Genomic DNA, 57,671 nt, shown 5'->3' with positions numbered 1-57,671 from the left:
TCCAATAAAATTCAAGTAATCATCTTTACACAAATTAGGGGTACAAGTTAATCTTGTACCCCAGAAACCTTGATATATAAGCATTTGTAGCACTATCTAAAGATGTTATGCTCATAAAGATAATCGTATGAAAGATCGACGAACAAGTACTCATGCTCGTTTATTGCAATCGAAAATGTTCTTGTAATTTCACCTGTCTCGATATCTCGATAAAGCTCTGAAATTTCTCCGCTTTGATCGTTACGCATTTTAATGATTGTTTGCAGGAAGTATGGTCGCCAACTCCAGTTTTTATTGATCGCCCTAGGCTGCAATTCCCACTGACCGTCAATACGCATGACGTTTGGGGATAGTTGGAAACCATCTTCATTACAGATATATACTCGGAACGAATAACTATCCAACAACTGCGCTAGATGCTCTAAATGTGTGATGTTGTCACTAGAAGGCTTAACACGATGGACGATCGCTTCTAGCTCCTCCCTCAACTTTTTCAACTCAAAATATTGTGCCTCCAAAATTTTCTTTTCAGAGGTAATAAATTGTTGGCATTCTTCTTTAAAACGCTCTTTTAAAATATCCTTCTCTACGAATGTTAATGCAGAATTTGCCAAGTATCGGCCCTGATAAAATCGGCCTCCGTTTTTCCAGGCAAATTGTAATTGATAAACTGTTTCGATTCCTTCAAATAAAAGATTTGCACCAATTTTATAAGCTAGGCTACCTATTGCTGATATCATATCTGACTGTGCGGACCAAGAATCATAATTTAGGTCACGAATATTGACCTTTAAGATTTGTGGTGATAATAAAGCAATGTGCTCTAGATGACTCTCCGCTCCTACTTCCTGAATAGCAATTTTGACACCAAAAGTCGTAAAGTATCGTACTGCATGGTGCAACTTATTAATGTCACCTAAAAAACGATGCTCAGAAACAACTAACACAATACGATGTAAATCCTCTTCACTGATGTATTGTTGAATAATATTAAAATGACTTTCACCGAAATCCTCCATCAGTAAGTTCGGGTTACTTGGAATATAAATATCAATATCCTGTCCGATTTCATTTACTTTTGCTAATGCAGCGTGTAAAATTTTATGTTCCATATCGATACGATATTCTTCTGGAATATCTTCGTTATTCACAAAGTCTTTTAAATTAATTTGTTGACCTTCAATTTCTAACTGTCCGGAAATTTCGTAGGCAATCACCGTATGCGCATCCGCGCTAAATATAGGTTGAAAATACCCATGTATTTGATCTAAATTTGTTAACACTTCAATTGCATCCATTGTCGAAACCTCCATACATGATGTTATCCAAGAATAACATTACATTCACAGCTCATTTCATGAAAAAAGCTCTCTGAATGTATAATAATTTGTTTAAAGTAAATTGGCAACTTCACATGACGTTATTTTATGGAATAAATTGTCCTGAAGTTTAACAAGATCCTACCAAGATGATGTATTAATAAAAAGAATTAGTGCCTAATCATTTTTTTCATACGCTTTATGTTCATCAGTACTTAACAATAAAGGGTCATAAGAAGTACCATTACTTTGACGAAATAACATTTCTTTTTCATACCACAGACGTACTCTATATCGTGCGTTTTTCTGACATTCCATCTTTCATAACGACTTACCCATAAATAGGTTGCTGAAGTACATATATTTTTATTTAGCGCCACACGAACACATGGATTCGCCTTTTTCATGCAGTAATGTGTAAAACCCCTTAGAATTTCTTCCTATTATAATTTATGCAACTATCTGATGTGAAAGCCGTGATAACTAGAAGTTTTCATCCTATTTCCTACAATGATTCAGCCGTTCACCCATTTATTTTTTGTGCAGACGCATTTACTACTAAATCAATTATTGCCAGAAAGTGGATAAAAAGCAGCATTCCAACGTATGGATTAACCCACAGGAATACTGCTCCTACCTATTCTGACATAAAGAAATACCAAATAATAGCAATCGTAATTAATGATAAGATTACTGCAATTGTTACACGAAGTGGTGAAATCGGGGCATCTCCACCTACTCGACCTGTCTGTCCATTCACCATAAATCGATAAACCTTTTCTTTGTAGCGGAATGAAGAAAGCCAAATTGGTAACATTAGATATTTATATGTAATATCATCATGCGTTGTTGAGAAATGTAAACTAGATACTACGTCCGCATTATGTTCCCAACGTATTTTCGAAGTAATTTGTGCCTCCAGATGATCTGAAATTTCCCTCTTCGCTTGACTCCATCCGTCCTGTAAACCAATACTGTAGCGTTCTGATAAAAAGCCTGATACATACTCTGGTTTATAAGCTTTATTGTTGAGTAAATTAAAAGGTTCTATTTTTCTCATCATATTTCGATCATAACGGGCTGTTGCACTAATCAAATGATCATCAATAAATTCCTGATAAAAACCACTTGTGGAATACCAATCTGTTTCAGTTCGGGTATTTCCCTCTTTATCTGTAACTGTTCGATGTCTACCGTAACTTGCAGAATACCTTGAGCTTGTTTTAGTATCAAAAGTCCAATATGGAAGATAAACACCTTTAAATGAATCAGGCTTTGCACTTTCTTTTGCTGCTTTTGGTGTGAACCATTTTCCCTTAATCCAACTTTGAAAGCTCTCTCCTGCTTGCTTATCTGTTATTTCAAATGCACATACCCCGTTCGGAGCTAGTGTATTTTTAGCACTTGCCTCCATAACTTGATTAGAACCACAATACGGGCAACTATCGGCTACCTGTAACGCATCATAAATTGTTTCTGCCGCACAGGCTTTACAAATAACTGTTTTTTTCTCAACACCCCAGTTAAAATTCCCACGTTCTTCAGCCATTGCAAAATCCATTTCCTGGGCAACTTTTTCCTCTTGCTTTTCTGGGGCTGCAATTTCAGTCTCATAGCCACAATACGGACACGTAAGTTTGCCAGTTGCGGGGTTGAATTCAATAGATGCACTACATGATGGACACTCAGCGTCAAAATCAAGCTGTACTTGTTTAAAATTTTCTGCATCTTGCGTTGGCATCATTAGTCATCTCCTTACTTAACATCATTCTCATCAAACACATCGCCACACTCAGGACAGAACTTTGGTGGGTTCGCAGGATCTTCTGGCTGCCATCCACATTTATCACAAACGTATTGTAATGCTCCTGAAGGTTTTTTAGCACCACAATCGCCACAGAATTTGCCTTTGTTGACAGCTCCACAAGTACAAGTCCATCCTTCTTCTGCAGGCTTTGGTGTCCCACAATTCGAGCAGAATTTACCAGTGTTTTCGTTGCCACATGCACATTTCCATGTACCTGAATTCGGCGCCGTTTGTTGTTGCTGGGCTACCTGTTTATTATGCTCATTCATTTGGTAAAGCTGTCCTGCATTAACACCGCCTGCTTGAGCTGCCATATTCATGCCCATAAATCCTGCCATTGCTCCACCATCATTTTTGGATGCCGCAATCATTGCTTCTGCCTGAGCACCCGTTAAATGAGCCGCAGCCATACCTGGATCACGCATCACTGCATTTCGTTGTAGTTGTTTAATCATTGCTTCATCTTCTTCAGATGCTTTTAAAGAACTGATGCCAAAAGATACAACTGCTAAACCTCGAGTTGCTAGCCATTTCTCTGATAACACTTTATTTAGGGCATCCGCTAGAGCTACAGTATGAGCCGGAATTTCGCTATAGCGAACCCCGCTTGCAGAAATATGTGCGAAAGCCGGCTGTAACGCTGTCATCAGCTCCGTTTTTAATTGACTATCGATGGCATCTCTTGTAAATTCACGCTCTACGTTTCCACAAACATTTGTATAGAATAATAATGGATCGACAATTTTATATGAATATTCGCCATGACAACGAATAGCAATATCAATATCTAGGCCGATATTACGGTCGATCACGCGGAAAGGAACCGGTGCTGGTGTCCCATATTTATTACCTACGATTTCTTTTTTATTGAAATAGTACACACGCTGATCCTTTGCAGGTTCTCCTCCAAAAGTGAAGCGTTTACCAATCTGCTTGAATGTTTCCATAATACCTTCAGACAAATCACTGCCATACATAATCGAAGGCTCTGTTGATGTATCATAAACATACTCCCCAGATTCAGCAGAAAACTCCACTACTTTCCCTTGCTCGACAATCATCATACATTGCCCTTCATTTATAGCAATAATAGAGCCATTACTAATAATATTATCATTACCTTTATTTGACCCTCGTTTAGAAGTACGTTTAAAACCTTTTGCCACAAGAACATCAGCGGACAGTGATTCACAATAGAAATATTCACGCCATTGATCTTCTAAAACACCTGCTAATGCGCCAACTCCTGCTTTTAATAAACCCATATTTATTCCCACCTTCAATTTATATACTTAAGACTTATTTTACCATATCAAATATACCTCGACACAATTGCGTCTGCAGGCTTTATACCCACACGACGTTGGTCACTCAGGCATATTCTCAGACATGAAGTGCTTAACCTGAATTCCTGTAATTCAGCGATGTTTGAGCAACCGTTGAAATACGCTAAAATGCTAAAATAATCTAATCATTATGTAATACGCGCAAATAGACCAATTTGTTTCATTTTTTTACTTCTTTATAAAAATGAGATAGCTCCATAGGAACTACCTCACTCGATTTATAGTGGATATTCTAAGAAAATACGGAAATAGCCACTAGCACCCAGGCAATGATAAATAACAGACCACCGATTGGGGTAATCGCTCCAAGCTTTTTCACACCTGTAACCGCTAATACATATAAACTACCCGAGAAAAACACTATACCTGCAAACATTAAATAACCTGCCCAAGAAAGCATACTTGAAGCTCCTAAAAGAGCATCACTCGATAAAATACCAAGCCCCAGTAAACCTAATGAATGGTACATATGATATTGCACTGCAGTTTCCCAAATAGCTGCGTAGTGTGGGGACGCAAATTTATCTTTTAATGCATGTGCTCCAAAAGCGCCTAGCACGACACCAAGACATGCCATAATTGCACCTATCGCTAATAATAGTTCCATATATGTTACTCCTATTTCGTCTCGCATGCGATTTCTTTGTATTTTGCATCCCATGCCGGATCAATTTTACTTAAGGACACCGGACGTAACGTATCTTTTTGCGCTAGAATATGTACGGACTGAGCAGTCGCTGCAATCGTGCCATCTTCATGTAAAATTTCATAGCCATAAGTTGTACGTAGACGATCGTGCTTTTCCACCCATGTACGGACCGTTGCCACTTGGCCATAATGCATTGCTGCCTTATAAGAAATGGATAAATCCATCACTGGCGATACATAACCATCTTTTTCTAACTCTGCATACTCAAAGCCTGCATCATTAACTAACTGTGAACGACCTATTTCCATCCAAATAATGTAGTTCGCATGATACACTACGCCCATTTGGTCGGTCTCAGCATATCGAATTTCAATTTGTTTTTCACTTACAAACATTTTCTTCACCTCGTCCTACATTATAGCGTAAAAATATTGATTTGGCGGGGTATTTGCTCTATTGATTAAGAAAAGATAATAAATTTGTTTTTACAAAAATTCAAAGTTCAAATATAGAAAACATTTGGTGATAAATGTTAGTTTCTGTTTTTACCCGTTGTACCCCACTTATTTGGAGTACACTGGGGTATACAATAAGTAAATTATATGACACCGGGCAGGTGTAAAATAATTAATCGAGTAGGAGGGAGTGATTAACTCCCGACCTCTCACACCACCGTACGTACGGATCCGTATACGGCGGTTCAATTAAGATGAATAACGCAAAGTTTCGTAACGAACTTGCAGACTTTTCAGCCCTTGGCCATTCCAATAGGAATCGCCGAGGGTTCTGTGTAATACGGGGCTTTTTGAGATGCGCCAGTATCCTTTTCGGGTATTACCCTATTCGTACGCTTTTCCGTATGGAACTTTTAAACGAATGAGATTTCTGACTCTCGTTCGGGGTTTCTTCCAATTCTTCCAAAGACACATTCGCAACCGCCTTTTAATCCAACTGTCTAACCTGTTGAATATTGAAGGTGTGTCTGCGAGCGCAAAATATCCGCACCATCCTATTAAATATTGATTTAATTTCTCGATACGGTATTCCATTGAAAATGGCTTCTTTCTAGAGGTAATTTCTCGTATTTTCTTCTTCATTCGTTCAAGGCTTGTTTTCGCGATTCGAACTTTTGGCTCTTTATGCTTCGTGAAGCTAAAACCAAGGAACTTTCTGTTCCACGAGCGGTCAACTGCTGACTTCGTTTCATTTACTTTTAACCGATGTTTCCTTTCAATAAATCGCTGTACACTCGCCATTGTACGCTCCCCTGCACGTTTACTTTTCACATAAATATTGCATTCGTCTGCGTATCAAAAACGCCAGTTCTTTCGGCCAATCACATTAGGACGAATCGGATCTTCAGCTGAATTATTATCAATTCCAATCCGACCATCGAACAGAGAAACTTTTAACCCATGTACACGATTTAATATGTTTTCGGAAACTTTATCCAAGGTGTCTTTTCCGAAGAATGGCGATTTATCTACCCATTCCTGAAACTTTTCGACAATCGGTTTTGATTGCTTTTGCTGTGCTTTACGACGCTTTCCTGGTGAGAGATGCTTATATTGCAGTTCAAAGCGATACAGTTGATCACAGTAATCCAAGCCGATTTTCCTATTTTTGCTATCGACTTTCAGCCAATAACGTCGTATATGCGCCCAACAATTAGCGAATGAAATATTAGATAGCTTACCGTATGCTTATAAAATGCTATTTTTATCGCAATTATTGTCGAAATAATGTCGAAGATTGCAAAAAATAAATACAGTATTATAAATATCACTACTCATGATGATTTTATCTGTGTATAGTTGCATAAGATCAAATGAAAAATATTCTACGATAGATGAAGGGGCTTACTTTTAAATGGGAAAGAAAATTGCATGGGTTACAGATACAGCAGCATTGTTAGATGAAAAGTTCATACAGGACAATCAAATTCACGTATTACCACTTAATATAGTGTTTGAAGAAGGGGCTTTACGCGAAACTGTTGATATGACACATGATCAGTTTTACGAAAAGCTACGAAATGCTAAAAAAAATCCAAAGACATCACAACCTGCTATTGGTGAAGTTGTAGACTTATATAAATCATTAAAAGAACAAGGGTATACATGTGCAATTGCAATTCATACCTCTCAACATCTTTCTGGCACTTATCAAAGCACTTTCACAGCAGCTGGTCAAGCTGAATTTGAAGTATATCCAGTGGATTCAAAAATCGGGTCATTTCCGATGATGAAAATGATTATACTCGGTCAGCAGTTAGAGCGTGAAGGTTTTGAACCTAGCTATATTGTTGAAAGAATCAATGAGATGGCAGATAACAGTGAGCTTTCATTTATTCCGGCTAACTTATCACAATTACATAAAAGTGGTCGAGTTTCAGGGACTCAAGCATTTTTAAGTAACTTGTTGAATATTAAAGTTGTCATATCATTTGAAGATGGGAAGCCCGTTATGAAAGAAAAAGTACGCGCTACGACTAGAGCTAAAACATATGTACAAAATGTTTTAAATACAGATCTAGAAAAAAGTATTATCCCTGAAGTTGCAATTATTCACTGTAATGATGAAGAAGGCGCAACCGCTTGGAAAAAAGCTTTAGAGAAAGAATATCCTCTCATAAACTTCTCCGTATTACCACTAAGTGCTTGTGTAGCGGTTCATGCAGGTGAAGGAACGCTTGGTTTAAGTTGGGTACGTCTACCAGAGCTTGCACCACTTAAGAAAAAGAAAGCTGAATTAGTTACTATATAAACATAATTGTAATCTAAATTATTGTAGGTTCATGAAGTTGCGAAATTCCTATAAACCAACTATTTTACAGTCAGAGAGCATTATAGCTTAAGTAAACTGGCAGATGTAACGTTATTTTTTGAATGATAGCAGTGTTTTCATTCAGGTATGGGGGACTGGCTGTTAAATTTTGTTTGAATACGGATATTGTTATTATAGGTAATTTAGTCTTCGACGATTTGAATCATATGCGCATTTGTGGTGCGATAGATTCCGTCGAGATAGAACGTTTCAATTCGGGAATTATCAGTGGGCGTGCCTTTGCAGGACATGCTTAGGGTAATTCCTTTTTCTTTGACTGATTTTTGATACGCATATGATGTGTACACACGCTATGCAAGATGACCTTGATATTTTTTGTGTAAGGCAAGTAAACTTAACCAAGGTTTTTGATAACGAAGACTTGACATTCCGAAATCCAAAAATGCTATATACTCTTCATCTGTTTTTCTAAGTATCTCTCAATCTGTAATTCATCAGCTTCTTTAAATATCTCTTGAATATCCTTATTCCCAAAAACCTGTTTATCATACGTGATTATATTCGACATTCGAATTCATAATTTCCTTTTCTATGCCCATAAATTTTTTATCGTTTTAATAAAAGTAAACATATTTATCTCTCCTATCCTTCTTTCGCGCTGATCCATCAAAAAAATCTTTTATTTTTCTTTCATTTCCTTTAATATCGATAAGGGCACCCCAAAAAAAGAAATAGAGGTGCTAAAATGTACGGTATTATTAATTATGAAATGTTTTTATTAGCGGGGATTTTATTAAATCTAATCCCCGGTGCCGACACTATGTATATAGTTGGTAGAAGTATTTCACAAGGTAAACGAGCTGGTGTTTATTCTGTATTCGGTATTATTACCGGCTCCTTGGTTCATACGTTATTAGTTTCTTTTGGCTTATCAATTATACTGACAAAGTCTATTGTATTATTTAATACTATTAAAATTATTGGTGTTATTTATCTAGTTTATCTAGGAATTAAAATGATACTTGATCAATCAAACTTAGTTTTTGAAGCGTCATCAAATAAATTAAACTTAAGAAAAATTTATATCCAAGGACTTTTGACAAGTCTAACAAACCCCAAGGTTTCCTTATTTTTCATTGCTTTTCTTCCGCAGTTTATTGATGTTAAAGCATCAGGTCCTATTCCTTTCTTAATATTAGGATTTACTTTTACTGCAACTGGACTTCTGTGGTGTTTATTTGTTGCTTATTTCTCTTCTTACATAACTAAAAAATTAAGAGGAAATCAAAAGGTAGGAATAGTCTTGAATAAGATAACAGGAATAATATTTATTTGTATGGGGTTAAAGCTGCTTCAAACTAAAGCTCCCCATTAAACTTGTAAAATAAAACAATGCCCCCCTAATGAACAGTCCTTTCAAATGTGAAGGGACTGTTTCTTAATTAAAATTAGTTCAATTACTGCACATTTTTCTTTCAAATCGTCTCTTCCCCCACCAAAATAATTTACTAATCTGCTCAAGCTCCTTCCCAATGTCAATAGAATATTTAACTTAACAAAAACAGGGAATTTTATCCAAATCTCCACTAAAAAAAATGAAGTTGTCCGTTTTCACCCGTACCTCCCCTTCAGTTTACATCTCATACTTCCAAATCACCTAATGTTGAAAGTATGGCAATTATAGAAATATATAGATTATTAATGATAATATGAGATTAGTTAAATATTTCATAGTTTAGGAGACGATTTTCATGACGTTAGAAGAAAAAATAGTGGAATTAACTAAAGAAACACTCGTTGATCTAGTAAACCTTCGTTACAATAAACTTAAAGAAGAGAATAAACTTAACGATGAAACTGAGGAGCTTTTAAAAGAAGTTATTCAAATGCAAGGTATTCTTACTTTACCACCTAGTGATGATGAAATGGACATAGATGTATACGAATATAATGATAATAGGGGTTTTGGTATAGAAATAAGGTTCTTATGGTTTGACAATGAAGAAAGTCCAATAGTACTTTTTTGCGAAGCTAAAACAAATGCTGAAAATACTGAGATAACTGAGTTTTATATCGAAACCATCGATGTATAAAAAGGGGCAATTAAGCCCTTTATCAATTACCTCATCATTTGCTCGACGACACTAACAAATTATCGGTTTTTAAACGAAACTAAACAGCCAGTCGCACGCTAAATAGCGACAACTGGCTGTAAAAAGTTGTTTTCTTACTGTCTCAAAAACGACAGTCAGTGCCCTAAGATGTAAGCGTAGTTAGTAAACAAAATTTCTATGGCCTGTATGGAACAAATTCTTCTTCAAGAGAACCCACTAGCCATTGATTATTTCTCTTTGTAAGTAAAACATTTTGTATCACATTTCCTCCAGATCCAGGAACCAAACGTCTAATGCTCATATTCGTTTCTTTTGGATAAGAATACGAATAATAACTTGTTTCTGACATATCCGTAAAGGTTAAGTTTCTCATAATAATTAAATTAATCACTTCATCCGTGAAGTATGGCTTCAAATACTGTCTTTTTTGAGCGACAGTTGAAACATTTTTTACTTTAGCAATGGCTTCATCAAGCAGCTTAAAGCCGTCCTCATAGAACAGTGGTTGAGCATAGACAACGATACCAGCCTGCTCCTGCTCTGAATACATACTGGCATATCGATTCGATTTCAACCAAATAGTTCTGTAATCTAGTGCATCACCGATAAATCTTATCGGTAAAAAAATGCTTCCATTATCTAAAAGTAACGATACATCCATTTGGAGTTGCTCATTATTGACTTTTAGTATCTTGGAGCCAAGTGTCATTTTGATTATTTTCTTATTTTTGGTTAAAGTAGCTGTTTTCGTTGCCCCATCCCAGCTCACTTGCGCATTTATCTTTTCGCCTACAGCTCGAATAGGTGCGTAAAGTCTCCCGTTTAACACCTTACCATTATAAATCAGATTATCAGTTCCACTTGCATATACAGTACTATTCCCTGTACTGAAGTGGAATGTTGCTATAACTACTATTAAACAACAAACTACTAACCTTTTCATTTTACCCATACTTCATTCATTCCAATCTTTCATTAATATTCTATTAATTGATATTAATAGCATCCTTATTATACGTATTTTATCCATTATTAACTATTGGTAAATAATTCATGCGATTACGAGTATACAAAGAAATCTTGGCCCGGAAAGTCTGTCGTCGGTCTGATATCATGCAGAAACTTCCCAACCACAGATAGAGTGGTTGTTCTAAATATCAATTATCCCTCGACATAATTGCGTCCGGAATCGGCAGGATGCTTAAACTCCTTTCAACGGATGTTTGGACACCTGCTGAAAGATGTTAAAGTAGGTAGTGAATAAAATTTTTTCAATACTAGTAGTTAAAGGGGGATTTTTTTGGATATCACCAATATACACATCAGAAAAATGACTAATAATGATTATGGCTTTATGGCTAAATGGTTGAGTACGAAAGAAGTTTTAGAATTTTATGGGGATATTAATTCACCATTTTCAATAGAACAAGTAAGGAAAAAATATGAGCCACGCGTTCGTGGTGAAATTCTAGTTCTCCCCTTCATTGTTGAGTTAGACGGTTCCCCAATAGGATTTATGCAATACTATAAACTTCAAACAGAAGAATTAAAAGAATTAGGCTACTTAAATAATGAAGTGGTTATTGGAATTGATCAATTTATCGGTAATCCTAATCAATTTAATAAAGGCTATGGAACTATTATGGTTTGTAAATTTATTCAACTCATAATTAAAATTACAGACGCTGAAATTATAATAGTAGACCCTGAAGTTTCTAACGAAAGAGCTATTAGATGTTACGAAAAATGCGGGTTTACAAAAGTTAAAACAATTAATAATGATTGTGCTTTGTTAATGGAATTTATAAATACTAAAATCTAACTCCATATTATCATTTGAAGTACAGTAAGTATTTCTCTTCCTCGATGTATTTTTATGATATATACTTTCTAGGAATGGGGGAAGATTTTTCAATGAGTAAAAATTTACTATCAAAGTTCAAAGCCTTTGCTAAAAAATTAAAACAAAATTTATTTGTACTTTACTTGTCTTATAAAGATCCAAGACCCCCCTGGTATGCAAAGCTTGTGGCAATACTAATAGTTGCTTATGCTTTTAGCCCAATAGATTTAATTCCGGATTTTATTCCTATTTTAGGGTATCTTGATGATTTGATAATTGTACCTTTTGGAATTATCTTCGCTTTAAAATTAATTCCACAACATGTGATTGATGATCATAAGGAAGCTGCGGAAAAGTTAAAACAATCTGGAAAACCAAAGAATTGGTTTGTTGGTATTCTTTTTATTATTATTTGGGTTATCTTTGCAGTTTGGATTAGTAAAATAGTTATTCATCATATTTAACGGATTATTCAGCAAGACTTCCTGACTATATGATCCTCTATCCAACTATTAGGAGGTATCTAGGATGACGCTAAAGATTATTAAAACCCTTTTAGCTATCTTTCTTGTGTTCATGTATTATTTGGGCTTTTGGTCAGCTAGCTCTACTCAAGAAATTATTCTTTTCTTTATTATGATCCTCTTTATTTATGAAGTAGGTGTTGAAACTGGTAAGAGGAAATATGAAACTACGAGGTCTTAGATTACTTTCTTTTATTTTTTCCAATTTTCTCGTTACCTCGTTTAAAATTACCTGTAATTTTAGCTAACAATAACTGTACTGCTGTTTGATTGTCTGCAACTTCTTTGATTTTTGCGATAAGTCGCTCGCCCTCCCTATCCTTTACAATTTTTATCTGTTTACCCTCGTATTCTATTACTACCGTTCCTTTTTTCGTTATTTGATAAGCAAATGGTTCTTCGCTTAATCTGTTTCGTTTATCTATTTCGCTCACTACACCATCTCCTTAATTGTTTTAGTCTCAAATAGTATATTCAAAAAAATCTGCTGGTCACTCGAGTTTATTTTTCGCCTCAATATGTATGGTGCTTGAAATAATGTATTCATTGCAAACCGACCAATTATCCCTTGGCTTAATTTCTGAGCTGTATCTTGTGACGGCGCTGCGGCATTTTCTATTTTGTTCAGAAAATGTTTATACCTAAATGTTAACCTACTATAAGAAAGGTAGGTGGTATTAATGTTAGAACCAATGGAATTTCTAATTAATCAAATACTAGAGAAACATGATGTAAAAAATGAAAATTTAGCCAAAGCACTTACGGAAATTTTTGATGCTTATTACAAACTTTCTCAACAAAAATCTGTTATAGACTTTGTGTTAAAAGACGGATTACATTAAAATGCGAATATTAATCATTGCTGCAAGAGTCACATCTAGAATGCTGACTTTTGCAGACCTTCTTTCAAAAAGATTACTCTTCGTATTGCTCAATTTTTAAAAAAACAATCTAACAAATTTTATAATTCATTCATCATAAACAAGAAACAATTTCCAATTATTTTCGTCCTTTAATAATAAGGGGGAGATGTTCTATGATCGGTTTTCTTAACCTGGGAAGCCTAGTACTTGGTGTAATAGCAATACTATTACCAATTTGTAGTCTTTTGAGTACTAATAAGAAAGTCCACAATTATAGATTAATCTTTTGCACTTTAAGTTTCAGTGCTTGTGCTATATCGATAAGTTTCCAATTATTTTATAATAACCACCTTGTTAAGATTGAGGATTGGTCTGCTCTTATGGATATAACTAGTAGTTCCGTATTTGCTGTAAACATATTATTAATCAGTACAATTCTATTAAATACACTAACAATAATTATTAATCCTAACAAAACAGTAAAAAACTATACGAATTGAAGCAGACTATGCTAAGAAAAAGCGCAACAAAGATACCTAAAAAATAATAAATTTCAAATAAAAAGAGATCAAAAGACGAATCCAATTTGAACAAACTTTTTTCAAAATGGATTCGTCTTTTTTATTTAAATTATTTAAATCAAACTTTAATTCAATGTTACAACCGGCACTTTGTCTTTTCTTCTGATAAGAATACACTTTCAATTATAAACCTTTGAAAGCTTCAGTTTGCTCCTTGATTCCTTTTTCCGCAGCAAATCTCTCAATACTAGAAGCACCAAAGAATCCAACAATCCCATCTACTCTTTCAATAATATAAGCAGCATCTTCCGGTTCTGCAATTGGACCTCCATGGCAAATTGCTAATATTTCTGGATTTATAGACTTACCAGCATTAATAATTTTTTGAATTCGATCGACACAATCATCTAGAGTTAATGCAGTTTGTGCACCAATCGTTCCTTTTGTTGTTAATCCCATATGGGCCACTAAAATATCCGCACCCGCTTCAGCCATTTTCTTTGCTTGCTCTTCATCGAAGACATAAGGTGTAGTTAGTAGGTCTAATTCATTTGCCTTTCTAATCATATCTACTTCTAAATCATAGCCCATCCCTGTTTCCTCTAGATTTTGACGAAATACACCGTCAATTAAACCGACTGTAGGGAAGTTTTGAACCCCACTAAACCCTTGTTCTTTCAACTGCTTTAAGAAAACTTCCATCACTTTAAAAGGATCTGTTCCATTAACACCAGCTAGTACTGGAGTATCCTTTACAACTGGTAATACTTCATTCCCCATCTCAACAACAATTTGATTGGCATCACCATACGATAATAATCCGGCTAGGGAACCACGACCAGCCATTCTATAACGGCCAGAATTATAGACAATTAACATGTCAGCTCCACCGGCTTCACTACTTTTAGCTGTAATTCCTGTACCAGCTCCAACACCTAACAGAATATTACCTTTTTTTATTTCTTCTTTAAAACGATTCAATATTTCTTGTCTCTTTGACATGATTGCTATCCCTCTCTTTATTTTCTATTAATTCAATTAATTTACTCGCTGCAGCTAGTGCAAACTCTTCACTATTAATATCCGCATTGATTTCAATCATTTCCACTTTGCTTTGGTCAACATTTTTTCTTAATGTATCAAATAACATTCTATCTTCTTCTAACCCATAAAAAGGTTGCCCTTCAACATCAAGACCAGAGAGCCCTTCTAGCGGTAAAAATAATGCTGTGTACCCTGTCGCTAAAGCTAATTTTTTTGCAATTACATCCCCTATTTGTTTATTCTCTTCAACGGATGTACGCATCAAAGTAACTGTTGGATTATGCTTATAAAATTTTCGACCTTTAAATTTATCAGGGACAGAGTCAAATGGACCAAAGTTAACCATATCAATTGCCCCCACCGATACAACTTGAGGAATTTGTTTTCTGGAAGCTGCTTCTAAACGATTCGGTCCAGCTTTCAAGACACCGCCAATTAACTCATCAGCCCATTCAGTGGTCGTTATGTCAAGGACACCATCTATAAATCCATTAGCTATTAAATTCTCCATTGTACGACCACCAACACCAGTAGCATGAAAAATCAATACTTCATATCCCCTAGCTTCTAAGAAATCTTTAGCCTGATTAATACAAGGTGTTGTCAGACCAAACATAGTTGCAGCAATTAGTGGTTTCTTTTTTACGATCGTTTTATTGTCAAAGTTAAGCATACCTGCTATTGCAAATACTGCATTTGTAAATATTTTAGTCGAAATTACATTTAAACCAGCAACGTCTACTACCGATGGAATCATAATGATGTCACTAGTTCCTACATATGGCTCCGTATTACCAGAAGCAACTGTAGAAACCATCACTTTTGGAACACCTATCGGTAGTGCTCTCATACCAGTTGTTACGATAGATGACCCTCCAGTACCTCCAAAGGAAAGTACACCGTCAAATTTACCTTCTTCATACAGTTTCGGCAAAAGCACTTCCATCCCTTTTGCAAGAACTGCGGTTGCATTTGCTCGATCTCTCTTTGTCGCAATGTCCTGTATATCTTCTTTAGCTGCAGCTGCTACTTCAGCATTTGATACGTCAGGCTCAAATGCTGGATTAAAAACACCAGTATGAATCGTAAAAGTATTGAAACCCAACGATTCAATCAACTCTTTTACATACAAATATTCTTTTCCTTTTGAATCAAATGTTCCAGCCAAAGCAATTGTTTTCATATCATCTCTCTCCCTTCTAGATCATAAAATCGTCAAAATAATCATATAAGAAAGCGATTACATTTATTACTCCATTCCATAATAACGTTTTCTTTTGGGAGAGTTAATGTGTTTTTGTTCTATAAAATTGTCTCTTTGTTATATTATCAATTATGCCTTGGCATAATTGCGTTTGGACACGGCTTTGTATTTAGGCCTGCAGATGTTTTTTGTGCGAAAGCGCAGCGGCAGCAACAACTGGTTTTTTTCTGTGCGAAAGCGCAGCGGCAGCAACAACTGGTTTTGTCTGTGCGAAAGCGTAGCGGCAGCAACAACTGGTTTTGTCTGTGCGAAAGCGTAGCGGCAGCAACAACTGGTTTTGTCTGTGCGAAAGCGTAGCGGCAGCAACATGATATTGGTCAATCAAGCGTTGCCACAGCTCGTGGCGTTCTTAGACTGAGTTCCTCTATTTCAGTGGGTGTCCAAACACCTGTTGATAGAAGTTAAATAGTTTTTAGGTGACACACCTTTATATTTTTTGAATATTTTACTAAATTGAGTGTAATCCGGATAACCTACCATTTCAGCGATATTATTTAGCGGTATTTTTTCAAATTTCAGTATTTCGATAGCGCGATTTATCCGAAAATTAATAAGATATTCAGTAAATGAAATACCCATCTCTTTTTTAAATAAAGTGCTTAAATAAGAGCGAGACAAACTTAATATTTCAGCGACTTCATTCAATGAAATTTCTTCCATATAATGTAGGTTGATATACTTCTTTGCAAAATTAATATAATCATCTCGGCTTCCTAAACCATCAGTAATTTTACTTATTAATTCATCCAATTGAAAATCGTTCGTCTGCTTAAATGATTTCGTAATATGTATAAGTGCTTGTTCATTTGGAATCCTTTCAAAAACGGAACCCCCGATGTATCCCATAATAGTAGTATCATCATACATATACTGAACATCTATAGGTTTATTGACCGGACCTCCATAAATCATGTTAAAAATGTTTGGATTCAGTTCATTACATCTATTAAAAATAGTTACAGCCATCTTTTTGGCAGCATGTAAAGATAAAATCTTTTTAGCGCCTAGTGATCCCCCATTCGTTAAACCTAAGTGAACACAAATAATATCTGCACCCGCTTCTACCATCCTTATAGCTTGTTCCTCATTAAATACAAAAGCTACTGTAAACAAACCTTTTTCACTAGCGATACGAATAGCTTCTACCTCTTTTTCATATGTAATCCCTTGTTCTTCTAGAGCTTCTCTAAAAAGCCCATCTATCAGGCCAATACTTGGATAATTATTAATACCTGCAAATCCCTTTTTCTGAATCAAATCGATATAGCTATCTAATTCAATTGTTGGATCTGTTGCACATAAACCAAAACAAACTGGAATTTTTTTAATCGTAGGAATGATCTCTTTGCATGCAAAATCCATTACAACATCATTACTATTGGCATACGGTAAAAAGCCTGCTAATGAGCTTACTCCCATTAATCTAAACCGCCCTGAATTTAACGCAAGGATAAAATCAGCGCCACCTTGTTCTGCATATTTAGCTGTCATTCCAGAACCAGCTGCAACACCTAAAATATATCGATTTTTATTAATTTGTTTATTCATATAATTTTTTATTTCATACTTCTGATTTAGTTTGTCCTCCATTTAATTTTCACCCCTACAAACATTGTTTTGTCTTCAGTTATTTAATCATTCTTCTCTTTTAGTGTAATGAATATTATCTCTAATACCAAAGCTACACCTACTGATTTCCTAACTTTATTAGGTGAATTGCTTCAAAAACCTCTCCCTAAATCTCCCATAACCTTTTTACACCGGCCAATTCTTGCCCATTGAATTCCATTCTGTAAATGTCTGGCTTCGTTGTTTGTAATAAAAAGTCCAAATCATATCTACTATTATAAAAACCCATCATTAAAGTCATTACAGCCCCATGTGTGCCAATTACTACTTTCTGACCTTGATATTCGTTCACTATTTTTTCTAAAACTTTTATAGCACGTTTCTGGCAGTCAGCATTTGACTCGCCTCCCTCTAAAGCATATGTTGGGTCAGAAAATGACTTTTGTAAAAAAGGGAATAATTCCTCGTCAGCGATTCGCTTATCTCCAGCAATAAATAGTTGCTCTTTTAGATCTTCAAATATAATTACCTCTTTTTCTATTTGATTTGCTACTTCCTGAACAGTTTGGATTGAACGACTATACGGGCTTGAAATAACAGTATCAATACCTTCTTTTAGTAAAATATCAGTTATTCGTTGAGCATCTAACCTACCCTTTTCAGTCAATTCTCTCGTTCTCTCATTTCCGTCTTTTGGTGAATCTCCATGTCGCACCATATATATGATTGTTTTCATAATGCCTCCTAAAATTTAGTTATGACCTAAACCCTTTTTGTGTGAAGCTAAAATCCATATTGCACGGAAGAACTTCTACTGTTAATCTTCTGATATCGGTAAGACTGTAGAATATTTAATTTCTCTTAATGATAAGTTAGTTTGAATACGGGATATGCCCATCCTATTTAATTTTCTAATAAAGCTATCTAATTCTTTTCGATCTCTAACAATGACCTTTAAAAGATAATCATACTCTCCTGTTAAACAATGACATTCTAATATTTCGGTCATTGTTTTTAGGGTATTTTCCAAAGCTTCTAATTCCTTAGCTTGATGAATATTGGTACTCATGAAAACATAGCACAATAAATCGAATCCAAGTTTCTCAGGATTTAAAATGGCAACTTGTTTATCAATAAATCCTTCACTTTCTAAACGTTTTATCCTCGTGTGGGTTGCCGGCGGAGACAAATTCACCCGTCTCGCTATCTCTGCATTACTTATCTGAACCTCTCTCTGCAAAATATCCAGTATTTGAGTATCAACACGATCTAATAATTTTCTTTCCACATCTCTCATGATTTTTTTCTCCTTTTTTTATTCGAAATTATAGTTACTTTCGACAGCTATTATTAATTTTATTCTGTAAAACTTTATTTTTCTTTCCATTGTTTTGATTTTCATTATTCTTACGAAATATTATACTGCCAAATTAGCAAAAGTGTTATGATTCTTTTATTAAATGTAACTTGATTGTACATAAGACACTCAAAGGAGAGATAATGATTTGAAGAATGTCTATGTTTTATTAATGCTTTTAACTAGTTTACTTTGGGGTGGCAATTTTGTAGTGGCCAAATCTCTTGTTGACCATGCCTCTCCGTTAACACTGACGAGCTTAAGGTGGCTTATTGCTATAGTGGCACTTCTTCCAATGGTATGGTTGAAAGAGAAAAAACTGCTTCCCTCTCGAGCTGCCCTTCTCCCTTTATTTTTAATGGGCATTACAGGTGTGGTATTGTTCAATATTTTTCAATTTTTAGCATTAGAAAGAACTACGTCGACAAATGTTGGTCTCATTTCAACATTAAATACAATTTCTATTGCGTTTTTTTCATTTGTTTTTCTAAATGAAAAAATGAATAAACTTCAAGCATTTTCGATGTTATTTTCGTTGTTTGGTGTGCTTCTCGTACTTTCAAAGGGAAATATCGATTTTTTAATGTCTTTTCATTTTAATTTGGGTGATTTATGGATGGTAGCAGCTGTTTGTGTATGGGGAATTTATTCCGTCTGTAGTAAATGGGCAATGAAGACTACCTCGCCACTAATGTCCACTTTGTATTCAGGAATATTTGGACTTCTAGTACTATTGCCGTTTAACCTTAAGGATTTTACCATTTCCAATGTAAATCATTCTTTTATTCTTTCTCTTTTATATACAGGTCTTATCTCCACTGTTGTTTGTATGGTACTTTGGAGTATTGGTATTCAACAATTAGGGGCTACAACATCGGGTGTTTTCCTTAATTTCAATCCGATTTTCACGGCAATTTTAGCGTTTTTATTTTTGGGAGAAAGCATCTCTTGGACTCAAGGGATTGGAGGATTGATTGTTATTTTAGGATGTTATTTATTTTCACATTTTAAGTCAAAAACAACCTATTTAAATACACGAATTTCAAATAAAAAAATGTCAACAAAATTTGTTGACACTCATAAATTACAATGAATTATATTTTTTCACTTCTAAAGGAATAGATAGTACATATAAATCTACAGCGTATGTAGTAATCGTAATCCCTTTTCCTTTTTCAGTAAATTTCGCTTGAAGAAAACGTTCCGAAACTTTTCTTTTCCCCCATCTTTTAGGGAACCATTCAAATCCTAACATAAAATTATCACCTTTTAGTATTTTCTTTCATTAGACCAAAACGACAATTTGAACTGCATCCCAGTTAGTACGAAATTACAATTGGGATGCAATTTAATTATGAGTGCCTAAAAAAGTTCTCGTATTTTTTGGTATTAGTTCCATTTTAATATAATGATTAATAATTTTCAAAAAAAGCTGTTGGCCCTAATCATTTTTGAATGTTCACTGTCTTGTTGAAAATGAAACAATTCCTTCCCTCTTTTCCTAAGTACATGGTTTATACTTTAAAGAAGATGAATTATGAGTCCAAACTAATGTTCTACTACTGAAACATTAGCTGTAGAAAATAAACTGTTCGAGGTGAATCAAAGATGGGAAATTGTTGTAGTAGCCCTAAAAAAATAGTAATGCAAACACTATTATTTGTCCGTCTTGCAAAAATAAAGCTAAAAACATACAGCTAATAACAATTAAATCCATGCTTAAACCATCTGTATTAGAATCTATAAATGCGATGGAAAATCACTATTTTTGTTCTACTAAAGATTGTCATGTCGTTTATTTTGATACGAGAAATAAGGAATACACTCTTTCTGCTATAAAGATATCTGTGCATCAAAAGGATGACTCATTAAGTACACCGGTTTGCTATTGTTTTGATTGGACTAAAGAGAAAATTAAACACAATGTCGAAACTAAACTTACTCCAAATCCGTTAGAACATATTCTTGAAAATATAAAAGAGAATCGTTGTGGCTGTGAGGTAAACAATCCTCAAGGTAGTTGTTGTTTAGGAAATGTTACGAAATATATTAAAGATCTAGCCTAAATCGGAATAAAAAAGCGTCCTAAAACCCTTGTAAAACAGAGGTTTTAGGACCTTTTTATTGCTCGTAAAAATTGTTAATCCATTAATTGATTAAACTTTTCTGTAGGGAACTCAACTCCTAGTTCCTTCATTTGTTTTTTTGCTTTCTCAATTAATTTGGTAGCCTCTTCTTTTGTTTCATCATCTAAATTCGTGAATCTTCCGCCCTTTTCATTATGAGTCGGAATCGATACACCAAAGTCTTTCAGTTGTTTGTTTGCTTCCTCTTGAGTTATTGAACCCTCTTTAACTTGTTTCATAATTTCTTGTACTTTTGTTTTTGTTTCATCATCTAAATTGGCGAATTTATCGCCTTTTCCATTATGGGTCGGAATTGATACTCCAAGGTCTTTCAGTTGTTTGTTCGCTTCCTCTTGAGTTAAGGCACCCTCTTTAACTTGTTTCATAATTTCTTGTACCTTTGTTTTCGTTCCATCATCTAATTTCGCGAATTTACCACCTTTTTCATTATGAGAGGGAATTGATACTCCAAGGTCTTTCAATTTTGTATTCGCTTCCTCATGAGTCAAGGAACCGTCTTTAAGCTGTTTCATAATATCTTGCACTTGTTTTTTTGTTTCATCATCTAAATTCGCGAACTTATCGCCTTTTCCAGTATGTTTTGAAGGTAATGACACCCCTAAGTTAGCTAGTTCATTCCTTAGATTGTTTAAAATTTCATCAACTTTTTGTTGAGTTTCAGTATCTATATTTGTGAATTTTTCTACTTTAACTGTTTCCTTTTGAGTTGTAGCTGCGAGAGTTGGTATCGTTGTACCGCCAAATATTCCTAATGATAAAGCTCCTGTCATAGCATAAATCGAAATCTTACTTCTTATTTTCATTTTTATTCACTCCTTGAATTAGTGTAACGGGATTTTTGCCCCTAAGCTTAGATTTAACTAAGCTGTATCTACACTATATCGATGAAGTGTGTCAGCTGTATGTCAAAAGAACAGAAATTTTAAAAAACGTTTTATAAGTTAAGTCAATTCCAAATGCCCTTCTACCTATAAATTAATTTTCGCAAAAACCATTTTTATGGATTCATACCATTTTTGAATCTTCTCTTCTGTTGTACCGTGATTTTCTCGTGATGAACTAATAAATTTAAAATACTAAACATTCGGGCTGATTTCATTGCACCCTCCTCTTTCATATGTATTCTATATCGGTATTATTCCTATTAAGATGACTTAAGAAATCTTTATCTTATTTGTTCAGTCTGATCTTTTTTCCAATAAGTATTCGGTCCATTACATGTTAATGTTGCGTTATTCGGTACCTGTTTCATTATAAGAAGAAGATTCAATAAATCAACTGAAGATCCCATTGCGTTTAGTATAACCAAGAACTTTAATGTCGTTGTCAAGAGTCCAACTACACTTAAAATTAGTGGCAAAATTATTGACAGTATTATAAAAGGAGCAACTGTAATGAAGATATATCTTGATTTTAAAATCTCTTCTTCCGTAATAACAAAAGCCCCAAACAGAGTAAGCCCTACAAAAGTTTTTTCGGATTTCATAAAATTAGGAATGAACATCAAATGAAGTAATTCATGAATAATCATTAGTAAGACTATCCACAAAATAATACTAAAGTTAATTGTTATAATTATTGCACCCTCTGAGAACCCAAAATCATTCAAAGAAATACTGGAGAAAATATTTATTACCCCAATAGAAATCATTGAAGCGATCATCATTAAAGGGATCGATAACAATATAGCACTTCTTAAATTTTTAGGTTCTTTCATAGGAATCCAGCCATTATCAATTAATTCTACATGTAAATTCGGGTCACTTTGCGGTAATTTGTTTAGTAATTTCATTTTACCCCTCCATTACAATCTATTGATTTTTAATAATCTCACTTAATTGGAAAATGCCTTCTTTAATTTCTTCGAGTGAAGCATACCCGTAGGAAATTCGTATAAATAATCCTGATTTTTCGGCATAAATACTACCAGGATTTAGAAGAATATTGTTGGATAACGACTTCTCAAACAGCCTTTTTACTTTATATTCTGGTTTTATTTTGACCCATATGAACAATCCACCTTTTGGGATGTCCCACGTAGCGTAAGGACTCAAATATTTATCCAGTGCATCTAAAGCAATTTTTCTACGAATGTTAAGTTGTTCTCTTACTTTATCAAGATGATCCTCATATAGATTACTTGATAGCCACTCTGCTGCCACGAGCTGGGAAAGAGTACTTGATCCATAATCGGATTGCATTTTTAAATCTGCTAATCGATTAATGACAGACTCCGAACCGACTACCCACCCAATCCGTAATCCTGGACTAAGGGTTTTGGATAAACTTCCAACATACAATACATTCCCGTAATGGTCCATTGCTTTCAGTGGTTTAGGTGGTGGATTGTCAATCCATAAATCACGGTACACATCATCTTCTATAACTGGCAGTTGCTCTCTTTCACAGTATGCTATTAATTTCTGACGTCTCTCTTCTTGCATTAATGCGCCTGTTGGATTGTGGAAGGTTGGAATCGTATATAAAATATTCTTGCCCTTTTCATTAGTCGGATAAATGGAATCTATAATGATCCCCTCATTATCCATCGTTAAGCCTTGCAACTCCATCCCAGCAGACTCAAAAACAGTCAATGAGTAAAGGTAAGAAGGCATTTCCAACAATACCGATGAACCTCTTTTCAGAAGTCCAATTGAAATTAGATGTAAAGCTTGAAGCGCACCAGAAACGACAAGGATGGACGACGGAGATGCTTCGATTCCTCTTACTTTTAAATAATCACTAATGGCTTGGCGTAATTTTATATTTCCTTTCGGCTCTTCATAGCCAAAAGAGGCCAATTGATTCGAAACCTTTTGAACAATGGCTTTCATCTCTTCTAAAGGGAACATCTCTGGTGATAACTCCCCTTTACTCAATTGAATAAGATTCGCATTCGATTCCGCTTCGTTAATTTCCTGCACAATGGAAACGCTTGGTTTATGCGTTCCTAAAGTGACATTTTCATTCCAGTTCGCCGAGAATTTCCCTCCCATCAAAGTCCAAGTATTATTGGTGACCAACGTTTCCTTCCCTACTTTGCCTTCAATTAGTCCTTCTGCCATTAGTTCCTCTAAAGCTGTTATAACTGTACTCCGATTAACCTCAAACTGTTTTGCCAGATTACGTTGGCTTGGTATAGGACTGCCAATCGGCCACTCCCCTTTAGCAATTTTTTCTTTTATAAAATCAATAATCACTTGATATTTTGGCTTTTTCATATGTACTCCCTTTAATGAACTGGTTGGTTTTTTTCATTTTAACCTGTTGGAGAAATTTTACCAAAATCCTATTAATATTGAAAATAAGAATTTAATTGGTTGGATTAAGAAAGTAAAACGAGGTGTAATCATGTTAAAAAGATTAGATTTAAAGATTATTTCTGCCCATTTCATAACAATCCTTTTATGGGCATCAGCTTTTCCAGGAATCCGAGTCGCATTGACGGCTTATTCACCCGAACATATATCATTACTACGATTATTAGTCGGCTCATTCGTATTAATCATCATCGCAGTTATTACTAAAACGCCTTTACCTGCACTAAAAGATATCCCAATTATTTTATTGCTTGGCTTTTTAGGATTCACTGTATATCAAGTAGCACTTAATTATGGGGAGCAAACGATTAGTGCTGGCGTTGCAAGTTTACTTGTTTCAACAACCCCTATATTCACCGCCTTGTTAGCTGTATTCTTTTTTCGTGAGAAGCTTGGGTTATGGGGATGGCTTGGTTCACTTGTTGGTTTTTGTGGTGTAGCATTTATTTCTGTAGGAGGTTCAACCGGAGACTTTGCTTTTAATACGGGGATCATCCTAGTTTTAGTAGCCTCCCTTTCAGAAAGTATATACTTTGTTTTTCAATGTCGTTATGTAAAAAAATATGGGGCTTTTCCATTCACGATGTACGCAATTTGGTCAGGTACTATCTTTATGTTGCTATTCTCGCCTGGCCTAGGTGAAGCCATTATGGACGCTCCGTTAAATGCAACATTCGTCACTTTGTATCTCGGCATTTTCCCAACAATCATTCCCTATTTTATGCTAGCCTATGTTACATCACGAACAGGAGCAGCTGAAGCAACAAGCACACTTTATTTAACCTCCGTTTTTGCATTTCTTATCGCTTGGATTTGGCTTGGCGAGGTTCCACATTTTTCTTCCATAACAGGCGGCTTAATTACTTTAATAGGTGTATTTATTGCTAACGTAAAGAAAGAAGATATTTTAATAGAAACTAAGAACGCTCAAAGTTTAAACTAACTGACTTGTTTACTTTATCTTCTTGTTCAAATAAATGGATTTAGCATAACAAAAAGTCAACTCTTAAAAAATATTGAGTTGACTTTTTTAGTTGATTATTCAGTTTTTACTTAATTTCAAAACAGCTAAATCATACATTTTAAACAAAAGCTTTATTGTCACAAATCCCGCTGAAACTAAAATAATAAAATAAGTTGAAACATACATTATGCTTTTAAAATCACTTATTACAGGTGGGTTGACAAACGCTATAGCAACTACAAAAGCCACAATAAAAATAAAGAAATTACTTTCTAAAAGTTTCATGTGGTGCACCCCCATAGTTTTTATTATTTATTAAAGCCATCCATTTGTATAACAATAATCTGTAAAGAACCAATATTCATATTCGCCTTTTAATCTATCCTAGTAACTGGAGAAAAAAGTTTTCTATCTAAAAACTCACTTGAAATAAAAATTCATCGCGTTTTGATAAAGAATTTTTTCTGCTGACATGGAATCAAACAACTTTTGAATCAGTTCAATATCTGCATAAGCAAAAGGTCTTTTTGCTCGTGTGGACGGCAAGTCTGTACCGAACATTAACGCTTCGGGATTGACAGCAAAAATAGATTTCAACGCATGTTCAACATCGAGCTCTACACGACCAAAACCTGTCGCCTTTACTCGTACACCTTTTTCTACAAGTCGCAATAAATGAGGTAAGCCTTCCACAGAGAGTCCTAGATGATCAATTGAAATCGCCGGTAATTTTTCAATTGTTGGTGCAATTTCAGGCAAATTTTTTGCGTCAATATATAATTCACTATGCCAGCCAGCTAAATCATATACACGTCTCGCAAAGTAATCGAGCTTCGATAAATCTTCGGAGCCGCCGCGCTTCACATTGAATCGGAGTGCGCATACTCCTTTATTATGTAAATCTATAATCTCATCATCTGTAACCGAAAATGGAAGCTGTGTAACACCACAAAATGCAGATCCCATCTTCTCTAAAGCATTCACTAAATATGATTGATCAAAACCTTGAAAAGAACCGGATACAATTGCCCCACCTACAATAGGATACGTCGCTGTTTCTTTTTGATAATCTCCTACAACATAACTAGGTGGTACATACCCATGATTTTCAGTAATCGGAAAATCAAAATCAATAATGTGAAAGTGTGCATCAAAAATTTTCATCTTACCGCCCCCTTTCTTATATTTTATCAAATATAGTACATAAATAAAATTTATATTTATTCATATATACCTATAATTTTTTCTTATCACACAGACCCATTACAAGTCCTGCGAGAATCCCTCCAGCAAATGTCTTAAGCTAAAATAATAATCCTTATAATAAAACCTTAGCGCATTGCTGCCAGATGTAATTAACGCCAGAAGACCCGCAACCATAGCTTCCTGAAATATAGTCTTGAACAGCTGCTCGCTTTAATTCTTTTGGGTATGTATTATGATTTTTACTTCTACTTCTATAAAGACTAACCTCTCCAAAAAAAATATTCAACCAATCTTTGATCGTTCTAGAATCAACTATATATAATTCGTCCACCTCATTAAGAGTGAATTGGCCATTTTCATAAAAATTTAGGACCTCTAATTTTTCTTCATTTGAAAAGCTATATTTTCTCATAAAAAACTTCCCCATTGGCAAACCGATTTTATTTTTTAATCTGTCTACTTAATGGGGGAGCGTATTACGCTAATCTTAAAATAACAATAGAAGCGCTGATAACCGAAACATTTCCAATAGTTACATTGAGTAAAGCTATTGGGTTGATATAAATATTTCTTAATGTAAGAACATCTAATGCATTTAAAGTCGTGATTACTTGACCATTTTTCGTTGAGTTACCAGCATTGTCTCCATAATTGGAACCTGCTATTTGGTTGTTACCATTGAAAAGAGCAAACGCATTAGGGCCACCTGTAACGAACACCTCATAGGTAATAAGGTAAGTACCGGTTTGATTTATAATGATAGGCGCTGTTCCTGGTACATGTGTTACAAATCCTGCAGGAGTAATATTACCATTTGTATTGAAAGTAACTTGGCCATTATTCGGAATAGCTGGTTGTGCAGTTGTATCATAAATATAAGCAGACCCTGGAAGCCCCGTACCTACAGGTTCTTGCGGGACTTGTAGTCCTTGACGACCATTTTTTTCTATACAACTTCCTTCGCAATCTTCCTGAATTCTACTAATTCTTTTATTAGTCAATTCCTTTTTGCTTCTATCAAAACCCATTTTATCACCTCCTTGTTTTTACATTATTCAATAAAGGGACAAATGAAATAGACAATTTTACTAAAGCTGTATGAAAAAATTAGATTTTATTAAAAGACTACTATACTAAGCGATTTTTTGAACAAGGGTATTTTTACATATTATTCTTAATAAAACATGTAAGCCAGGGCAATGCCTTATCTCTTAAAAAATATAAGCAGGCTAAGTTGTCTTGCCCCGGACACGATTATGGGGCGCTGGTCGGTCGTCGGTTTTTCTGTCTTGGTAATTAATTGTTTTTATAAATACCAATGAAGGAAACCCTCCCCCTCACAGCCTTCGCTATAAGTAAAGTCAAACTTTTCTCGAAACGAGCACTTTCATGTACTTAATTGTACGAATCGATCATCTCTTTTTCTTTCTTATTCCTTAAAAATCTATTTATTTAAAAATTTCTTGTAAGTATTATCAACATAAATTGCAGCCCAATTGTTAGAAACTTACTAATAATTTAGGTGCAGTTCAATATAGCTTTACTTTTTAAAAAATACATAGCTAAAATTAAAGAGTATCTGGTATCTTATAACAGTTTACCTTATGACATTGAAAAGCTTATATTTATTGAATACCACATCGTTCTACATAAAGCATTGGTCAGTTTATTTGTTAACCCAGAAGTATTATGTTTCTTTCCCCAATTCAAAAGGATTATGTATTCTTTATTATACTTTCATCTGACTGTGTACTGAATACGTTATTAGTTTTATTAGTAGCAATATAAACACCTACCAGCACCATTACCATCCCAACGATTTGTATCAACGTAATTGAGCTACCATACACAATTACCGCAAGCAATGTTGCTACAATTGGCGTCAAGTTTAAATATAAGCTCGCTTTACTACCTCCTAGGCTCTCTACACCCTTATTAAAAATAACATAGCCAATCAATGTCCCACATACAACCATATAAAACATTTCAATCCAACTTTGAATTGACATATTGACTACTTGACCCCAACCGCCTTCAAATACTGTACTGATTGCTAAGAAAACAGCCCCAGATAACATCATCATAGTATTCGATAACATCACTGGTATGCCTTTAAGCATAGATTCACCCATTAGTGCATAAATAACTCCGCATAAAAGAGCCCCAACAAAAAGAAAATCTCCTAAGTTAAAAGAAAGAGAAAACAAATCAGAAAGTGACCCTTTGACAATAACAATAATTACTCCAATCATCGATATAGCTAAACCTGCTCCAGCTTTATTATTCCATTTTTCTTTACCTAACGTAACGGCCCCTAGCATAGTGAATACAGGCATTGCAGCTATAATTAACGCACCGTTTGTCGCAGAGGTATACTTCAATGCTGTAAAAAAGAAAGCATTGTAACCGAAAATTCCAATAAAGCCAATAAATAACAAACCTTTCCATCTATCTCGGATTACTTGCCACTGCCATTCTTTCTGAATTGTTATGATTGAAACGAGTATTATTCCTGTTATGCCGAAACGTAGCGTAGCTGCAACAAGTGGTGGAACTTCCGTAATGACATGCTTCGCTGTCGCAAATGCTCCACCCCAAAACAAAGGCACGAGCAACATTAATAAGTAAATATTTTTTGATTGATTTTTGTTCTTACTCTTCATTATTTAATCCTCCTAATATTCCGAACATAGTTCGTACGTTTAAAAGTTTAAACATATGAACTGTAATTATAAAAAAGAACAAATCAATAGCTTTGTTCAATAGATTGAATTAACTCTTTGATTTGTTTTAGAAACTCATTAGAACTCAATGAATAATATTTTTCATTTCCATTTCGGTTAAAAGTAATTAAACCTGCTTGTCTTAAAATTTTTAAATGATGGGATACAGCTGGTCTAGAAAGCTCTATTCTTTCTGTTAATTGATTTACATTTAAGCTATCATGTGTCAGTAAAAGCATGATGATTTGTTGACGATTTACATCACCAAGTGCTTGAAAAATGGGGGTTGATAATTTAAACTTCTCTAGAACTTGCTCTTTGTTATCGCAATTAAAATTTCCCATAATACCTCCCCTATGTTTAAATTTTTAAACATAATTATTTTTAATTAAAAAACATAATTTGTCAAGTTACTCTTTATTTTCACTTAAAACCTTATAGATAATTGCTTCTAAATGGATACAGCGATAAATCTTTTAAAAAGCTTCTTTTATCTAAACGAAAAAAGCTAGGTCCACAAAAAAATTGTGAATACCTAGCTTTCTTTATGCGTGTTCATTTGTTAACCATGACATCACTAGTTTACCATATTATTCTATTTATGTCTAAACAAACTGTGAACTTTTTTCGATTTTTGTTATATAGTTAACGCTAGGCACTCAAATCGAACTTATTTGTCGCTAGGAAAATCATGTTATTAGCTTTTATATGGAACTTTTATTCTTATTCACTCTTCATATGTTTGACTTCTTCGGCCATACTCGAAAGCTTCATGAGCGTTTTCCAATTACGGACAGTTGCTGGAATCTCAAACTTTTTTAGATTATTGCCTAGTTTGGAATTTCGAATGCTGTCATAAAATAAAAGATATACATCCCTTCCGTTTATGACACTGAGTTCTCTTTCGTTTGCATAGGATAAAAACTTGTCACTATTGACTTTTGAAGGAGCTGTCGGCAATAAAGCAACATGCAAAGATTCCCCTTTACATGTACGATCCGCTTCTGAAATCTCCTGATCTGAAAAAGGAGTTTGACTAATAATTTGCTGTAATTCCTCTGCCGTCCTAATGACAACAACGCTAGATACCCCAAAATCATCTTTAATTTTATCGTGAATTTTCGTTTGTAAAAGCTCCTCGGTTTCATCTGAATTGAAAAGGATGTTTCCACTTTGAATATATGTCTTCACATTATGTAATCCTAATTGCTGAAGAGAATTTCTTAATTCTACCATGATTATTTTATTATGCCCACCTACATTAATTCCTCTAAGTAATGCAATATATATAGTCATACTATCTGCCTTTCTATTTACTCTTTATTTACTAATAAAAGCCCTATCTTGCTTCAAAGGCTTATCCACAAGAATCAATATTAATTTGAAGAAAAAAGAAAAGACACCCATAATGAGTGTCCATATACATTTTTTCTTATCGATAAGAATCATGTGTAGGTTGAAACAAATCTTCTTCTGAATTTCGAACAACAGAAAAGTGATCAACATTGTAATGACCATGCAATGTATGATTATGATGCTTGATAATATGTTCAGCACTCAAAACATCATTGTCCACAGTTGAATGCCCATCCCCAACTAACGTGACATCCAAACCACTAATAGTCGCAGTTCTTACTGCACTATCAATGCAGTGCTGCGTCGAACAGCCCATCACAACAACATGTGAAACTTTTAGAGATTGCAAATGATTTAGCAAGTCAGTCCCATGGAAGCAATTCGTTGCTTTTTTATCGAAAATCTTTGCTTCATGAGGAACTTTAATGCCATTATGAATTTCGAATCCTTTTCCTTTACCTTCCGCAACATCAAGATCTCTTACAAATGCAACTGGAACATTGGAATTCCTTGCTTTATCAATGACTAAATTGATAGTTCTAATAAGTTGTTCTTTATTAAAAACAGCTTTTTCTTTCTCATTACCATCCAATAATTCTTGCTGAGCATCAATAATAAGTAACGCCTGATTCAAATAATTTTCCCCTTTCAATCTGAGAAAACGCTATATAATTATTAGTTAGACGGTTTCCCCTTTTTGTTTATCACGCTAACATAATTTTTATCCATACTATCTACCCCCTAAATGAATTTGTCATTTAAGACTAATTAATTTTACCATTTATTCCAAAAAGGTAACAGCTGATAAAATGGAACTTCTCATGCTCATCACCAAAACGTCTGGTTGTTTCTACTGTGCGCTTTCCAGAGGGCGTCGGTCTCCACTCTATTCAGTTTTAACAAATGTCATCCTTCAACTTTGATCATGAGCCACATCTCACTTAAATCTTCATACTATTACAATGATTTAGTATGTATGTCATACATTGAACCGTATCATCAATGCGTTGTTTTTTCGAATTATAATAACGTATATTTGAACCTTCTCGAATACTAATAGCTTCGTTAATAATTTCATGAAATTCCTCAGGTAAATGATGTATAGCAAATTTACATGCATCTACTTTTGAAACAATATCATTTTCTGTTAATGTGTAAAATTGTCGTAACATCCCAGTAATTGACCATTCTACTTCTTCATCAACTAATTTTTTTGGTATCACAAATGCCATAGTTTTATATTTTTCCATCGTTTTCAATCTATTCGCCCAATAACTGTTCATGTTTTGCAAAACATAATCAACCAGCACTCTTTCATCTACACTAAAGTTAGAGGTTGCTATATCCGGCCCTAAAACGGTAATCCCTTTATTTTTTAAAACCCACCAAGTAATTGGGTTAATATCATCATTAGTCCAATTTGTTTTGCCTTCATTTACCTTTAGACACCCTTTAACCACACTCTGTTTCTTTCCGACATCCCCAAATAGAATATAACTTCCATCCATCCCTATTTCCTTATATTTTCGATTTAATTCTTTGTGAAGGTCGGATATCACTTTCGCATCTTCTTCAGTTAAGGTTCTGTTTACAACTGTAATAAAATCGATATCACTAGACCCGTTTATGTAAGCGTTAAGAGCAATTGAACCATGTAAATAGAACCCTTCCATTATATTCGGCATTTTATTTTGAAATAAGGTCAAATATTCATTTATAACTGTTTGAACCGGAATAGGAATTCTAGAATCCATAAAAACTCTCCTTTTCATCAAATAATACTTATATTACCAAAACGACTACCTGATTTACAATTATTGATAATAAAGTGATTATCAGAGATGAAATTTTTTCAAACTTTGCCCGTTTGATCTTCGCTCCTACTGGACGTCCATAGAAAAGCCGCTGTCGAAACGGAAATCACCCCTACGTTTTGATAAAGAGCCAATATGGAGTATCTTTTAAAAATTCATTGGGTATTCTAATGATTAAATAAGGGGTGGGAAAATTTGTTTTCAAGTTATTTACAAATAGTTGTTCAAACAATTATTACTTTTTTTGTCCTGCTTACACTTACGAGGTTTTTAGGTAAAAAACAACTAAGTCACTTAACCTTCTTTAACTACGTAACTGGTATTACAATTGGTTCTATTGCAGCCAATATGGTAATTTTAAAAACAATTCTATTCACAAAATTTTTAGTAAGCTTAATTGTTTGGTGCGCGCTTACTAGTTTAATTAGTTACATCGCTCTAAAATCCGGAAAAGCAAGAGTAATACTTGATGGACAACCGACCATTGTTATTAAAAAAGGAAAAATAGATAGAGCAGCTTTAGCAAGCACAAAAATAAATATTGATGACCTTACGATGATGATTAGACAGTAACAAATTTTCTCTATTACAGAAATTGACTATCCTATTTTAGAACCAAATGGCATGCTTAGTATTTTGAAAAAGCCTGAATTTCAAAACACCCAAAAGACTGATTTAAAAATCTATCCTTTAGTTCCGGCTTTTATCCCTCTTGAAATCATCACAGATGGGAAGCTATTGCCACGAAATTTACTGGAAGTTGGAAAAAGTAGAGATTGGCTAGATATGAATTAAATAAGGCAAATGTTAAAACAATCCAAAAAGTTTTATATGCAGAAATTCAACCAGACGGAAACATATTTATACAAAAAATTGATTTAGAAGAGTTACTTATTCAATTGCTTCCGAGCGCCTAAAACTTGACAAAAAAATTTTTTTATGCAATAATTTACTTTTATTATATTTATTTGTACAATAGGATTCTCCTGGCCAGGGGAATCCTATTTTTTTTGAAGGAGTGTATTTGAATGAACAAAGGTGAATCCAGTTTAACTTCATTAATCTCAGCTTTTAGTAGAGCTTATCATAGTCAATTCGATACCCTTAAAATTTTTGATGACTATCTAGCAAAAGAGTTAATCACACAACAAGAGTTCCAAGACATTCAAACAAACATGATTCAAGGCATCCAGTTTTTTAACAAAGAAATTGCAGAAAAACTAAATGGACAAAATGAAGAGCTCTTAAAATGGATTGTGCAAACTCAACTCTCCCCTACTCCCTTGGCACGTGCAGCATATTGTGAAAAAGTTGTGCACAATGAAGTCATGTTAGGTTTACAGCAATATGTCATACTCGGAGCAGGATTAGACACATTTAGCTTAAGACACCCTGAATTTGAAAACATTTTAGAAATCTTTGAAATTGATCACCCTGCAACACAGGAGTTTAAAAAGAAAAGATTGACTGAAGTTGAAATAACGCTTCCAAGTAATGTACATTACATTTCGATGGATTTCACAAAAAAGTTTTCCTATCAACATCTAATGGATAACGGCTTTGACAATAAAAAAACGTTCTTTAGTCTACTAGGTGTTTCCTATTATTTAACGAAAGAGGAAACGTCAAGCTTACTTAATCATTTGTTTGCCAATGTACCGTCTGGAAGTTCCATCGTATTAGATTATGCAGATGAAAAATTATTTACTGAAAAAGGAATTTCAAATCGAGTAGATAATATGGTGAAAATGGCTGCAGCTAGTGGTGAACCAATGAAATCATGTTTTACTTATAAAGAAATGGAAAAAATGTTAGAAAACTCAGGCTTGCTAATTTATGAGCATTTATCTCCAAATACAATTAATGAACTTTATTTTAACAATCGAGAAGATTATTTAACAGCCTTTGAAACAATTCACTACATTCACGCTGTGAAAAAATAAGTAAAATTTCGGAAGAATCAAATACAATTTAATCGATTTTCTAAAGAAAACAGTGTTATTGCACCATCAGGCGGCGGTTTCCTTGCTGTTTTTATTTTAGAAGGTGAACGATATGTAAGATATGAACGGTGCAATATTGTGCAATCCATCCTGAAATTGCAGTTTTATGTGGTAAGGGGGAAAGGCGTGAAACAAAGACATAAAGAAGTTTAACTGGCATCGTGATAGAATCTGAACACTTAAATCCCGCAGCGTTTATGCCTACAAAAATAATTATCGATATTTTCTGAATATTTCACAGGCAATTAACTATGCAAGAATAACATCGTATCATATTTTAGTAATGTAAGATGGTTTAGTCTTACACCTCCCAAGCTTTGTTACTAAGGGTCACTTATTATTATAGGTGACCCTCTATAAATTTACTATTCAATTAATAGTGTTTCTATATAGTTTATTGACAAACTCCCAATGGATTTCCGTCTGGATCATAAAAGGTAAAAAATTTCGTCTCACCTTCTCCATCTATTTTATTAACTTTAACATTCTTTTCAATTAATGATCGGTATGTTTCTTCAATGTTATGCGTAATAAAATTAAAGAACTTCCCTACCCCAAAATTATTATCTGGGAAATTTAGTGGTATATGATTTTTTGCTTTTACTAAACAAACAACAGTTTGAGATTCTGCATCAATTTTCATTACTGCAGCGCCTTCTTCTAAATACAGAAGTGAAAACCCAAGTTTCTCCTCATACCATTTTGCAGATAGGTCGGGGTTCTTAATTGGAATAAATATCGCTTCTACACCTTTCAATATAGGTTTACTCATATTTTCCCTCCTTGTAATTTTCTTTAAAAATAGGGCTCAGCTCACTCCACACATCAAACTTATTTCCGTCTACATCATAAAAAACAAAATTTCTTCCCGTATGGCCCCTATTCTCAACTTTTCCAACTTTAATTCCTTTATCGATAAAACCTTTTCGAATAGTCTCCAATGCACTTAATCCATCCACCTCAAAGGTTATTGAAAAATGTTCTTCCCCATAGCCATCAATGAAATTAGAGCTTTGATTGTTCATGGATTTAACAAGAAAAAAACTTTGATTGGCAAAATTAACAATCGCCTTATCATTATCCTGGTAACAGCGTTCTGCACCCAATTTACTTACATACCATTCACATGACCGTTCTACATTGCTGACTGGAATATATGTCGTTCCTATTCTAATTAACTTTTCACACATCTACTCACCCTCTCCAATGTCTCAAGTAAATTATTCTATCCTCTTCCTTTATATTCCTTTTAAGCCTATGTTACAATTTTGTCCTCACAAAATGCTAAATTTGGATTACAGTCTAAAACGGCCAGACTCAATTTCGAGTTCTGGTCATTATGAAATGATAAGTGTCAAAGTAAGCGAACCTAATAAAAACAGTATAGATTCTCCCCATACATTGACTCGAATGATTATTCCCTCCTCTGTAGATTAACTTTTGTAGATTAACTTTACAAATAAAAAATTGATTCTATATATATTATATAGAAAGAGAATTATATAAGGCACTTTAATATCCAAGTGTATTTGATCCATAGAAAGATGTGTGCTGTCGGAGATAAAATATATTCTTTTGGAGGATTTTTGAAATATGGAGCAAAAAAAAATAACCTTATGGCGCCCTAAAGGTTTTTTGCAGTGGCTATTAACAGGCATTTCAGTAATACTAACACTTCTTACCGCCATGATAACGTATGCCATTTTTCATACAACTAATATTCTTAGTGTAATTGGTTTCCTTGGAGCGCTTGCATTGTACACTCCATGGTTTTTATTAATATTTACATTTTTTATCATTTTACTATTAATACTTGCTTTATGGCAGAAAGCTAAAATCGCTCAATTCATGTTGATTTCGCTCTTGCTAATAAATATATTTCTAACTGTGGAGCCAATTATAGAAATGAAGAACTATGCTAAAAAAGAAAATGTTCACGTTTCACTTTACTCTCACTTTTTTTACAAAACAGAAATATCATCAAAGTTTACAAAAGATATTATATTTGGAAAAACTACAGATGGCGTTGAGTTAAAGCTTGATGTGTGGCCAGCTAATGAAAAATTGGAAAACACACGTACCCCAGCTGTTATAAAGGTACATGGTGGTGGATGGGTTGAGGGCAGTAAAGCGAGTGCCCCATATTTAAATCAATGGTTAAGTGAATTAGGATTTACTGTTTTTGATATAGACTATCGCATGCCTCCCCAAGCAGGATGGAAAGATGAGGTAGCTGATGTGAAATCAGCAATAGGGTGGGTAGTAGAACATGCGGATACTTATAAAATTGATCCTAAAAAAATAAACTTAATGGGTGATTCAGCAGGTGGAAATCTAGCTATGCTCGCTGCTTATAGTATGGGAGACACAACTTTACCACCGTCCACCAATGTACCATCAGTACCTATTAATACAGTGATAAACTTTTATGGACCGTCAGATATGACAAAATTTTATGAGAATAATCCTAGTCCAGGCTATGTGCAAAATGTTATGAAAGAGTATATAAGGGGCACACCTTCACAATTTCCTGATCGTTATCAAAAGCTTTCTCCTATCAATTATATCGGGGGGCACACACCACCTACCATTATGTTTTTAGGCACGAGCGACAGTCTTGTCCCAACAGAACAAGCTAAAATATTGGGCAAGGAACTTTCTATGAATCATGTTCATCATGAGATCTATTATCTTCCGAAAGCTGAACATGTTTATGATGGAGTACTAGGTAGTTTGAATACCCAAATTACGTACGAGAAGCTCAAGACATTCCTTCAGAAATATAACAAATAACATGCTAAAAAAATTGATTTAATAATTATAGTGGCCCCTGTTAAGCAAAAAACGTAATGAAGTAACCTACCTGTAGTGGACTTTCACCACCAAGTTGTTGAAGCAAATTACCCAAAGGACCAAACTCCACCTCGAGTTCTGGCCCTTCTTTTTTTACATTTAACTATACTTTGCTTTGAACAATTATTGGTCACTATACTTGAAAGTTTTTAATGAAATAATAAGTGTCAATGCTAAGCATCCTATTAAAAGGAGTAAAGATTCTCCCCATGTACTAAAATTATTTATAAATGCAGCTTTAATCCCATTTAAAAACCATTCAAATGGATTTATCAGACTAATATATTTTATAAAGCTTGGCGCCTTTTCCATTGTAAAAAATGCATTGCTACAAAGTAACATTGGTATCATCAGTACATTGGCAGTCATACTTAAATGTCCCTCGTTTTTCACGAGACTTGATATTAAAAAGCTTAAAAAAACAAAACCTAATGAGGCTATTAGAATAATCGGTGTCATATATAAGAAGATATTAAAAGATACATCTAGACGATTGATAACGATAGAAAATAAAAGCACTATATAAGATAAGATAATGGCAACTATTGCCCACGAACTTGAAATACTAATGATATATTTCCATAAAGGCATAGGCGTAGCGTGAAGTAAATTATAAACACCTCTTTTTCTTTGCGATAACGCTATAAAAGCAGTGGTCATAAACGAATAAAAAAATACACTCACGGCAATGATTCCTTCTACATAATTTGCTGCATAGTTCGGTACAAATAACCTTAGCGCAATTATCGCAGCAAATGGCATTAATATTGACCAAAATAGTAAATACATATCTTTTATACTCGATTTCAAATTTAATACGAAAACAGCCTTCATTTTCTCGCTCCTCACATTGTTAATTCAAAAAATAATTCTTCTAAATTTTGAGTTTGGTAGTGCTCCATTAAACTATCAGGTGAACCATTTGCAATTATTTTTCCATGATGCATCATCAACACTCTGTCAGCCACGTTCATTACCTCCAACATATCGTGGGAAGAAAATAAGACGGCAACCCCGCTATCTTTTAAACGTTTAATGATTTGTTGAATTTCTCGCTGTCCTCTTGGATCTAACCCTGCAGAAGGTTCATCCAAAATCACAAGTTTAGGATTATGCAAAGTTGTCACGATAATTGCCAGGCGCTTTTGCTGTCCTAATGACAGTTTAATTGCAGGCATTTTTTTCACCTGCAATAGATCAAAAGCTGCAAGTTTTTCATCTATCAGCATTTTTGTTAGCGAAACTCCATAAAATGCAGCAAATAATTTCAGATTATCCTCTACAGAATAGCCTTCGAAAAAAGGTGTTGTTTGAAGTTGCGTACCTATTTCCTTTTTGTAATCAGATGTCCAGTATTTAATTGTTCCACTGTCCTGAGGAATAATGCCAAGAAGCATACCGATAGTTGTTGTTTTACCAGCACCATTTGTGCCCACTAAAGCTACTATCTCCCCCTCATTAATATCAACATCTATATGATCAACGACACATCTAGTTTTATAACTTTTCATTAATTGACTAGCGTTAATTAACTTCTTCATATTTTCTCCCCTTTATTTATCGTTGTATATTCAACGTTGAACATATAGCTATTTTTTAACTCCCTCATTCGAGGGAGTTATTTTTTTTCATAATATTAATAGCTTGATGTACAAATTTTGACTGCACTTTCACAATTTCTAGCATATTATCAAATGCTAGTTGTGTTAATTCCGGTAATTCTCCTTGCATGGCAATTAATTTCGCCTCATAACCAGCATTGATAGCCTGCTCTTCTTGCTCTAAAATTTTTTTCTGCTTTTCTAATGCTTCCACAGCTTTAGCTTTTGGCAGTTTAAACGCAAAGGATACACCAGAATACAAAGTTGTAGGATAAACTACAGAGGATTTTTCAAGCGCCTCGATAATTAATTCTTGCTCATGCTCCCTGCCCTTTTCAGTAATTTGGTAAATTGCTTTTTGTCTATGACCTGTGGATTCTATACTAGCTACCTCTATATAGCCATCTTTTTCAAGCTTCTTTAAAGCATTATAGATCGAGCCGATTAGCACACCACCCCATCGTTCTGCGTCATTTAATTCAAGCATTACTTTAATATCATAGCCAGTCATTGGTTTTAGCCCCAACATAGCAAGAACTAATAGCCTTGTCATAATAATCACCTTTTTATATTCAACGTTGAATAAGTTGAATATACCGTTTCTCGATTTTTTTGTCAATTGTCTTTATAATTATTTTTGAAATGTTGTAAAAATCTAAATTCGCTATAATAAAGTATTTTATGATAGAATAATTTATATTGCGCCATCAAAGGGGCATGTACCAATTCAAGCTGTAGCAAATTTATTTGCTACAGCTCTTTTTTTTTTCAATATTTTATTCCTATTATCTAATTCCCATTTTGCAATTTAACCTAATGATTCACTAAGATTATTGCTTACGGGCCAGGCGTTTTGTAAAAATTCATGAAACGTTAGTATATTCGGTTCATCTGAACGTACTTTTAAATTAATGGCTGATGTTATTATTGATGCTGAAATATGTTGGAGAATCGTGATCGAACCGTCATTTATTTCATTCTCAATAGCATTTTGACCTAAAATCGCAAAGCCAGTTCCGTTCAACACGGCACGCTTTATCATCTCATCACTTCCACCAACCATAATAGTGGACTGAGGTTGATAATCGGCTTTTTTGAAGTATTGTTCTATGATATTGCTGAAACTACAATGATAGTCATAGGAGATAAAGGTAGCTTCTCTTAAAATTTCATGAAAACTTCTTCCTTTGCAAATTTCAGAAGAAGCAACTAAATAAGCCTTTTCCTCCTCTAAAAAACTTTTACTAATATCGATATCATTACACTCATTCGCTATAATGGCAATATCCGCCACATAGTCTCGTACACTTTTGATAGCATGTACACTATTTAATGGTAGAAGGTTTATTTTTACAGTCGGGTATATTTCCAAATAAGCGTTTACAATCGGCGAAAGATGTTGAGTACAATAATATTCCGAGGCAGCAATCGTCAGAATCCCAGATGGTCCATGTAGTTCATCCATGTCTTTTTCTAACTTATCTATAAAGATAAATAAGCTATCGACATGGTCTTTCAACTTTTTTCCAGCAGCTGTTAGCAGCGTCTCTTTACCAATTCTTGTTAATAGAGTGTGATTCAGTTCTTTTTCTAAAGACTGGATTTGTAGCGTAATAGTTGGCTGTGTATACCCTAATTTTTTGGCAGCCTTTGTGATATTTAATTCTTCTGCGACTACTTGAAAGGTTTTTAAATTCCTTAGTTCCATCTAATCACCGTCTACTTTCCCCTTATTCCCACAAATAAATTTTTTCCAAAGATGTATTTCCATTATAAAGTAATAATACCCCTACTTCCATTTAAGAAATAGATTTGCATTTAACTTCCATTATTTTACACTTAAACTGTAAACAATTATGGAAATCCTGTTTGAAATAACATTTTTTAACTATTAATATTTCTAATGGTATGTATTTGACATATTTTCTGAATTAACGGAAAATTCTTTCAACACAAATGAAATGGGGATGAGTTTATGATTGATTGGAAAAACATTAACGAAGATGGCTTATTAGCACCCACAATGGCGAAGGATTTTCCAAATCTTCACGTAGTAAAATCGGAGGGATTTTTTTATATAGGAGTCGACGGCAGAAAGTATCTAGACTTTACTTCAGGTATTGCTACAGAAAATACGGGGCATAGACATCCAAAGGTAATTACAGCTATTAAAGAACAAGTCGATCATTTAGTTCATGGTCCTATCGGTATTATTAATTATGATTCAATTATTTTATTAGCTAAGAAATTGAAAAGGATTTTACCAGAGTCATTAAATTGTTTTTTCTTTGGAAATAGCGGAGCTGAAGCAATCGAAGGTGCAGTAAAATTAGCAAGACATGTAACTAAGAGACCTTACGTTGTTTCATTCCTTGGAGGATTCCACGGAAGAACGATGGGCGCCTTAAGTCTTACTACATCGAAAAGTAAATACAGAAGGAATTTACCGGTTGGAGCAAATATGACATATCAATTACCTTATGCTCAATTAACGGAAACACCAGAAGGTTTAAACCATGATGAATACTGGTCAGAACATGTTGAAAAAGATTTTGAACGTTTATTTAATCATCAGGTGGCTCCAGATGAAGTGGCAGCTGTTATTTTAGAACCTGTTCTAGGAGAAGGTGGCTATGTTATTCCTCCAAAGGCGTGGTTACAAAAAATAAGAGAAATTTGTGACCGATACGGAATTTTATTAATCTTTGATGAAGTTCAGACTGGTTTTGGTCGAACTGGTGGCTGGTTTGCAGCAAATCGATTTGGCGTGACCCCAGATATCATGGCGATTGCAAAGGGAATTGCAAGTGGCTTGCCCCTAAGCGCAACAGTAGCTTCACGGGAGTTAATGGAACAATGGACAATTGGCAGTCATAGTACTACATTTGGCGGAAACCCTGTTGCATGTGCAGCCGCATGCGCTACAATAGATGTTCTCGAAGAAGAAGGTTTAGTGGAAAATGCTAGAATTTCAGGTGACTATGCATTAAATAAATTAATACATTTAAAAGAAAAACATCCCACGATTGGCAATGTCCGTGGAATTGGTTTGATGCTAGGAATTGAAATTATTCATCCTGAAACCCGAGAACCAAATGGTCAGGGTTTAATGAATATCCTAGAGAAGTGTCTGCACAAAGGGGTTATTTACTATTTGAGCGGAAATAAAGGTGAGGTAATTCGAATGATGCCTCCTTTAAATATAGATAAAGAACATTTAGACTTAGGAATTTCCTTGCTTGACGAAGCGATAACTGAATACGAATTAGAATTAAGTTTCGGAGGTGTATAAATGAATATACTGGATACTTTAGTTCTTCTTATCTATTTTGGGGCATTAATAATTGTTGGCATAATCGGAATCAAAAAAGCGAAATCTGAAAAAGATTTTATCCTCGCAGGAAGTCGTCTAGGATACTACAGCCATGTTGGTTGTTTAGCAGCTGTTATTATTGGTGGTGCGGCTACTATGGGTTCAACGACATTAGGTTATGATTACGGGGTTTCTGGTCTTTGGTTTGTTTCGATGATGGGCTTTGGAATAGCTGCCTTGGGTCTTTTCGTCGTTAATAAAATTGGTGGGTATGATGTTTTTACTATTAGTCAGTTACTAGGAAAGCGCTTTGGTGAAGGAACTCAGCTTATTAGTGCGATTGTTACAGCCATCTATACCCTCATGGTCGTGGTAACACAAGTAATTGGTATGGGAAATGTAATTCACGTGTTACTGGGCTGGTCCCCTATTCCTTCTATGATTATTGGCGGAGGGATCGTGCTCTTTTATACAATTTTAGGCGGAATGTGGAGTATTACCTTAACCGATATTATACAATTTATAGTAATGACTATCGGTGTATTTTTCATTATGTTCCCGTTTAGCGTAAACAGTGTCGGAGGTTTAACAGCTCTATTTAGTAGTGTGCCAGAAGCGCATCTAAGTCTTACAAATATCGGCTGGGATCGTATCTTCCAATACTTTTTATTGTACTTCTTTGGTTTAATGGTTTCTCAAGACATCTGGCAGCGTGTATTTACAGCGAGGAGTCAAAAGGTAGCGAAAAGAAGTGCCATATCGGCCGGTGTATACAGTGTTTTATATGGTTTAGTACTAAGTATAGTAGGTATGTGCGCACTTGTACTACTTCCAAATCTAGGGGAATCTCAATCTGCTTTTACTAGTCTTGCATTAGAAATTCTTCCACCAGGCTTATTGGGACTTGTTCTTGCTAGTGTTTGTTCTGCACTTATGTCAAATGCTTCAGGAGCTATTTTTGCCTCTGCAACCCTAATTACGAATGATATTATTAAAGTTTACGTAAAAAAAGAAATGACTGATAGAGATATCATCAATACATCGCGAATCGTCATACTCGGCTTAGGTGGATTAGCCATCATTTTTTCAGTATGGATCCAAAATATACTCGTAGCATTGGACATGGCCTATGCAATTTTATCAGGTGCTATCTTTGTACCTCTCATCATCGGTCTTTATTGGAAGCGTGTAACAAGTAAAGCTGCTTTCTATTCTATTATTGCTAGTTCACTAGTTATCTTTATTTCATTTATTATTTTTGGCATTACTTCTACACTTCCGATTATTTATGGTTTAATTACTGGACTCGTCGTTATTATAGGTTTCACGCTTATTATTCCTGAAAATAACATTGAGGTGAGCAAAAAAGATACGACAATTTACAAGTAAACATTTATAGAAAGTTTCAATTTCACACAAACTTAATGTAAGCTGCATTCCAAAGTTAAACACATCTAACTATTGGAGATGCAGTTTTTTTATGAGGAAAAGAGGAAAAGCATTTTCATGGAAAATTTCTTCATCATCATGAAATCCTTATGTTTTCTTCTATCATTAAAAGTGACCCTTTTACTATGTTAATTCAGAAATTTGCTGTGATTAGGTAAAGCAATCTGCTCGAATTCAGTAGCTAGCTTATGCAAATTTCTAGTAAGCTCTTCTCCCTTCATTGGTAATCCATGTCCTGTAATAGCAACTGAAGGTTTTAGCGCCTCTAATTTTTTTACAGAATCCCAAGCTGCCTGCCAATCCGTCGTGAAATATCGCGGTGGCCCGCTAATTTCCTTTTTTTGTAGCAATACTTTGTAGAGTGATTCTTGTTTAACCGTAACAAATGCATCTCCAACAATTAATGCTCGATCCTCTTCGCGAAATAAAGATATATGCCCTGGCGTATGACCCGGCGTATGAACCCAACTAAAACCATCCATAAATGGAATACTACCATCGGAAGGAAGTGCCTCAATGCTGTTTCCTAAGTTAATCGCTTCATTCGGATAAATGGATGAAACTTTTGCTAGTAAGCCACCATTTACACTAGGATCAGGTTTAGGGTAATTTTTTATATCCGTTAAATAAGGTAATTCTAAAGAATGTGCATAAACCGGCATACCCCAGTGTTCAATTAAATCAATTATCGCCCCAACATGATCAAAGTGACCGTGCGTCAAAATTAGCGCTTTAGGTCGACTATTTGATCCAAATCTCTCCTCAGCTATCGAAATAATTTCCTTTGCACTTTTTGGCATGCCTGCATCAATTAATACGAACTCTCTCTTATGAGGTTCACCGTAGAGAACAATATTAACAATTTGAATCGTATGTTGGTATAAATCAGGCAAAACTTCTACACCATCACCACTCCAAATTGATGTCGCAGGAATATATTTAAAGTCGCTACCATAGTTCATTTTTTCATGCATGAAAATCCCTTCTTCCTCATTGAATTGTAGACAATCATATTTTTCCTTTATACTGTAAAGATATAGCAAGAAAAAATTGGGTTTTAAATTTTCCTAAAGCATTAATTTCTTTCAGCATGTGTTTGAGTACTTGATCGCTGAAAAGTAGCTTAAATTTGCATCCATATCACCTGTTAAAAAAACATCAAGAGCTAACTTCCGCTTCATGTCCCTATCTTTAGTGCCTTTCAATCACTCGTACCTACAAATATCATCCTCACTTTCATCGATAAGTAATAAAATAGTTTCATTGTATATTGCTACCTATAAATGTATAATTTTACTGTATTTTGTTCGAAGTAAATGATTCTCGTTTAAACTTCGCCAAATAAAAACACGGAAAGGAATGTAGTAATTTGAAAATTGTAGGAATTATTATAGCTGTTGTGGTTTTACTTATTGTTGGTTTAATTATTGCGAGCAAACGAATTGTGAAAAACGCAAAAAAATCACAGTTAGAAATGGAAGCGGCTAACCCATTACCGAAAGAGAAACAGCATTTGCTTGCCTACGGTGCAAATATAGCTCTTTACCGGTCTGAGTCGCCTCGGATACTGCCGGTGAAGGTAGATCACGTGACTTTGAAAGAAGGTCTTTCTTCATTCTGGGACGTTAGTAATCCAGAAGAAGCTGTAGCAACCCTTGAATGGCTTCTTATGGAAGGACATCGTGCAAGATATGACGAATTATTTATGGCGTTGAAAGCTGGACAGACTTTTACAGAGGAAGAAGTGGGCAAATCGCAGAAATGCTATGAATCTGCGCAAGAAGTAATGATAAAGCAGCTTTCCTTTGCAAAATCAGACTATGACCGTGTGGACACTATTGCCGCATGGGATTTTGACCGAGCTGTAAATATTGCAAGATGGAGCTACATAGTTGGTTATTTATCCGAAGAACAGGCATGGGGCTATATTGCAAGAGCAGCTGATGCCGGCAGCCATTTCTTCCAATCATGGAATGACTACTTTATTTCATTTGCATTTGGTCGTGCCATTGCTTACGAGGGTGACATTTACGACATCATTTGGAGTGGAAAAGAATTGCTAAAAGAAGATGGTTCGATTTGGAATGAATTTAGTATTAATCGAACAGCGGTACAAATAGTCTAAAACTTAACATTGGACAAGGTCTAAGAGAGTATTCTATTTAGAGTACAAAGAAATGAATGATAATTAAAACAAAAACCTGCTAGATATTTAGCTACTTTCTTAGCTAAAATCTAGCAGGTTTACTTATTTACGAACAGCTTCAAATGTAATTAATGAATGCTCTTTTGAAGGCTTTTTGTCATAAATATATTCAGCTGAACAAGTAATATCAGAAAAACCTAAGCTTGTTAATATATGCTGGAATTCTTCTATGCCGTACCATCGCAACGAAAATCTTTGCAATTCTGTATCTATTAATTTACCATTTCTCCATTTTTCATATTTCAAAACGGTTAAAGTAAATTGATCGATCCAGTTCATTTCAACTGCTTTTCTTTCTAATGCAATTCCTTCCTCTTTCGAAATTTCATAGTAAGATGAAGAAGTTTCCCCTGTTCGCCAGTCTGTAGGTAAAAGCAAGTCTACAATTAAGCGTCCTCCAGGTATTAAATGATTATACATACATTTTAATGCATCCATTGCATCTTTTGAATTCTCTATTAAGCATAAAGAACCTGTAGGCATAACAATCGCTTCATATTTTGAGTCTATTGAAAAATTGCTCAAGTTACCTTCATATAGATTTGGCATGAATCCTCTTTCTTCACAACGTTTTCTGCATAAATCTAACATGTCAGGTGAGTAGTCAATTCCCTCAACATTATATCCCTTTTCAAGTAAAGGAATTAAGAAGCGTCCCGAACCAACCCCTGCTTCAAGCACTTTTCCCTTAGTTCCCTTTAGTCGTTCTAGATAATATTCAATATCCCCACCAATAGAATATCCTACTGGTTTTGTCAAATCATAAAGTTCTGTACATAATGGACCGTAATCACTATACAAAGTAATTCCTCCGATTTTTTTGCAGAAGAATCTATTAGACTTAGTTCTTCCACACCTTATTTATGTTTGATGAAAAAATAGAGCTGACTTTCATAATTAATCACTCACTTTCGTAAAGAATATAGTAAAATTATACATAATTAATATAAATTTTACAAATAGTTTTTAAATTCCCAAATAAGCTGAAAAATGGTCAGAAGAACCTTACTGCTGATCTTGTGCTCATTAAAAAATAAGGAGAGAATGCTATGAATAAAGAAAAAGTGTTTGCAGAATTCCCATTATTAAACTCCGAAAAGCTAGTACTAAAAAAAATTGAAGATGCACATTTACAGGAACTATTTGCGATTTATGATAATGAAAAAGTATTTGAATACTGCGGGATAATCCCTAAACATAATATCCAAACAGTGAGTAAAATGATTGGGCATTTTGATAGAGATTACAAGAAGGAAAACATAGTTAAATGGGGCATTTTTCAAAAATCTCATAGCGATCAATTAGTAGGTATTATAGAAGCAATGGAATTTAATCAAAAAGTGAATATGGTGACGATTGGTTACTATTTAGCAGAGGACTATTGGGGTAAAGGTCTTGCATCTGATGCGGTTAACATACTTGTCAAATTTTTATTTGAGGAAGTTAATATAAATCGAATACAGGCCGAAGTAATGCCGTTAAATGAAGCATCTAAAAAGGTTCTCCAGAAAAATGGTTTTCTAAAAGAAGGACTTTTGAGACAAGCTAAAGTGTGGTCTGGTAAAGGTGTTGTAGATTTAGAAATATACGGTTTGCTTAAAGAAGAATACATCATAGATAAATAATTGGGTGAGGTTCATAAAGCTTGTGTTTAAGTCTTAAATTTCGGCTAGATCCCCAAAGATTGTTACTATTAAAACTAAAAGATATATTTTATCAATATGATTTTTTGTTTTGTTATTTCTAGAATTGAACTATTATTACAGCCTTCGTTTGTTTAACTGTTTTTTGCATATTTACAAAAAAGCAGATTGCATCATATTTATTAACTTACTCATATTGTTCAGTAATTAAATTTCTACTTTATGAGATTCTCTATTTTGTATCAATTTCTAGTTAACTAATAATTAATATCCAAATTTTTCATTACAAAAATCACTATATCGTTTATAATACATACTTGAATGAAAAACTACGATTCGGTTGGTAGTCCGGATGCATCATAATTTTGATGTCAATAACCTTCCCCTCCTTGGGATGTCCATCATTCGAGTTTAATTTTAAGGAGGGACCTACTATGAAACTAACCATTTGTTATGATGGACAATTTTATATAGGGCTAATAGAAAACATTTCCGAAAACAAATACAAAGCATACCGGTATTTTTTTGGAAAAGAACCTAAAGATCAAGAAGTCTATGATTTTGTAAATACGAATTTGTTGGATTTTATCAAACATAATGATAAACATAGCGGAATACCTATCCAGCAGAAGAAAGTAAAAAAAATCAATCCTAAAAGACTTCAAAGGAAAGTAGCGAAAGAACTAAAAAAACCTAGTATTTCTACTAAGGCTGAAGAAGCGCTTAAAGCAGAATTGGAACTTAGAAAAAAAGAAAAATCTGTTACCTGCAAACGACTAAAAGATGAACATAAAGAATATATTAGGAATATCAAAGTTCAAAAGTCTAAAAATAAACATAAAGGTAGGTAATTCATTCTTTTTACTGACAACATTAGTTGTCAGTTTTTTTATTCGTTGATTACTGTATATTTTCTTTCAGATATTCATTCAATATAGTTATGAAATTTACAGTTTCACTTTGATATTTCTGTTTAAAGTAACTTTCTACTCCTTCTAGATCAACTCAACTGCTTCGTTAGCACAAGAAGCGATCGCTCTAATTGAACAATCGGCATCACGTTAATAAACAAGACGGAAACAACATTTTTCCAATTTACTTAAATTACCCTTATTTATCTTAAGTATTACTTGTAATTTGGAGCTTTGGCATATAAGTATATAATCTAAAGTTGTAGCTACAAGAGGAATCTGCTACATTTGCACTTATCGACTGTTTATTATATGGTCCATATATGTATGCTTTGAGAGAACAAGATGATATATTTTCTACTACGGTTTAAAACTTTAGTTTTTCAGGTGATGGATTTTTTGAAATGATCTTTAGAGATATTTCTGGTTATTGTGATAGTAATTTTGGCTAAAAGCCCCCTGTTTGTTAAGTAGTTAATTTCTATTCAAACAATGGAACGTTTGGTTCTATCCCATAACAATGAACAAGCATAGAGTTTAATTGCCCTCTGTGATGATAAACATGAGCTAGGATCTCTAATAACCATTCATATCGTGAGTATGTTACACCCCAATAAGAAGTAATTTTCTCATGAAGCTCGACTTCTGTATAATTCATATATTTATCTTCTAAAAATTGATAATTTTTTATCAATGCATCTTTCATCTCATTTAGATTCTTATATGAAACACTTAAATAAAACTTTTTCATCTTGTCTTGAGATGCCCCATCTGAAATAAGTGAATCAGCTACACAAATAATAGCAATATGTTCTAGCAGCTCTCCTATGGAATACTTGCTAGGTGTAGGTCTTTTTTTCAAGTCATGTTCTGCTAACTTTTCTATCATCTCAACTATTGTCGTTATAGCAAATTTAATTTGATGTAATGCGCTTTTACAATATATATTCATCTTATCCTCCTTAAGTTAATTAAATTAACAATAACACTATTTGGGTTAATCTGTAATATCAAATTTATCTTTAAAGATGCCTTTTTGACTTATTCTCCCTTCTCATTGCATTAAAGCCTTTCCCTAGTTTCACCTTATAGTACAAATCGATCATTTCCTCTAAGGCTTATAAACATATAATTCTTGCTGACACCATTTATGAGATATACTGAAAATTAATGAATACTAAATCAATCCGCGAAAAAGAGTGATTCTATTGACTAATGGGCATAAACCTATCAACTTGCAATACCGTAAAATGCGAATAATTTATTTGATAGCTATTGCTATCACCATTTCACTCGGCTTAGCTTCAAGAAATTGGAGTACCCTACTCCCATCATTTGTAGCGCAGAACGCAGGGGACATACTATGGGCTATGATGGTCTATTTCGGGTTTCGATTGCTGCTAGTGCGTAAAAGCGCCCTCACAGCTATCTTGCTCAGTTTTTTGTTTAGCTTCGGCATTGAATTTAGCCAGTTATATCAGGAAGATTGGATTAATCAGATTCGAGGGACTACGCTCGGGGCTTTGATACTTGGCAAAGGTTTTCTTGTAGAGGATTTGGTTCGATATTCAGCAGGAATCATAATTGCTACTATTTTGGATACGGCGACAATTAAGTTCACGCTTCGAAGTTACATGAAAAATCGCTAGAGAATTATATTAAGTCTCTAGCGATTTTATATTTAGGGTTATATTAATGAACCATATTTTAAATGAGCAATCTTTATTACAAACCAATATGAAGAATGGTCATCGTCTATTCATTAATCCAATTGATGAATTCTTTATCAAAAATATCTGGTTCTTCAAACATTGGGTTATGGCCGCTTTTTTCAAAAACGACCTTCTTCACATGTTCAAATGAATCGTCAATTACATCCCAAAGTGAAACAGGTGCGACTAAATAATCATACCTTCCTAACCCTACAAAAATAGGTTTATCTAAGTGAGCCATAGATTGAATTAGATTTCGTTCAGCAAAAGCTACACCCCAAAGATAATCAATAACATCCATATTTGTATAGACGCCATCCCACATATAAGCAGCATCGAATGTATAATCATAAAAACTATGCGCTCCCATACGAATACACATATGCACAAATCTTCTCTCTGGATCATTGTGAATGTCATTCTCTAACAAAGCAATATCTTGCTCAAATTGCTTTGTTCGTTCAGCACTAGCCGTCTCATTAAAAAATGAAAAACTTTGTTGCTGTCTCTCCTGACTGTTTGTTGGTGCTGAATTTAATAAAATGACCTTCTGAACATATTGAGGATATTTTTCGGCATACGCCAAGGCCATAAATGCATGTCCAGAATGTCCTAAAATGATAAAATCCTCAAGCTTTAATAATTGTCTTGTTGCTTCGATATCCTCGATAATTTTATCCAAAGTATAATCTTCTTTCTTTAAAGCACGTGGTGGCTTCACAAAACCTCTATGATCTAAGAAGATAAATTGAAAATGTTTATATAAATTTTCAGAGAACAAGTGTGGATAATATACACTGCTACCCACTACCAATATCGGCTTACCTTGTCCCTTCACATAATATTTTAATTCAAATCCTTCATTTAAAATGCTTTGATAACTATTCATTATAATGTCCTCTTTTCTTTTTATATCGAAGAGCTATCATTTAATGCTCTTCTTTTTATCACTCCCTTTCTATTTTATGTTCACGTGTTTTCTCCATAGAACGCTCCAGCATCCTACCTCACCTCTCATTATTATTTTGTATGTTATTTAAAAAGCCTTTTATTGAACAATAATATATTATATTTCCCCTATCAAAATGCCTGATAATATAGAAAAGTAAAATTTTTAAAACATGAACCAAGTATACAATATGAATTTAACAGTTTAAAATTATTAAATATTAGAAAAATATAGAAAGTTAGAGGGTACAAGAAAATGGATAAACAACTACAACACATCATAACCTTGCGGGAGAATGGTCGATTGGAGGAAGCAAATCAATTAATGGTAGAACTAGTTAAAGAAGAGCCTGAAAATGGATATTATCAATTTCAATGTGCATGGACATATGATTCATTAGGAAAAGAAAATGATGCTATCCCCCACTATGAAAAAGCGATAAAACTAGGGCTCAAACCAGAAATTTTACTAGATGCTTATGTAGGGTTAGGAAGTACTTATCGTACATTAGGGCAATATGAACAGGCAAAACGTATTTTTGAACAAGCTTTAAGTGAGTTTCCAGAAGCCGAACATGTAAAGGTATTCTATGCTATGGCTCTCTATAATCTCAATGAACATTCAAAGGCAATGGAAATTTTATTAAATACTGTAGCCGACACTACTAATAATGAAGGTATAAAAGACTATCGTAAAGCTATAAAGTTTTACAGTGATAAACTTGATCAAACGTGGGAATAGCTAAATAAACGCAGAAAAGATCAGGTTCCTATTTGGTAACCTGATCTTTTCATATTACTTCACAATATTTGTTTTTTTATCGGTAGAAATAATTGCAACAAATAATATTGAAATTATACCGCTAAAGAAAAATAAATAACTTAAAGGAATTAAAAAGAAATTTCTTTCTATGAGGCTACCATCTGGCAGCATTTCATCCCCGATAAATCCCTTCGTAAATAAACATAAAACTCCTATTAAAATCGGTAAAGTTGCAAGTATATATTTTTTCATCGTTCTTCTCCTATTATTCATTATCCTCATTTTTTCTATATTCCAAAATGTCACCTTGTTAACAGTCTAAAACTTCGCATAATTTTTTCTAATGTAGAAAATTTAGCGGCATTTGCCTTTCATTTTTCAAGATAGAAACATTCGCCATTGTATTTCCTAGTTCGTTTACACACCCCAAATGTTATCCTGCTTTATCTCACTTGCTTTTCTTACTAAGTCTAGTAAAACATCCTTGCCTATTTGTGGCCTACATAAATAAAGAACAATAAACCAAATAAAGCACAAAATACAATTATCAATTTTACCCATCTTGATACTTCTCTTTGATTCATAACTTGCTAATGACATATTATCTTGTTATTCATTCTAAGTCAATAATTATTTATCGTAAAACAATAAATAATTATTGTAACTACACATCCTTCCCCTTTTTAGCCAAAATGCTTGTTAAATTAGTGAAATATGATAAAATAAGAACACACATTCGCACTCCCTTGATTTTCTTCACGGGAATATTTTGTTATAAAAATAAATTGGGTGCGAGAATACATCTTAATAATATAAATACAAATGTCGGATAATCTGTTGTTTTAACAATAATATAACGGCTGCTCGGACAAGCAACCGTTATTCTTTATATTTATAGTGCTTTGGATGCCTGATGAATTAGAGCAGCTACCATTTTATCCATTTGTGCAAAACGATCATCTTTTGTTTGACCGTTGACGTATCGATAATAGATTTGCTGACAAATTACAGCTAATTTAAAGTAGGCAAATGTAATATAATAATCGATGGTCGAAACATCACGTCCGCTTTTCTCTGCATAGCGATTTATGAATTCCTGACGTGTGTAAAACCCTGGTAAAGTCGTTATTGGTGGTTCTCCAAATGCGTATAGTAACATTTTTGGATCATCTGCATGCATCCAATAGCTCATAGCTACCCCTAAATCTGCTAATGGGTCCCCTACAGTTGTCATCTCTAAATCAAAAAGACCAATCATTTCAGAGTAATCGCCGGAAAACATAGCGTTATTAAGCTTGTAATCATAATGAATAATAGTAGCTTCACCATTAGAAGGTACATGGTCTTCTAACCAATTAGTCAACGCTGCTACTTCAGCATGTTCTGCCGTTTTCGCTTTGTCATAGCGCTCAATCCACCCATGTACTTGCCGTTCCATAAATCCTTCTGGCTTCACCATATCTTTTAATTGCGTTTCCTTATAGGGTATTGCATGAAGAGCTACAAGTGAATCAACCATCTTTTCCGAAACGAGACGTCCTAATTCCTCCGTATTATCAGTGCCAGATGGGAAATGAGTATCTAGTACGATACCCTTTTTGCGTTCCATTAGAAAGAAATCACTGCCGATTATATCTCGATCATCAACGTACACATACGGTTTAGGTACTGCAGATAAAAATGGATGTAATGCCGATATAATCGTAAACTCACGTTTCATATCATGCGCTTTTTTGGCAACTGGACCATGTGGTGGCCGTCGAAGAACCACTTCAAATTCGCCTACTTTTAGGCAATAAGTCAAATTTGAATGTCCAGCACTAAACTGTGAAATTTCTAGTTTCCCCTTTGGTAATTCCGAAAATTGACTCTTTAAAAATGAGTGTAATTTCACTTCATCTATACGTTCACTTGCCCTTACTTGAATCGTATCCATTGTACCCCTCCTATCAATTATGCCTCGGCATAATTGCGTCCAGAATTGGCTTTGTCCTTGCACAAAGAACTCCTTACCGATTCTGTGACATCCGCCGGAGGCTTTAACTTATTTCAGCGGTGTTTGGACACCCGATGAAAAGCAACTTAAATTTGCATTCATCTCACCACTATTGAGGTGGGAGACTTCTGTACCTGTCGCTTCACTTTCGCTACAGAAAATAATTGCTGAAAGAAGTTAAATGATTGAGCTCATACCGCCATCCACAACTAAAACATCCCCCGTAATATAATCTGAGGCCGCTGCGGCTAAAAATAATGCAACACCTTTTAGGTCATTTTCAGTTCCTAATCGTTTTAACGGTGTCACGCCCATTAAATAATCTTGTCCGCGCTCAATTAAAACCTTTGACATTTTTGTTGGGAAAAATCCTGGAGCAATCGCATTTACATTAACGCCATATGGTCCCCATTTTACGGCTAAATCTTTCGTTAGCGTAATGACCGCGCCTTTACTTGCGTTATAACCAATTGTATCCATGAATTCAGGTAATGTACCACCAAGCCCTGCAACCGAAGCGATATTGATGATTTTTCCACTCTTTTGTTCTAGCATTATTTTGCCAACAGCTTGGCTCATTAAAAATGTACCATTGACGTTAACATCGAAGACTTTTTGCCAAGCTTCATATGGCATTTCAACAGCAGGAGTACCCCAAGACGCCCCACTGTTATTGACTAAAATATCAATTTGGCCGAATGTTTCAAGCGTTTTTGACACTACATTCGCTATATCTTCTGGCTTTGTTACATCACAGGCAAGCGCTAATGTTTGTACACCTAAATCAGCTAATTCTGCCGCTACCTCTTCGCATGCCTCAACCTTTCTTGAGCAAAGTACAACGTTAGCACCTGCTTCTGCAAAGCCTTGCGCGATTTGAGCTCCAAGACCACGACCTCCGCCTGTTACGATGGCTGTTTTCCCTTTTAAGCTAAATAAATCTAGTACCGTCATTTAACCAGCTCCTCTTGTTTTTTGGCATGCTTCTTAAGCTCCAGCTTAGCAACTGTGTTACGATGCACTTCATCCGGTCCATCTGCTAATCGTAATGTACGGGAGTTTGCCCATTGTGCAGCAAGCGTCGTATCAGGTCCTACTCCAGCAGCACCGAATGCTTGAATCGCTCGGTCAATCACTCTTAATGCCATATTTGGCGCCACTACTTTAATCATGGCAATTTCTGCTTTCGCCTCTTTATTCCCTACTGTGTCCATCATATACGCCGCTTTTAACGTTAAGAGCCTTGCCTGCTCAATATCAATACGGGACTCCGCAATACGCTCGCGCATCACACCTTGGTCTGCGAGTGCTCGATGGAAAGCGTGTCGCTCACTTACACGCACACACATTTCCTCTAATGCACGTTCAGCGGCTCCAATAAGACGCATACAGTGGTGGATACGACCTGGCCCTAAACGACCTTGTGCAATCGCAAAGCCTTTTCCTTCTCCCCACAATATATTTTCAACAGGCACTCGAACGTTCGTAAACGTCACCTCACCGTGTCCTTCTGGTGCGTGATCATAGCCAAATGCAGTAAGCATACGCTCAATTTTCACTCCAGGAGTATCCATCGGCACTAAGATCATCGACTGTTGCTCATGGATAGGTGCTGTAGTATCTTTATGTTTCCCCATAAAAATGGCGATTTTACAGCGTGGATCCCCAGCTCCTGTTGTCCACCACTTATGTCCATTTAAAATATAATAATCGCCATCACGTTCAATGCTTGCCTCGATATTTGTTGCATCACTAGAGGCAACTGCTGGCTCAGTCATTGCAAAGCAGGAACGTATTTCCCCACGTAATAACGGCTCTAGCCATTGTTTTTTCTGCTGTTCTGAGCCGTAACGCACAAGTACCTCCATATTTCCCGTATCTGGTGCATTACAATTAAAAACTTCTGGTGCAAGTAAAGAGCGTCCCATTATTTCACATAAAGGTGCATATTCTAAATTCGTCAAACCTGCTCCATATTCGCTATCTGGTAAAAATAAATTCCATAAGCCCGCTTCTTTTGCTTTTTGCTTTAATTCCTCCATAATTGGCGGAATCGCTCCCCAACGATCCTCCATTGCCTCTACCTGTGCAGCAAACACTGCCTCGTTCGGATAAATGTATTGCTCCATAAAATTTGTCAGCTTCTCTTGCAGTTCTACTACTTTTTCGCTATAAGAAAAGTTCATAAAAAAGCCCCCTTTGTTTGAACACCAAAATGACAAATGAATGAATATTCATTTTTATTCTTACATTAAATGTTACCGCTATATTTCTTGTAAATCAATGTCTATTAATCAAAAATTTGAATTATAGAGAAAATTCATACTTAATATAAGATTTTAAGCAAATAAGTCATCACATTACGATAATATAACTCAAACCAAAAATTATTTTGACATAATATGTATATTAAAATCAAAATAGCTTCTTTTGATTAAAAATTTTATGATTTGGTATTTTCATAGTCGCTTTTTTTACTTTAGCTCATCATCATAGCATGGGGTTGATTTCCGTTCCACGATGTTGGTCACGAAGGCGTTATCACAGGACGTGATGGTTTTAGCCTTCGTTCCTCTATTGCTGATCCCCAAGGAGTCGCCAGTCTCCACTACAATCAACATATTCACATGACATGCATTTCAAAATGACATCTCAAACTTCTGATGAAGGACTAAAACTTATAAGAAATTCCCTTGTATGGCTCATTACCATAGCGTGGGGTTGATTTTCCTAGGTCGTCCAGTGAGCCTCTTCTTTTTAAAATTGGTAAGCGAAAAGTAAGATAAAAAGAGTAACTTCCCATTCAAAGAAATTACTCTTTCCAATTATATTAGTCTCTAACATTTTAATGCGTTTTGCCTACTGTCATAATATCAGTAAGCAATTGACGAATAGCTAAAGGTAGATGACGGTTTTTTAAATACACAACATACACATTTCGTCGCAAATTAGGACAATCTATTTCTTTTTGTACAATCGTTTTAGCTGTAGGACCTTTTAAATAATTTTCAGGTAGAATGGTAATCCCTAAATTTTCACGTACAAGAGACACAGCCGTTTCAAAACGTTCAATTTCAAATTGTATATTAATGTTTTTGTCAGCCCTTGCGAATGCATCTAAAATATCTTGTCTCGTTTGAAAGCCCTCTGTACTTATAATAAATGGCTCCTTACTTAAATCAGCGATCGTCAACCTTTCCTTTTCTGCTAAAGGGTGATTTAATGGTAAAACGGCTACAAGTCTCTCTTCATATAAGTATTTAACTTCGAGATCCTCATCTTCCATGATTTGATTTGTAATAATTAAATGTGTTTTATAGTTTTTAAGCGATTTTTCCACACGTTTACTTCCTAAAATATCTACTAGATGAATCATCATTTGGGGATAATCTTTTTTATACTCTGTAATGACTTTTGGGAGCCAATGCTTAATCGACTCCATAATGCCGATCGTTATTTCGCCCGTGCCTCGTACGATGACCTCATCCATTTCTATTTTTAAAACTTCCATGTTTTTCAATATAACTTTTGCTCGTTCATATAAAAGCTCGCCCGCTTCTGTTAATTGAAGGTTTCTAGTATTCCTTTCAAGTAAAGGTGAACCAATTTCTTGCTCTAATTTTTTGATTGCATTACTTAGAGAAGGCTGAGAAATATGCAGTTTTTCAGCAGCCTTCGAGAAATTCATTTGCCCCGCAACTGCTATAAAATATTGCAATTGTTTAATATCCACAAC

General features: G+C 34.6%; 60 protein-coding genes and 4 pseudogenes. 21 read left to right on the top strand and 43 right to left on the bottom strand.

Annotation, left to right across the window (positions count from 1 at the left end; translation table 11 throughout):
- Window positions 1-92: 92 nt before the first annotated feature.
- The 7 genes and pseudogenes from ACVYAD_RS14830 to ACVYAD_RS14800 all read right to left on the bottom strand — a co-directional run.
- The gene (locus tag ACVYAD_RS14830) at window positions 93-1,298 is read right to left on the bottom strand and encodes an EAL domain-containing protein (RefSeq protein ID WP_349658128.1); all 1,206 of its coding nucleotides are present in this window, start codon (window positions 1,296-1,298) and stop codon (window positions 93-95) included.
- A gap of 658 nt (window positions 1,299-1,956) precedes the next feature.
- Entirely contained in the window at window positions 1,957-3,060 is a 1,104-nt protein-coding gene (locus tag ACVYAD_RS14825; protein ID WP_476426990.1) for a TFIIB-type zinc ribbon-containing protein, read from the bottom strand.
- Between the two features lie 14 nt (window positions 3,061-3,074).
- Entirely contained in the window at window positions 3,075-4,391 is a 1,317-nt protein-coding gene (locus ACVYAD_RS14820) for an SPFH domain-containing protein (protein ID WP_476426976.1), read from the bottom strand.
- 313 nt (window positions 4,392-4,704) lie between these two features.
- Entirely contained in the window at window positions 4,705-5,079 is a 375-nt protein-coding gene (locus tag ACVYAD_RS14815; RefSeq protein WP_476426975.1) for a DUF423 domain-containing protein, read from the bottom strand.
- 11 nt (window positions 5,080-5,090) lie between these two features.
- Window positions 5,091-5,516 carry an acyl-CoA thioesterase gene (locus ACVYAD_RS14810; protein WP_134024032.1) on the bottom strand — a complete coding sequence of 142 codons (426 nt, stop codon included), beginning with the start codon at window positions 5,514-5,516 and terminating at the stop codon, window positions 5,091-5,093.
- A 309-nt stretch (window positions 5,517-5,825) separates the two neighbouring features.
- Window positions 5,826-6,431, bottom strand: a pseudogene (locus ACVYAD_RS14805) (group II intron maturase-specific domain-containing protein); the annotation flags it as partial.
- A pseudogene (locus tag ACVYAD_RS14800) lies at window positions 6,432-6,809 on the bottom strand (IS66 family transposase); the annotation flags it as partial.
- Window positions 6,810-6,990: 181 nt separating this feature from the next.
- Between ACVYAD_RS14800 and ACVYAD_RS14795 the strand changes: the two are divergent.
- From ACVYAD_RS14795 to ACVYAD_RS14785, 3 genes are all read left to right on the top strand, one after another.
- Window positions 6,991-7,887 (top strand): DegV family protein, encoded by an 897-nt coding sequence (locus tag ACVYAD_RS14795; protein ID WP_476426974.1) that lies wholly within the window; start codon window positions 6,991-6,993, stop codon window positions 7,885-7,887.
- A gap of 766 nt (window positions 7,888-8,653) precedes the next feature.
- Window positions 8,654-9,283: a LysE family translocator gene (locus tag ACVYAD_RS14790; RefSeq protein WP_476426973.1), complete on the top strand. Its 630-nt coding sequence runs from the start codon at window positions 8,654-8,656 to the stop codon at window positions 9,281-9,283.
- A 376-nt stretch (window positions 9,284-9,659) separates the two neighbouring features.
- Window positions 9,660-10,001, top strand: coding sequence for a DUF7668 domain-containing protein (locus ACVYAD_RS14785; RefSeq protein WP_476426972.1), 342 nt, complete (start codon window positions 9,660-9,662; stop codon window positions 9,999-10,001).
- A gap of 196 nt (window positions 10,002-10,197) precedes the next feature.
- On the opposite strand, the gene ACVYAD_RS14780 is transcribed toward ACVYAD_RS14785, so the two are convergent.
- Window positions 10,198-10,965 (bottom strand): copper amine oxidase N-terminal domain-containing protein, encoded by a 768-nt coding sequence (locus ACVYAD_RS14780; protein ID WP_349658131.1) that lies wholly within the window; start codon window positions 10,963-10,965, stop codon window positions 10,198-10,200.
- Window positions 10,966-11,322: 357 nt separating this feature from the next.
- Between ACVYAD_RS14780 and ACVYAD_RS14775 the strand changes: the two genes are divergently transcribed.
- The 3 genes from ACVYAD_RS14775 to ACVYAD_RS14765 all read left to right on the top strand — a co-directional run bounded on the left by ACVYAD_RS14775 (window position 11,323) and on the right by ACVYAD_RS14765 (window position 12,570).
- On the top strand, window positions 11,323-11,844 hold the full coding sequence (locus ACVYAD_RS14775) for a GNAT family N-acetyltransferase (RefSeq protein WP_476426971.1): 522 nt from the start codon (window positions 11,323-11,325) through the stop codon (window positions 11,842-11,844).
- A 92-nt stretch (window positions 11,845-11,936) separates the two neighbouring features.
- Window positions 11,937-12,329: a YkvA family protein gene (locus ACVYAD_RS14770; protein WP_476426970.1), complete on the top strand. Its 393-nt coding sequence runs from the start codon at window positions 11,937-11,939 to the stop codon at window positions 12,327-12,329.
- Between the two features lie 64 nt (window positions 12,330-12,393).
- Window positions 12,394-12,570: a hypothetical protein gene (locus tag ACVYAD_RS14765; RefSeq protein WP_349658134.1), complete on the top strand. Its 177-nt coding sequence runs from the start codon at window positions 12,394-12,396 to the stop codon at window positions 12,568-12,570.
- 1 nt (window position 12,571) lies between these two features.
- Here the strand turns inward: ACVYAD_RS14765 and ACVYAD_RS14760 are convergent, their stop codons facing one another.
- Complete coding sequence (locus tag ACVYAD_RS14760; protein ID WP_349658135.1) at window positions 12,572-12,823, bottom strand: hypothetical protein; 252 nt, start codon at window positions 12,821-12,823, stop codon at window positions 12,572-12,574.
- Between the two features lie 246 nt (window positions 12,824-13,069).
- Here ACVYAD_RS14760 and ACVYAD_RS14755 point away from each other — a divergent pair, with 246 nt between their 5' ends.
- Window positions 13,070-13,231, top strand: coding sequence for a hypothetical protein (locus tag ACVYAD_RS14755; protein WP_349658136.1), 162 nt, complete (start codon window positions 13,070-13,072; stop codon window positions 13,229-13,231).
- Between the two features lie 725 nt (window positions 13,232-13,956).
- Here ACVYAD_RS14755 and ACVYAD_RS14750 read toward each other — a convergent pair.
- The 6 genes from ACVYAD_RS14750 to ACVYAD_RS14725 all read right to left on the bottom strand — a co-directional run bounded on the left by ACVYAD_RS14750 (window position 13,957) and on the right by ACVYAD_RS14725 (window position 18,947).
- On the bottom strand, window positions 13,957-14,775 hold the full coding sequence (locus ACVYAD_RS14750; RefSeq protein ID WP_476426969.1) for a phosphoenolpyruvate hydrolase family protein: 819 nt from the start codon (window positions 14,773-14,775) through the stop codon (window positions 13,957-13,959).
- A complete protein-coding gene (locus ACVYAD_RS14745) occupies window positions 14,741-16,000 on the bottom strand; it encodes a Tm-1-like ATP-binding domain-containing protein (RefSeq protein WP_476426968.1) in 1,260 nt (419 codons plus the stop codon). The genes ACVYAD_RS14750 and ACVYAD_RS14745 overlap by 35 nt, the downstream gene beginning before the upstream one ends.
- A gap of 150 nt (window positions 16,001-16,150) precedes the next feature.
- Window positions 16,151-16,402: a hypothetical protein gene (locus ACVYAD_RS14740; RefSeq protein WP_476426967.1), complete on the bottom strand. Its 252-nt coding sequence runs from the start codon at window positions 16,400-16,402 to the stop codon at window positions 16,151-16,153.
- A gap of 48 nt (window positions 16,403-16,450) precedes the next feature.
- Entirely contained in the window at window positions 16,451-17,671 is a 1,221-nt protein-coding gene (locus ACVYAD_RS14735; RefSeq protein ID WP_476426966.1) for a phosphoenolpyruvate hydrolase family protein, read from the bottom strand.
- 145 nt (window positions 17,672-17,816) lie between these two features.
- On the bottom strand, window positions 17,817-18,386 hold the full coding sequence (locus tag ACVYAD_RS14730; protein ID WP_476426965.1) for a histidine phosphatase family protein: 570 nt from the start codon (window positions 18,384-18,386) through the stop codon (window positions 17,817-17,819).
- A gap of 81 nt (window positions 18,387-18,467) precedes the next feature.
- Window positions 18,468-18,947 (bottom strand): Lrp/AsnC family transcriptional regulator, encoded by a 480-nt coding sequence (locus tag ACVYAD_RS14725; protein ID WP_476426964.1) that lies wholly within the window; start codon window positions 18,945-18,947, stop codon window positions 18,468-18,470.
- Window positions 18,948-19,179: 232 nt separating this feature from the next.
- On the opposite strand from ACVYAD_RS14725, the gene ACVYAD_RS14720 reads away from it, so the two are divergent.
- The gene (locus ACVYAD_RS14720) at window positions 19,180-20,100 is read left to right on the top strand and encodes a DMT family transporter (RefSeq protein WP_476426989.1); all 921 of its coding nucleotides are present in this window, start codon (window positions 19,180-19,182) and stop codon (window positions 20,098-20,100) included.
- On the opposite strand, the gene ACVYAD_RS14715 is transcribed toward ACVYAD_RS14720, so the two are convergent.
- Window positions 20,092-20,262, bottom strand: a complete 171-nt coding sequence (locus ACVYAD_RS14715; RefSeq protein WP_197140659.1) for a hypothetical protein — start codon at window positions 20,260-20,262, stop codon at window positions 20,092-20,094. The two genes, ACVYAD_RS14720 and ACVYAD_RS14715, sit on opposite strands and share 9 nt — an antisense overlap.
- Before the next feature lie 353 nt (window positions 20,263-20,615).
- On the opposite strand from ACVYAD_RS14715, the pseudogene ACVYAD_RS14710 reads away from it, so the two are divergent.
- Window positions 20,616-21,073, top strand: a pseudogene (locus ACVYAD_RS14710) (putative iron-sulfur cluster-binding metallochaperone).
- A 74-nt stretch (window positions 21,074-21,147) separates the two neighbouring features.
- Here the strand turns inward: ACVYAD_RS14710 and ACVYAD_RS14705 are convergent.
- From ACVYAD_RS14705 to ACVYAD_RS14695, 3 genes are all read right to left on the bottom strand, one after another.
- A complete protein-coding gene (locus ACVYAD_RS14705) occupies window positions 21,148-21,957 on the bottom strand; it encodes a hypothetical protein (RefSeq protein ID WP_476426963.1) in 810 nt (269 codons plus the stop codon).
- Window positions 21,958-22,319: 362 nt separating this feature from the next.
- Window positions 22,320-22,946 (bottom strand): DUF3267 domain-containing protein, encoded by a 627-nt coding sequence (locus tag ACVYAD_RS14700; RefSeq protein WP_476426962.1) that lies wholly within the window; start codon window positions 22,944-22,946, stop codon window positions 22,320-22,322.
- Between the two features lie 19 nt (window positions 22,947-22,965).
- A complete protein-coding gene (locus ACVYAD_RS14695; protein ID WP_476426961.1) occupies window positions 22,966-24,375 on the bottom strand; it encodes an aminotransferase-like domain-containing protein in 1,410 nt (469 codons plus the stop codon).
- Window positions 24,376-24,502: 127 nt separating this feature from the next.
- On the opposite strand from ACVYAD_RS14695, the gene ACVYAD_RS14690 reads away from it, so the two are divergent.
- Window positions 24,503-25,417: a DMT family transporter gene (locus ACVYAD_RS14690; protein ID WP_476426988.1), complete on the top strand. Its 915-nt coding sequence runs from the start codon at window positions 24,503-24,505 to the stop codon at window positions 25,415-25,417.
- Window positions 25,418-25,516: 99 nt separating this feature from the next.
- Here ACVYAD_RS14690 and ACVYAD_RS14685 read toward each other — a convergent pair whose 3' ends face one another.
- The 9 genes from ACVYAD_RS14685 to ACVYAD_RS14645 all read right to left on the bottom strand — a co-directional run bounded on the left by ACVYAD_RS14685 (window position 25,517) and on the right by ACVYAD_RS14645 (window position 32,477).
- Window positions 25,517-25,723, bottom strand: coding sequence for a hypothetical protein (locus tag ACVYAD_RS14685; RefSeq protein WP_476426960.1), 207 nt, complete (start codon window positions 25,721-25,723; stop codon window positions 25,517-25,519).
- Window positions 25,724-25,858: 135 nt separating this feature from the next.
- Entirely contained in the window at window positions 25,859-26,602 is a 744-nt protein-coding gene (locus ACVYAD_RS14680; RefSeq protein ID WP_476426959.1) for an amidohydrolase family protein, read from the bottom strand.
- Window positions 26,603-26,756: 154 nt separating this feature from the next.
- Entirely contained in the window at window positions 26,757-27,056 is a 300-nt protein-coding gene (locus ACVYAD_RS14675) for a hypothetical protein (protein ID WP_476426958.1), read from the bottom strand.
- A 64-nt stretch (window positions 27,057-27,120) separates the two neighbouring features.
- Window positions 27,121-27,672, bottom strand: a complete 552-nt coding sequence (locus ACVYAD_RS14670) for a collagen-like protein (protein WP_476426957.1) — start codon at window positions 27,670-27,672, stop codon at window positions 27,121-27,123.
- A 687-nt stretch (window positions 27,673-28,359) separates the two neighbouring features.
- Window positions 28,360-29,307, bottom strand: coding sequence for a DMT family transporter (locus ACVYAD_RS14665; RefSeq protein WP_476426956.1), 948 nt, complete (start codon window positions 29,305-29,307; stop codon window positions 28,360-28,362).
- Between the two features lie 83 nt (window positions 29,308-29,390).
- Entirely contained in the window at window positions 29,391-29,711 is a 321-nt protein-coding gene (locus ACVYAD_RS14660; protein ID WP_476426955.1) for an ArsR/SmtB family transcription factor, read from the bottom strand.
- A 379-nt stretch (window positions 29,712-30,090) separates the two neighbouring features.
- Window positions 30,091-30,663: a DUF1697 domain-containing protein gene (locus ACVYAD_RS14655; RefSeq protein WP_476426954.1), complete on the bottom strand. Its 573-nt coding sequence runs from the start codon at window positions 30,661-30,663 to the stop codon at window positions 30,091-30,093.
- Window positions 30,664-30,799: 136 nt separating this feature from the next.
- Window positions 30,800-31,357, bottom strand: coding sequence for a cysteine hydrolase family protein (locus tag ACVYAD_RS14650; RefSeq protein ID WP_476426953.1), 558 nt, complete (start codon window positions 31,355-31,357; stop codon window positions 30,800-30,802).
- A 307-nt stretch (window positions 31,358-31,664) separates the two neighbouring features.
- Entirely contained in the window at window positions 31,665-32,477 is an 813-nt protein-coding gene (locus ACVYAD_RS14645; protein WP_476426952.1) for an aminoglycoside adenylyltransferase domain-containing protein, read from the bottom strand.
- Between the two features lie 255 nt (window positions 32,478-32,732).
- Between ACVYAD_RS14645 and ACVYAD_RS14640 the strand changes: the two are divergent.
- The 3 genes and pseudogenes from ACVYAD_RS14640 to ACVYAD_RS14630 all read left to right on the top strand — a co-directional run bounded on the left by ACVYAD_RS14640 (window position 32,733) and on the right by ACVYAD_RS14630 (window position 34,480).
- Window positions 32,733-33,332 (top strand): annotated as a pseudogene (locus ACVYAD_RS14640) (DUF421 domain-containing protein).
- A complete protein-coding gene (locus tag ACVYAD_RS14635) occupies window positions 33,314-33,454 on the top strand; it encodes a hypothetical protein (RefSeq protein WP_476426992.1) in 141 nt (46 codons plus the stop codon). Before ACVYAD_RS14640 ends, ACVYAD_RS14635 begins: the two are co-directional and overlap by 19 nt.
- Window positions 33,455-33,565: 111 nt before the next feature.
- On the top strand, window positions 33,566-34,480 hold the full coding sequence (locus ACVYAD_RS14630) for a class I SAM-dependent methyltransferase (protein WP_476426951.1): 915 nt from the start codon (window positions 33,566-33,568) through the stop codon (window positions 34,478-34,480).
- Between the two features lie 454 nt (window positions 34,481-34,934).
- Here ACVYAD_RS14630 and ACVYAD_RS14625 read toward each other — a convergent pair whose 3' ends face one another.
- Together ACVYAD_RS14625 and ACVYAD_RS14620 are read right to left on the bottom strand one after the other, a co-directional pair.
- Window positions 34,935-35,312, bottom strand: a complete 378-nt coding sequence (locus tag ACVYAD_RS14625; protein WP_476426950.1) for a VOC family protein — start codon at window positions 35,310-35,312, stop codon at window positions 34,935-34,937.
- Window positions 35,305-35,730 (bottom strand): VOC family protein, encoded by a 426-nt coding sequence (locus ACVYAD_RS14620; protein ID WP_476426949.1) that lies wholly within the window; start codon window positions 35,728-35,730, stop codon window positions 35,305-35,307. Before ACVYAD_RS14620 ends, ACVYAD_RS14625 begins: the two co-directional genes overlap by 8 nt.
- Before the next feature lie 403 nt (window positions 35,731-36,133).
- Here ACVYAD_RS14620 and ACVYAD_RS14615 point away from each other — a divergent pair, with 403 nt between their 5' ends.
- Window positions 36,134-37,333, top strand: a complete 1,200-nt coding sequence (locus ACVYAD_RS14615; RefSeq protein ID WP_476426948.1) for an alpha/beta hydrolase fold domain-containing protein — start codon at window positions 36,134-36,136, stop codon at window positions 37,331-37,333.
- Between the two features lie 183 nt (window positions 37,334-37,516).
- On the opposite strand, the gene ACVYAD_RS14610 is transcribed toward ACVYAD_RS14615, so the two are convergent.
- The 4 genes from ACVYAD_RS14610 to ACVYAD_RS14595 form a co-directional block, all read right to left on the bottom strand.
- Complete coding sequence (locus ACVYAD_RS14610) at window positions 37,517-38,227, bottom strand: ABC transporter permease (protein WP_476426947.1); 711 nt, start codon at window positions 38,225-38,227, stop codon at window positions 37,517-37,519.
- An 11-nt stretch (window positions 38,228-38,238) separates the two neighbouring features.
- A complete protein-coding gene (locus ACVYAD_RS14605) occupies window positions 38,239-38,934 on the bottom strand; it encodes an ABC transporter ATP-binding protein (RefSeq protein WP_349658165.1) in 696 nt (231 codons plus the stop codon).
- Between the two features lie 64 nt (window positions 38,935-38,998).
- Window positions 38,999-39,547 carry a PadR family transcriptional regulator gene (locus tag ACVYAD_RS14600; protein WP_476426946.1) on the bottom strand — a complete coding sequence of 183 codons (549 nt, stop codon included), beginning with the start codon at window positions 39,545-39,547 and terminating at the stop codon, window positions 38,999-39,001.
- Between the two features lie 255 nt (window positions 39,548-39,802).
- The gene (locus ACVYAD_RS14595; RefSeq protein ID WP_476426945.1) at window positions 39,803-40,702 is read right to left on the bottom strand and encodes a LysR family transcriptional regulator; all 900 of its coding nucleotides are present in this window, start codon (window positions 40,700-40,702) and stop codon (window positions 39,803-39,805) included.
- A gap of 267 nt (window positions 40,703-40,969) precedes the next feature.
- On the opposite strand from ACVYAD_RS14595, the gene ACVYAD_RS14590 reads away from it, so the two are divergent.
- The gene (locus ACVYAD_RS14590) at window positions 40,970-42,286 is read left to right on the top strand and encodes an aspartate aminotransferase family protein (protein ID WP_476426944.1); all 1,317 of its coding nucleotides are present in this window, start codon (window positions 40,970-40,972) and stop codon (window positions 42,284-42,286) included.
- A complete protein-coding gene (locus ACVYAD_RS14585; protein WP_476426943.1) occupies window positions 42,287-43,696 on the top strand; it encodes a sodium:solute symporter family protein in 1,410 nt (469 codons plus the stop codon).
- Window positions 43,697-43,884: 188 nt separating this feature from the next.
- On the opposite strand, the gene ACVYAD_RS14580 is transcribed toward ACVYAD_RS14585, so the two are convergent.
- Window positions 43,885-44,730, bottom strand: coding sequence for an MBL fold metallo-hydrolase (locus ACVYAD_RS14580; RefSeq protein ID WP_476426942.1), 846 nt, complete (start codon window positions 44,728-44,730; stop codon window positions 43,885-43,887).
- 395 nt (window positions 44,731-45,125) lie between these two features.
- Between ACVYAD_RS14580 and ACVYAD_RS14575 the strand changes: the two genes are divergently transcribed.
- Entirely contained in the window at window positions 45,126-45,881 is a 756-nt protein-coding gene (locus ACVYAD_RS14575) for a DUF1266 domain-containing protein (RefSeq protein ID WP_476426941.1), read from the top strand.
- A 123-nt stretch (window positions 45,882-46,004) separates the two neighbouring features.
- Here the strand turns inward: ACVYAD_RS14575 and ACVYAD_RS14570 are convergent, their stop codons facing one another.
- A complete protein-coding gene (locus ACVYAD_RS14570) occupies window positions 46,005-46,763 on the bottom strand; it encodes a class I SAM-dependent methyltransferase (protein WP_476426940.1) in 759 nt (252 codons plus the stop codon).
- 248 nt (window positions 46,764-47,011) lie between these two features.
- On the opposite strand from ACVYAD_RS14570, the gene ACVYAD_RS14565 reads away from it, so the two are divergent.
- Together ACVYAD_RS14565 and ACVYAD_RS14560 are read left to right on the top strand one after the other, a co-directional pair.
- Complete coding sequence (locus ACVYAD_RS14565) at window positions 47,012-47,587, top strand: GNAT family N-acetyltransferase (RefSeq protein WP_476426939.1); 576 nt, start codon at window positions 47,012-47,014, stop codon at window positions 47,585-47,587.
- 452 nt (window positions 47,588-48,039) lie between these two features.
- On the top strand, window positions 48,040-48,456 hold the full coding sequence (locus ACVYAD_RS14560; protein ID WP_476426938.1) for a YjdF family protein: 417 nt from the start codon (window positions 48,040-48,042) through the stop codon (window positions 48,454-48,456).
- Between the two features lie 541 nt (window positions 48,457-48,997).
- Here ACVYAD_RS14560 and ACVYAD_RS14555 read toward each other — a convergent pair.
- Window positions 48,998-49,468 carry a DinB family protein gene (locus ACVYAD_RS14555; RefSeq protein WP_476426937.1) on the bottom strand — a complete coding sequence of 157 codons (471 nt, stop codon included), beginning with the start codon at window positions 49,466-49,468 and terminating at the stop codon, window positions 48,998-49,000.
- A 298-nt stretch (window positions 49,469-49,766) separates the two neighbouring features.
- On the opposite strand from ACVYAD_RS14555, the gene ACVYAD_RS14550 reads away from it, so the two are divergent.
- Entirely contained in the window at window positions 49,767-50,165 is a 399-nt protein-coding gene (locus ACVYAD_RS14550) for a ribosomal maturation YjgA family protein (protein ID WP_476426987.1), read from the top strand.
- A gap of 106 nt (window positions 50,166-50,271) precedes the next feature.
- Here ACVYAD_RS14550 and ACVYAD_RS14545 read toward each other — a convergent pair whose 3' ends face one another.
- Window positions 50,272-51,117, bottom strand: coding sequence for an alpha/beta hydrolase (locus tag ACVYAD_RS14545; RefSeq protein WP_476426936.1), 846 nt, complete (start codon window positions 51,115-51,117; stop codon window positions 50,272-50,274).
- Between the two features lie 315 nt (window positions 51,118-51,432).
- Here ACVYAD_RS14545 and ACVYAD_RS14540 point away from each other — a divergent pair, with 315 nt between their 5' ends.
- Window positions 51,433-51,918 (top strand): tetratricopeptide repeat protein, encoded by a 486-nt coding sequence (locus ACVYAD_RS14540; RefSeq protein WP_476426935.1) that lies wholly within the window; start codon window positions 51,433-51,435, stop codon window positions 51,916-51,918.
- 54 nt (window positions 51,919-51,972) lie between these two features.
- On the opposite strand, the gene ACVYAD_RS14535 is transcribed toward ACVYAD_RS14540, so the two are convergent.
- The 5 genes from ACVYAD_RS14535 to ACVYAD_RS14515 all read right to left on the bottom strand — a co-directional run bounded on the left by ACVYAD_RS14535 (window position 51,973) and on the right by ACVYAD_RS14515 (window position 57,668).
- Window positions 51,973-52,191 carry a DUF3955 domain-containing protein gene (locus ACVYAD_RS14535; protein WP_476426934.1) on the bottom strand — a complete coding sequence of 73 codons (219 nt, stop codon included), beginning with the start codon at window positions 52,189-52,191 and terminating at the stop codon, window positions 51,973-51,975.
- A gap of 640 nt (window positions 52,192-52,831) precedes the next feature.
- A complete protein-coding gene (locus ACVYAD_RS14530) occupies window positions 52,832-53,875 on the bottom strand; it encodes a phosphotransferase family protein (protein ID WP_476426933.1) in 1,044 nt (347 codons plus the stop codon).
- A 237-nt stretch (window positions 53,876-54,112) separates the two neighbouring features.
- Window positions 54,113-54,889 (bottom strand): SDR family oxidoreductase, encoded by a 777-nt coding sequence (locus ACVYAD_RS14525; protein ID WP_197140615.1) that lies wholly within the window; start codon window positions 54,887-54,889, stop codon window positions 54,113-54,115.
- Window positions 54,886-56,121, bottom strand: a complete 1,236-nt coding sequence (locus ACVYAD_RS14520; protein WP_476426932.1) for an acyl-CoA dehydrogenase family protein — start codon at window positions 56,119-56,121, stop codon at window positions 54,886-54,888. Before ACVYAD_RS14520 ends, ACVYAD_RS14525 begins: the two co-directional genes overlap by 4 nt.
- Before the next feature lie 659 nt (window positions 56,122-56,780).
- Window positions 56,781-57,668 carry a LysR family transcriptional regulator gene (locus ACVYAD_RS14515; protein ID WP_476426931.1) on the bottom strand — a complete coding sequence of 296 codons (888 nt, stop codon included), beginning with the start codon at window positions 57,666-57,668 and terminating at the stop codon, window positions 56,781-56,783.
- Between the last annotated feature and the right edge of the window lie 3 nt (window positions 57,669-57,671).

This window comes from Lysinibacillus sp. G1-3 (assembly GCF_056322905.1).
This window is presented reverse-complemented; position numbering and strand designations above follow the sequence as displayed.

Coding starts and splice junctions, on each gene's coding strand:
- ACVYAD_RS14625 (WP_476426950.1), bottom strand. CDS start 35,312: ATGAGTAAACCTATATTGAAAGGTGTAGAAGCGATATTTATTCCAATT.
- ACVYAD_RS14725 (WP_476426964.1), bottom strand. CDS start 18,947: ATGAGAGATGTGGAAAGAAAATTATTAGATCGTGTTGATACTCAAATA.
- ACVYAD_RS14520 (WP_476426932.1), bottom strand. CDS start 56,121: ATGAACTTTTCTTATAGCGAAAAAGTAGTAGAACTGCAAGAGAAGCTG.
- ACVYAD_RS14665 (WP_476426956.1), bottom strand. CDS start 29,307: ATGAAGAGTAAGAACAAAAATCAATCAAAAAATATTTACTTATTAATG.
- ACVYAD_RS14720 (WP_476426989.1), top strand. CDS start 19,180: ATGCTTTTAACTAGTTTACTTTGGGGTGGCAATTTTGTAGTGGCCAAA.
- ACVYAD_RS14790 (WP_476426973.1), top strand. CDS start 8,654: ATGTACGGTATTATTAATTATGAAATGTTTTTATTAGCGGGGATTTTA.
- ACVYAD_RS14680 (WP_476426959.1), bottom strand. CDS start 26,602: ATGAAAATTTTTGATGCACACTTTCACATTATTGATTTTGATTTTCCG.
- ACVYAD_RS14755 (WP_349658136.1), top strand. CDS start 13,070: ATGTTAGAACCAATGGAATTTCTAATTAATCAAATACTAGAGAAACAT.
- ACVYAD_RS14700 (WP_476426962.1), bottom strand. CDS start 22,946: ATGAAATTACTAAACAAATTACCGCAAAGTGACCCGAATTTACATGTA.
- ACVYAD_RS14815 (WP_476426975.1), bottom strand. CDS start 5,079: ATGGAACTATTATTAGCGATAGGTGCAATTATGGCATGTCTTGGTGTC.
- ACVYAD_RS14535 (WP_476426934.1), bottom strand. CDS start 52,191: ATGAAAAAATATATACTTGCAACTTTACCGATTTTAATAGGAGTTTTA.
- ACVYAD_RS14675 (WP_476426958.1), bottom strand. CDS start 27,056: ATGAGAAAATATAGCTTTTCAAATGAAGAAAAATTAGAGGTCCTAAAT.
- ACVYAD_RS14540 (WP_476426935.1), top strand. CDS start 51,433: ATGGATAAACAACTACAACACATCATAACCTTGCGGGAGAATGGTCGA.
- ACVYAD_RS14590 (WP_476426944.1), top strand. CDS start 40,970: ATGATTGATTGGAAAAACATTAACGAAGATGGCTTATTAGCACCCACA.
- ACVYAD_RS14765 (WP_349658134.1), top strand. CDS start 12,394: ATGACGCTAAAGATTATTAAAACCCTTTTAGCTATCTTTCTTGTGTTC.
- ACVYAD_RS14610 (WP_476426947.1), bottom strand. CDS start 38,227: ATGAAGGCTGTTTTCGTATTAAATTTGAAATCGAGTATAAAAGATATG.
- ACVYAD_RS14830 (WP_349658128.1), bottom strand. CDS start 1,298: ATGGATGCAATTGAAGTGTTAACAAATTTAGATCAAATACATGGGTAT.
- ACVYAD_RS14670 (WP_476426957.1), bottom strand. CDS start 27,672: ATGGGTTTTGATAGAAGCAAAAAGGAATTGACTAATAAAAGAATTAGT.
- ACVYAD_RS14545 (WP_476426936.1), bottom strand. CDS start 51,117: ATGAATAGTTATCAAAGCATTTTAAATGAAGGATTTGAATTAAAATAT.
- ACVYAD_RS14605 (WP_349658165.1), bottom strand. CDS start 38,934: ATGAAGAAGTTAATTAACGCTAGTCAATTAATGAAAAGTTATAAAACT.
- ACVYAD_RS14620 (WP_476426949.1), bottom strand. CDS start 35,730: ATGTGTGAAAAGTTAATTAGAATAGGAACGACATATATTCCAGTCAGC.
- ACVYAD_RS14730 (WP_476426965.1), bottom strand. CDS start 18,386: ATGAAAACAATCATATATATGGTGCGACATGGAGATTCACCAAAAGAC.
- ACVYAD_RS14685 (WP_476426960.1), bottom strand. CDS start 25,723: ATGAAACTTTTAGAAAGTAATTTCTTTATTTTTATTGTGGCTTTTGTA.
- ACVYAD_RS14820 (WP_476426976.1), bottom strand. CDS start 4,391: ATGGGTTTATTAAAAGCAGGAGTTGGCGCATTAGCAGGTGTTTTAGAA.
- ACVYAD_RS14715 (WP_197140659.1), bottom strand. CDS start 20,262: ATGTTAGGATTTGAATGGTTCCCTAAAAGATGGGGGAAAAGAAAAGTT.
- ACVYAD_RS14780 (WP_349658131.1), bottom strand. CDS start 10,965: ATGAAAAGGTTAGTAGTTTGTTGTTTAATAGTAGTTATAGCAACATTC.
- ACVYAD_RS14810 (WP_134024032.1), bottom strand. CDS start 5,516: ATGTTTGTAAGTGAAAAACAAATTGAAATTCGATATGCTGAGACCGAC.
- ACVYAD_RS14555 (WP_476426937.1), bottom strand. CDS start 49,468: ATGAATATATATTGTAAAAGCGCATTACATCAAATTAAATTTGCTATA.
- ACVYAD_RS14530 (WP_476426933.1), bottom strand. CDS start 53,875: ATGGATACGATTCAAGTAAGGGCAAGTGAACGTATAGATGAAGTGAAA.
- ACVYAD_RS14745 (WP_476426968.1), bottom strand. CDS start 16,000: ATGAAAACAATTGCTTTGGCTGGAACATTTGATTCAAAAGGAAAAGAA.
- ACVYAD_RS14525 (WP_197140615.1), bottom strand. CDS start 54,889: ATGACGGTACTAGATTTATTTAGCTTAAAAGGGAAAACAGCCATCGTA.
- ACVYAD_RS14645 (WP_476426952.1), bottom strand. CDS start 32,477: ATGGATTCTAGAATTCCTATTCCGGTTCAAACAGTTATAAATGAATAT.
- ACVYAD_RS14660 (WP_476426955.1), bottom strand. CDS start 29,711: ATGGGAAATTTTAATTGCGATAACAAAGAGCAAGTTCTAGAGAAGTTT.
- ACVYAD_RS14750 (WP_476426969.1), bottom strand. CDS start 14,775: ATGTCAAAGAGACAAGAAATATTGAATCGTTTTAAAGAAGAAATAAAA.
- ACVYAD_RS14630 (WP_476426951.1), top strand. CDS start 33,566: ATGAACAAAGGTGAATCCAGTTTAACTTCATTAATCTCAGCTTTTAGT.
- ACVYAD_RS14825 (WP_476426990.1), bottom strand. CDS start 3,060: ATGCCAACGCAAGATGCAGAAAATTTTAAACAAGTACAGCTTGATTTT.
- ACVYAD_RS14615 (WP_476426948.1), top strand. CDS start 36,134: ATGGAGCAAAAAAAAATAACCTTATGGCGCCCTAAAGGTTTTTTGCAG.
- ACVYAD_RS14580 (WP_476426942.1), bottom strand. CDS start 44,730: ATGCATGAAAAAATGAACTATGGTAGCGACTTTAAATATATTCCTGCG.
- ACVYAD_RS14595 (WP_476426945.1), bottom strand. CDS start 40,702: ATGGAACTAAGGAATTTAAAAACCTTTCAAGTAGTCGCAGAAGAATTA.
- ACVYAD_RS14735 (WP_476426966.1), bottom strand. CDS start 17,671: ATGGAGGACAAACTAAATCAGAAGTATGAAATAAAAAATTATATGAAT.
- ACVYAD_RS14565 (WP_476426939.1), top strand. CDS start 47,012: ATGAATAAAGAAAAAGTGTTTGCAGAATTCCCATTATTAAACTCCGAA.
- ACVYAD_RS14705 (WP_476426963.1), bottom strand. CDS start 21,957: ATGAAAATAAGAAGTAAGATTTCGATTTATGCTATGACAGGAGCTTTA.
- ACVYAD_RS14560 (WP_476426938.1), top strand. CDS start 48,040: ATGAAACTAACCATTTGTTATGATGGACAATTTTATATAGGGCTAATA.
- ACVYAD_RS14655 (WP_476426954.1), bottom strand. CDS start 30,663: ATGACTATATATATTGCATTACTTAGAGGAATTAATGTAGGTGGGCAT.
- ACVYAD_RS14785 (WP_476426972.1), top strand. CDS start 9,660: ATGACGTTAGAAGAAAAAATAGTGGAATTAACTAAAGAAACACTCGTT.
- ACVYAD_RS14585 (WP_476426943.1), top strand. CDS start 42,287: ATGAATATACTGGATACTTTAGTTCTTCTTATCTATTTTGGGGCATTA.
- ACVYAD_RS14695 (WP_476426961.1), bottom strand. CDS start 24,375: ATGAAAAAGCCAAAATATCAAGTGATTATTGATTTTATAAAAGAAAAA.
- ACVYAD_RS14550 (WP_476426987.1), top strand. CDS start 49,767: ATGCGAATAATTTATTTGATAGCTATTGCTATCACCATTTCACTCGGC.
- ACVYAD_RS14770 (WP_476426970.1), top strand. CDS start 11,937: ATGAGTAAAAATTTACTATCAAAGTTCAAAGCCTTTGCTAAAAAATTA.
- ACVYAD_RS14600 (WP_476426946.1), bottom strand. CDS start 39,547: ATGACAAGGCTATTAGTTCTTGCTATGTTGGGGCTAAAACCAATGACT.
- ACVYAD_RS14795 (WP_476426974.1), top strand. CDS start 6,991: ATGGGAAAGAAAATTGCATGGGTTACAGATACAGCAGCATTGTTAGAT.